Source organism: Rathayibacter sp. AY1F9 (assembly GCF_002932155.1).
Taxonomy (GTDB): domain Bacteria; phylum Actinomycetota; class Actinomycetes; order Actinomycetales; family Microbacteriaceae; genus Rathayibacter.
Genome location: NZ_PSVA01000011.1, coordinates 56,501 through 112,096 on the forward strand (window position 1 = coordinate 56,501; position 55,596 = coordinate 112,096).

Consider the following 55,596-nt stretch of genomic DNA (forward strand, 5'->3'; position numbering starts at 1 on the left):
CGGCAGCGAGCTCGAGAGCGAGGCCTGCAGCTCGGTGCGGTTCATCCGGCCGCCGCGGCCGAGCAGGACCAGACCGGCCAGGAGCGCGATCCCCAGCGCGATGGTCGGCGTGCCGAGGAAGTCGAGGGCGCCCTTCCAGGCGTCCGTGGAGCCCGGGGCCGCGATGTCGGCGATCGCCTTGCCCAGCATCAGCACGACCGGCAGCAGGATGCTCGCGACGGCGGCGGCGAAGCCCGGGCGGTGCTCGCGCGTCTCGCCCGCGCCCTCGCCGAAGAGCGGCGGCGTCTCCACCGGCGCCCAGCGGGCGGCGACCCGGCCGAAGAGCGGGCCGGCGACGACGACGGTGGGGATCGCGACCAGGACGCCGAACGCGAGGGTCACGCCGAGGTTCGCGCCGAGCGCGTCGATCGCGACCAGCGGTCCGGGGTGGGGCGGGACGAGGCCGTGCATCACCGAGAGGCCGGCGAGCGTCGGGATCGCCACCTTCATCAGCGGCAGACCGCTCCGGCGGGCGACCAGGATCACGACCGGGATCAGCAGCACGAGCCCGACCTCGAAGAATATCGGCAGCCCGATCAGCGCGCCGACGAAGCCCATCATCCAGGGCAGCGCGCGAGTGCTCGAGCGGGCGATGAGGGTGTCCACGATGCGGTCCGCGCCGCCCGAGTCGGCGAGGAGCTTGCCGTACATCGCGCCGAGGCCGATGAGGATGCCGACGCCGCCCATGGTGTTGCCGAACCCCAGCGCGAAGCTGGCGACCGCGTCCGCCGCCGCCAGCCCCGCGATCAGGCCCGTCGTCAGCGCTCCGATCAGCAGGGAGACGAAGGGGTGCAGCTTCAGCCAGGTGATCAGCACGACGATCACGGCGATGCCGACGACGGCGGCGAGGATCAGCTGCCCCTGCCCGGCGGTGGTGGCCGGCGCGTCCCCGGCGGCGGCGCGGAGGGCGGGGAGGAGGGTCGGTGTCATGAGCGTCCTTGGTCGAGCCGACGGCCAGCGGCCGGCTTTTGTCCGACATAACCTGCGTGTGTCCCGATCATGCCTGAAGATCGGCCGGGGCGCGACTCCGGCGATGGCAGGATGACCGCATGCCCGCGCCGACGCCCTCGCTGCACCACTCGGTGCTGGACGAGCTCGGCTCGCAGATCGTGCGCGGCGAGCTCGCGCCGGGCACCACCTTCAGCGCCGACGAGCGTGCGGAGCGGCGCGGGGTCTCCCGCTCGGTGATGCGGGAGGCGGTGCGCGTCCTCGAGACGCTCGGGCTCGTGACGTCCCGCCGCCGCGCGGGGACGCGGGTCCAGCCTCCGGAGTGCTGGAACGCCCTGGACACGCGGGTCGTCGCATGGGGACTGGACGGCCCGGACCGGCGGCGCCAGCTGCACCAGCTCAGCGAGCTCCGCCTCGGGGTGGAGCCGCTCGCGGCCCGGCTCGCCGCGGCGAACGCGACCGAGGAGCAGCGGCGGACGCTCACGGAGGCGGGCGACGCCCTCTCCACCCACTCCCGCGCAGCCGACCAGTCCGCCTACCTCGCCGCCGACACCGCCTTCCACCGCTCCCTCCTGGCCGCGTCCGGCAACCGGATGCTCGCGCATCTGGGCGATCTGGTCGCCGAGGTCCTCGCCGGCCGCACCCGCAATGCGCTCATGCCGCGCGAGGCCGACTCCACCGCGGTGCGGCTGCACCGGGCGGTGGCCGCCGCCGTCGCCTCGGGCGACGCGGACGCTGCGGAGGCCGCGATGCGGGCGATCGTCGAGGAGTCGGACCGGGCGGTCCAGGAGAGCTGACGGGGTTGCACGCCCGCAGCGCCGCGCGCACAGTGGAGCGCATGGTCGAGGGATACACGTCCGCGCAGGTGCGGGCCGCCGAGGCTCCGCACCTGGCCCGGCGGGAGCCGCTGATGCAGCGCGCCGCCGACGGCCTCGCCCGCGAGCTTCGCCTCGTGCTCGCCGGGCGCTCCGACCGCTCCCGTCCGGGCTCGGTGCTCGTCCTGGTCGGTCCGGGCGACAACGGCGGTGACGCGCTCTACGCGGCCGCCGAGCTCTCCTCCTCCGGAACCGACGTCGTCCTCGTCCTCACGGCCGAGCGGGTGCACCGCCGGGGCCTCGCCGTGGCGCTCGACGAGGGCTGCGGGCAGGTGCCGGCCGACGACGCGCCCGGCCTCGCCGCGGCGGTGGCGCGGGCGGATGTCCTGGTCGACGGGATCCTCGGCATCGGAGCGACGGAGCCCGCGCTGCGGGGGCGGCCGCGCGTCGTCGTCGAGGCGGTGCTCGACGCGCTGGAGCGGCGGGCCGAGCGCCCGGTGGTCGTCGCGGTCGACCTGCCGAGCGGAATCCATCCCGACGACGGGTCGGTCCCCGATCCCACCGTGCTGCACGCCGATGTGACGGTCGCCTTCGGCGCGATCAAGGCCGGTCTGCTGCTGCCTCCGGGCGACTCCTACGCGGGCCGTCTGCGCCTGGTCGACATCGGCCTCGGCCCGGACCTGGCCGGAGTGGAGCCCGCGGTCCGCGAGTGAGCGAGCGGCTCAGGAGGGAGCGAGGAGGTGCGCCTTCTCGGGGTGCTGCTCGAACCACTGCCCGACGTACCAGCACATCGGCACGACGCTCCGCCCGCCGGCGGCCTCGATGTCGTCGACGGCGAAGGAGACGAGCTCCCCTGCGAGCCCGCGGCCGCGGAAGGGCGGGGTCGTGAAGGAGCGGACGAGGGAGACGCTGCCGGGCGCCTCGCGGTAGTCGAGGACGCCCACCAGGGCGCCGTCGAGGTGGAGCTCGTAGCGCGACGCGTCGTCCGCCCGGCGGAAGTCCTTGGCCATGCCTCCAGAGTAGGACGGCCCGGACGGATCAGGCCTCGTCGCCGAGCATCTCGCCGTCGACGTAGAGCCAGCGCCCGTCCTCGCGCAGGAAGCGGCTGCGCTCGTGTACGAGGCCGGGGCCGGCGGGCGAGCGGTAGGAGGCGCGGAACTCGACCAGGCCCTCCTCGTCGCCCTCCCCGCCGAACGAGATGTCGACGATCTGGAGCCGGCGCCACTGGACGTCGGGATCGAGGTCGATGCGGCGCGGCCGGGTCGAGGGGTGCCAGCTCGCGAGCAGGTAGGGGGCGCTGCCGAGGACGTTCGCGCTGTAGCGGCTGCGCATCAGGCGCTCCGCCGTCGGCGAGGGCTCCTCGCCGAGGTGGGCGGGGCGGCAGCAGTCGGCGTAGTGGCGGCGGCTTCCGCAGGGGCAGGAGTCGGCGGGATGCATCCGGCCAGTGTGGCAGGCGATGCGGCGCCCCCGGCCCGGCGAGGCTCCGGCGAGCGCCGTGACTCCCCGGACCGTCCAGGTGTGCATCCCCTCCATATCCGCTCCGCCGCCTTGAGGGTGCCGCCGGATCCCGGCAACGTGGCCCCCTCATCGACCACGGACGGAAGGAACGACCCGATGCTCACGCTCACCGACAACGCCAGCACCGTCGTCAAGACCATCACCGGGCAGACCGAGACCCCCGTCGAGGGAGGCCTGCGCATCAGCGGCACCGATCTCGACGCCCGCAACTTCGCTGTCGCGGTCGCCGCGGCCCCCGAGACGACGGACGCCGTCGTGGAGCAGGACGGAGCGCGCGTGTTCCTCGACGTCGCCGCCTCCGTCGCTCTCGGCGACAAGGTCCTCGACGCGCAGGTGGACGAGGGCGGCTCCATCAGCTTCGGGATCGCTCCCCAGGACTGACCCCGTCGACATCGGAGGCCGCCCCCACCGCAGTGCGGGAGGGCGGCCTCCGTCGTCCCAGGATCAGGAGAGGATGTCGCGGGTGGTGAAGCGGCCGATCGCGAGCGACCCGAACACGGCGACGTAGGCGAGCTGGAGCAGCGCGTTCTCGCCGAAGGAGCTCCACGCGATCGGGTCGCGCAGGAGGTCGGCAAAGTCGAACCACCGGTCGGTCAGCAGGAACGGGTGGAGGGCGTCCAGCTGCGAGAGCGAGCCGACGATCTGCGCCGCGATGGAGACGACGACGGTGGCCGCCATGGCGCCGACCGGCACATCGGTCAGCGTCGAGATGAAGAGGCCGATCGCCGAGAGCCCGACCAGCGAGAGCGCCGCGTACACGGCGATCGCCAGGGCCCGGCCGATCGCGTCGCCGAGCGGGACGGTGCTGCCGGAGAGCAGCGTCACCGGTCCCGCCGGGAAGAGTGCCAGGCCGATCAGGATCCCGACCACCATGACGGTGAGTGCTGCGGCGAGGCAGAAGGCGAGGGAGGCGGCGAACTTCACCGCGAGCAGCCGCACGCGGCCGACGGGGCTGACCAGCAGGTAGCGCAGCGTCCCGAGCGAGGCCTCGCCCGCGATCGCGTCGCCGGCAACGACCCCGACCGTGAGCGGGAGGAACAGCGGGACGGCGACCGTGATGGCCGCGAAGCCGGTGAAGAGGCCGTTGCCGGCGATCGCGCCCACGAAAGAGGGCCCGCCTCCGTCCCCGCCCGAGAGCCGCACTGCGACGGCGAGCAGGATCGGGATGGCGGCCAGGGCCGCGAGCAGCGCCCAGGTGCGGCGCCGGCGGAAGAGCAGGGCGAGCTCGGAGGCGAGCAGGGACCCGATCCCTGCGCGGCGGACGGTCGCGTCAGCGCTCGACATCGAAGCCCTCCCCGGTCAGCTCGACGAAGCGCTCCTCGAGCGAGGGGCGGCGGACGGAGAACCCGCGGACGCGGACGTCGGCCCGCACGAGGTCGGCGACCAGCGCCTCGGCCGCGAGCCCGGGCGGCAGAGCGGCGACGACCAGCGGCGGATCGGCGGGGTGCGGGCCCGGCGCGGTGCGCGGCTCCAGACCCCGGGTGTGCAGGGCCACGATCGCGCGCTCGCGGTCGGGCGTCAGCAGCTCGACCGAGGCGGCGTCCCCGCGCAGCTCGTCCAGCCCGCCCTGGGCGACGAGGCGCCCTGTGCGCATGACGGCGGCGTGGGTGCAGAGCTGCTCGATCTCGGCGAGGAGGTGGCTGGAGACGAGGACGGTCGTGCCGTCCTGGTTCAGTCCGCGCACAAGGGCGCGGACCTCGCGGGTGCCCTGCGGGTCGAGGCCGTTCGTGGGCTCGTCCAGCACGATCAGGTCGCGCGGCGAGAGGAGGGCGACCGCGATGCCGAGCCGCTGCTTCATGCCCAGGGAGTAGGAGCCGACCTTCTTGCGCGCCGCGGCCGAGAGGCCGACGCGGGCGAGGGCCTCCTTCGCGCGGGCGTCGCGGGTGCGGGACGAGGTGCCCGCCTCCGCGGCGTCGAAGCGCCGGAGGTTGGCCGCTCCGGAGAGGAACGGGTAGAAGCCCGGCCCCTCGACCAGCGCCCCCACTCGGGGCAGGACCTCGGCCGCGCGCCGGGGCATGGCCTGCCCGAGGACGGTGATGCTGCCCGCGGTCGGCGCGGCGAGGGCGAGCAGCATCCGGATCGTCGTGGTCTTGCCCGAGCCGTTCGGGCCGAGGAAGCCGAAGACGGCGCCGCGGGGAACGGCGAGGTCGAGACCGGAGACCGCTTCCTGGCGCCCGAAGCGCTTGGTGAGGCCCCGCGTCTCGACGGCGAGCTCGCCCGCCGTCACCGAGCGGAGGCCGCGTCGCGGAGCGTCTCGGCCGGGACCGCTCCGGCGAGGACGCGTCCGTCGTCGGTGACGAGGACGGTCAGCAGGGCGGAGGAGAGGATGCGGCCGCCGTCGACCGGCGTGGTGACCGCGTCGAGCGAGGAGAGCGCGTCGGCGTCACCGGCGGGCAGCTCGACGACGCTCGTCCAGCCGGAGCCCGTGGTGGCGACGTCGGAGTGCTCGGCCGTGCCCGCGGCGGGCGCGTCGGAGGCGTCCGCCGCGTCGTCGACCGGAGCGGCCTGCTCCGTCACCTCGGCGCCGGCCGGGGGCGTGAAGGAGAAGAGGGACGCGTCGGGCGTCGAGAAGTCGATGCTCGTGTACGCGACGCTGAACGCGGGCGCGGTGCCCCCGCGGGCCGTCACCGCCACTCCGAGCGGGAGGCCCGTCTCGCCGTCGACCGAGACGGTCACCGAGCCCACGAGGGTGCCGCCGTCGCGGGGCGTGAGCACGAGCTCGTACGCGTCGCGCCCGGCGACGCTGACGTCCGAGCCGACCGCGACCGTGGTCGTCGGGTCGATCGCGGCGAGCAGCTGCTCGGCGGCGGACGACGGCGTGACGACCTGATCGCCCGGCGAGGCCTCGGGGGCTCCGCCCGCGGGAGGCACGAGGTGGGTGGCGGTGTTCGCGCTCGAGTCGTAGATCCAGACTCCGTCGGTCGTCGAGGCGACGACGTCGCGCTCGGCCAGCCGGTCGAGCACCTGGAGGCGCGCGCCCTTCTCGGCGTCGACGTACACGCGCGCCTGGTGCGAGCCCGTGGCGAGCTCGACGAGGGAGTCGGCGGGGTCGGCGGACGCCGAGCCGGCCGAGCCGCCGAGCGCCGAGAGGTCGGGCAGGCCGAGGTCCGAGGTCTGCCGGATCTCGCCGGAGAACGCCGTGGTGTCGCTCTCGGCGACGAAGGCGAGGAGGTCGGCGGCGGACTTCTCGGGGAGGTCTCCCGCGGCGCTCGCCGAGAGGGGGAGGGCGACGGCCGCGGCGACGACGACCGCGGGGACGACGGCGACGGGCGTCCAGCGCTTCCAGTCAATGCTCATGCCGGGAACGCTACGCCTCGAACCTCCGCGGCGGGCCGGGAACGTCCCGGTCCACAGCCTTCCGGAAGGGGGTGCGGTCCGAGACCGCGGCCGGGATGATCAGGGCATGGACCTCCCGTTCGCGCTCCCCGTCGCCCCGATGCTCGCCAAGGCCGTTCCTGCGGTGCCGGAGCAGACCGCCGTCGCGGGCGGATACTCCTACGAGCCGAAGTGGGACGGGTTCCGCGCGATCGTCTCGGTCTCCGGCGGGGAGTGCGAGATCGGGAGCCGCGGCTCCAAGCCGCTGACCCGGTACTTCCCCGAGCTCGTCGAGGCCTTCCTCCGGCTGCTCCCCGACGGCTGCGTGCTCGACGGCGAGATCGTCCTGGCGACCGGCGAGCCGGGTGCCCAGCGGCTCGACTGGGACCTGCTCTCGCAGCGCATCCATCCGGCCGCGAGCCGCGTGAAGATGCTGGCGGAGACCACCCCGGCGATGCTCGTCGCCTTCGACCTGCTCGCCGTCGACGGGCGCAGCATGCTCGAGGAGCCGTACTCGGCGCGGCGGGAGGCGCTCGCCGCGGTGATGGCCGGCGTCCCGCATCCGCTGCACCTCGGCCGCGCCACCGACGACGAGGCCCTGGCGCGCGACTGGCTGGAGCGCTTCGAGGGCGCAGGACTGGACGGCGTCGTGGCGAAGCCCCTGGCCGCGCCCTACTCCCCCGGGAAGCGCGCCGTGCTCAAGGTCAAGCACCACCGCACGGCCGACGTGATCGCGATCGGGTACCGCGAGCACGCCTCCAAGCCGGGCGTGGGCTCGATCCTGCTCGGCCTGCACGGCGACGACGGAGAGGTCCGCCAGGTCGGCGGGGCCTCGGCCTTCAGCGACGAGCGTCGCGTGCAGCTGCTGGAGGAGCTCGCACCCGCGGTCGAGCGCGACGCGGGGGGAGCGCCGGTGCGCGGCGAGGGCGAGCGGAGCCGGTTCTCGAGCGGCCGCGACACCTCCTTCGTGCGTCTGCGTCCCGAGCTCGTGCTCGAGGTCCGCTACGACCAGCGCGAGGGCGACCGCTTCCGGCACACCGTGCAGTTCGAGCGCTGGCGCCCGGACCGCGACGCCGCCTCCTGCACCATGGAGCAGCTGGAGCAGCCGACCGCGTACGACCTCGGCGACGTCCTCGGCTAGGCCTTCTTCGCGCGGCTGGGCTGCACGCGGGGCGGCTCGCCCGGCATCTTGGGGAAGTCGGGCGGGAACGGCAGCTCGCCGAGGCCGGCGGCGACATCGCGCTCCCACCAGCCGAGCAGGGCGTCGAGGTGACCGGGGGCGTCGTGCATCCGGGCCCACGGATCACCGCGCTCGGCGAGGCGCGCCGGGACCGTGCGGATCGTGAAGGCCCGCGGGTCGACGCCGTCGAGCTCGTCCCAGTCCAGCGGAGTGGAGACGGGAGCGTGCGCGAGCGGCCGCGGGCTGTAGGCACCGGCGATCGTGCGGTCGCGGTTGGCCTGGTTGAAGTCGACGAAGATCCGCTCGCCGCGCTCCTCCTTCCACCACGCCGTCGTGACCTGCTCGGGCATCCGCCGCTCCAGCTCGCGCGCCGCGGCGATCACCGCGTGGCGGACGTCGAGGAACTCGTGCTCGGCGACGATCGGCGCGAAGACGTGCAGGCCGCGGTTGCCGGACGTCTTCACGAACGGGTCGAGGCCGGCCTCCCGCAGGACCTCCCGCAGCGCGTGCGCGGCGACGACCGCGTCGGCGACGTCGGTGCCGGGCTGCGGGTCGAGGTCGATCCGGAGCTGGTCGGGCAGGTCGGGCGCATCGGCGCTGGACGCCCACGGGTGGAAGACGACGGTGTTCATCTGCGCCGCCCAGACGGCGGCCGCGGGCTCGTCGATCACGAGCTGCGGATGCACCCGCCCGCTCGGGTACGTCACCGGGACGGACCGGACGTACTCGGGCGCGCCCTTGGGCGGGTTCTTCGAGAAGAACTGCTCGCCCTCGATCCCGGAGGAGAACCGCTGCAGCGAGACGGGGCGGCCGCCGTTCGCCGCGACGAACGGCTCGCCGACGGCGATCAGGTACTCCGCGACCTCGCGCTTGGTGATGCCCGGCTCCGGGAACAGCACGCGCTCGGGGCTCGAGATCCGCACCTCCCGGTCGCCGTGCGGTCCGGGGACGGTGAGGACGACGGCGTCGCTGCTGGGCATCTGCTGAGGCTAGCCCGCGGCGCCGCCCGGCGACAGGGGTCCTCCGGGGCGTCGCCGCAGCCGGATCGGGCCCTTCGCCCGCGAGGGGTCGACGACCTGTCCGCCCTGCACGATGTCGATCTCGCCCCGGTCGACCAGGCGGCGCGCGGCCCGGCGGACGGGCTCCATCAGCGGCCGCCACTCCTCGCCGCCGACCCGGCGCGCGACCTCGGACGGGCACGCCGTCGACGACGCCGCTCGCGCGAGCAGGACGGTGCGGATCTCCTCCTCGAGGCGCGCCTCCTCCGGTCCGACTCCGCGACGGCGGCAGGCGTCCGAGCAGTAGCGGACGTCCTCCCAGTCCCGTGCCCACTTCGCGCGCCACTCGATCTCGCGACCGCAGGAGGCGCAGGTCTTGCTCTCGGGGTGCGCGGTGGACGTGCGCTGACGGTGGGCCATGCCCTCGAGTCTGCGCGCAGACCGCGGCCGCGACGACGGGTTGCGCTGAGGGCGAGCGACGGGTGCGCGGACGCCGGCGCCGACGACGCGCACCCGATCCGGCGTGATCGGGAACAGGGAGCGGCGGATCGGCGTTCCCCGAGGTGGCGGCGTCATACTCCGCAATGGGGCGGCCCTCCCCCGGCCGGTGCGCCAGTCTGGAGGAGCCGTGCTGCGGCGCGACGGCGGGCCACCACCCCATGCCGCACCCTCGATCGATCAGGAGTCTCCGATGAGCCGCGAGAACCTCGCCACCACCCCGGACCGCGAGCCGGAGCACCGCGCCTTCGCCGGACTCTCCCCGGAGGACTTCAAGCTCGCGTTCCGCAACCACGCCGCCGGAGTCGCGCTGATCACCGCCGACCCGGGCACCGGCCCGGTCGCCCTGACCGCGACCTCCGTCTTCTCGGTGAGCGCCGAGCCGCCGCTGTTCGTCTTCTCACTCTCGTCCGCCTCGTCCAGCTCTCCGGCCATCCAGGCGTCCGAGACGCTGGTCGTGCACCTGCTCGGGGCGGAGCAGCTCGACCTGGCGCGCCTGGGCTCGACCAGCGGCATCGACCGCTTCGCCGACACGTCGCTCTGGTCGCGGCTGCCCACGGGCGAGCCGTTCTTCCCGGGCGCCGCCGCCTGGATCCGCGGCACGGTGATCAACCGCATGGAGGCGGGATCGTCCACGATCGTCGCCGTGCACGCCCTCGAGGCCCACGTGCCCGAGGACTCCGAGACCACGGCGCCGCTCGTCTACCACAACCGCACCTGGCACCACCTCGGCGAGCACTCCCGCCTCAGCTGAGCTCCGCGGGCGATCCGAAGAAGGCGGTTCAGGCCTCCGACCCGGTCGCCACCGTCCGGCCCGGCGTGCTCGACCACTGCGACCAGGAGCCCGGGTAGAGCGCCGGCGCGAAGCCCGCGAGCGTGAGCGCGACGACGTCGACCGCGGCCGAGACGCCGCTGCCGCAGTACACGCCGACGGGGGCGTTCTCCCGTACGCCGAGCGCCTCGAATCCCGCGCGCAGGTCGGAGGCGGGCCGGAACCGCCCCTCGGAGTCGAGCGCCGCGGACGCCGGAGCGTTCCGAGCGCCGGGGATGTGGCCCGCCCGCGGGTCGATCGGCTCGACCTCGCCGCGGTACCGCTCAGGGGCGCGGGCGTCGAGCAGGACGCCCGCCGAGGGCAGCGCCGCCGCCTCGTCGATGTCCAGCACCGGGAGCCGACCGTAGGCCAGCTCGACGTCGCCCCGCTCGCGCGGGACGTCGCCCGTCTCGAGCTCCCGCCCCGAGCGGATCCAGCCGGCGAGCGACCCGTCGAGCAGGCGGACGTCCTCCACTCCCGTCGCCCGCAGCAGCCACCAGGCCCGCGCGGCCGGGACGCTACGCGCGTCGTCGTACACGACGACGGACCGGCCCCGGCGGAGCCCCCAGCCGCGCGCCGCCTCCTGCAGCACCTCGATCGGAGGCAGCGGGTGGCGCCCCTCCTCCGGCTCGCCGTGGGCGGCCAGCTCGTGATCGAGGTCGACGTGCACCGCGCCGGGCAGGTGACCCGCGAGGTACTCCGGGCGGCCGTCGGGCCGGTCGAGGCGCCAGCGCACGTCGAGGACGAGCGGCGGCTCGGTGGAGGCCATCAGCTCGGCGAGCTCGTCAGGGGTGACCAGCAGGCTCTCGCGGCTGGAGGGGGTCGTCGGGGTCATGGCGTCCTTCCGATCCGCGTCGTCGGCGGAGTCCTGCCCCAGCATGCCGGGTCGCCCGGCGGCGCGGGAGCTCGGGCGGCAGCGGAGCATCAGTGCGCGAGGCGCCTTGTCGATGGTCGTCCGCCGGAGAGCCTCTCGCGCAGGCGGGTCGTGTTCACCACTCGAGACCCGCGGGCGCGGCCCGGAGGCCTGCAGGGGACCGCTCGGGCCTGGCCCCTCCGGCAGGGGCGGACCTACGCTGCCTTCAGTTGGACTCGCAGGCGAACCCGTCGTCGTCCCTGTCGAGCCCTGCGACATCGCCGTAGTACGGGTAGTACAGGTCGAAGTACCGCTGAGCTGAGGCCTGGTCCGGGAAGTCGTCGCAGTTCACAGCGTCGCCGGGATAAGCAGGTCGTCCCGGGCCGGGCGCCGGTGCCGGCGCCGGTGCCGCGGCCTGCGTGCTCGCCCAGAGTGCGCGGCCCTGCGGCGAGTAGATCACCAGGTTGCCGTCGTTCTGCATGACCATCCGGGAGCCCGGGCTGCCCGCCGTGCCGGACTGCCAGCGTGCTCCTCCGGAGCCCGCGTAGACCACGGCGTTGCCGTCGGACTGCATCTCGAGCCGGTTGCCGCCTCCGGACGTGCCGGCCGCCCAGCGGGCCGAGCCGCGCGAGTAGACGACGAGGTTGCCGTCGCCCTGCATGACCGCCTCGCTCCCTCCGTCGGAGGAGCGCAGCAGCTGTCCGGAGGTGAGCCGGCTCCCGGAGGAGAGGGTGTCCCGGACGGCGGGCGCGGGCGACGCCGGAGGGGTGTCGCTCGCCCACAGCGCGCGGCCCGAGGCGGAGTAGACGACCAGGTTGCCGTCGTTCTGCATCTGCAGGCGGGATCCCGGGTTGCCCGCCGTACCCGAGGCCCAGAGGGGTCGGCCCGAGGCGGAGGTGACCACGGCGTTGCCGTCGGACTGCATCGAGAGCGTCTCGCCCTCGCCCTGGGTGCCGGCGCCCCAGCGGACGTCCCCCCGCGAGTAGACCGCGAGATTGCCGTCGCCCTGCAGGGAGGCGCGCGACCGGCCGTCCGGCGAGGTGAGCTGCTGTCCCCGGCTGAGCCGCGAGCCGGAGGAGAGGACGTCGCGGATCTCAGGCGCGCGCGAGGTCGAGCTCGCCCAGAGCGGCCGTCCGGAGGCGGCGGTGATCACCAGGTTGCCGTCGTTCTGCATCCGCATCCGCGCGCCCGGGTTCCCGGGCGTTCCCGCCTGCCAGCGCACGCCGGACCCGGGGGCCGAGACCACCGCGTTCCCGTCGGTCTGCATCGCGAGGCGGTTGCCCGCTCCGGAGGTGACGGAGCTCCAGCGCGGCGATCCGTCCACGGAGACGACGAGATTGCCGTCGCTCTGCATCGCGGCGCGCGAGCGGCCGTCGGAGGCGGTCAGCTGCTGTCCCGGAGAGAGCTCGCGCCCGCTGTCGAGGACGTCGGCGATCGGCTCCGGCTCGGGCTCCTGCTCGTCGGCCGAGGACCAGGCCGTGTCCCCGTTCGGGCGGACGAGCACGAGCTGCCCGTCGTCCTGGATGAGGGCGAGCGCGCCGGTCTCTCCCGCGGTCCCGGACGCCCAGACGGGCGTGCCGGAGCCGGTCACGACGACGAGGTTGCCGTCCTCCTGCATCCGCACCGTGGTCGCTCCGGTGCCCTGGGTCCTGGTGCTCCAGACGGGGCGGCGCCCGGCGTCGTAGATCACGGCGTTGCCGTCCGCCTGCATCTCGAAGCTCGCGGAGTCTCCGTTCGAGAAGATGCGCTCGCCCGCGTCGAGCGAGTCGCCGCCGAGGAGGGCGTTCGTGTAGGTCTGCGATCCGCGCGCCTCTGCGGGCGGAGTCTCCCCCGGGACGAAGGCGGTCGGAGTCTCGGCGACGGCCTGCGTCGCGAGGGCGGACGGCGCCAGAGCGGCGGAACCGCCCGCGGCGAGCAGGCAGGCGATGAGGAGGTCGTGGCACGGAGAGCCCTTTTGGAGGCGGCGGCGGCGGAAGCCGTGGTCGAGCGGAGCCTGGCACGCGCTCGCCACGGCCGTCCATCCGGGCCGCGCGGAACCACTCAGCCGGAGCGGGCGATCCGCGCCGGCTGCGCGGGCGCCGCCTCCGGACCACGGAGCCTCCGGCCGGCTCGCGCGCCCCGGTCGGGGTTGTCGGCGATCGACGCGGATCGACGGAGGACGTGCTCCCACGGCCGGAGCGCACCCCGCGCGGGCGCCCCGGGAGGCGGCTCGGACCTCCCGCGGCACGGAGGAGGTCCCCGTTCCTCCTAAAATCGGAGGCATGTCGAAAGTGTTGAGCAGTCTGCCCGTGGGCGAGCGTGTCGGAATCGCATTCTCGGGAGGCCTCGACACATCCGTCGCCGTCGCCTGGATGCGCGAGAAGGGCGCGGTGCCCTGCACGTACACGGCCGACATCGGCCAGTACGACGAGCCCGACATCGAGAGCGTCCCGTCCCGCGCGGCCCAGTACGGCGCCGAGATCTCGCGCCTCGTCGACGCGAAGAGCGCGCTGGTCGAGGAGGGGCTCGTCGCCCTGCAGTGCGGCGCCTTCCACATCCGCTCCGGCGGCAAGACCTACTTCAACACCACCCCCCTCGGCCGCGCCGTGACCGGCACCCTCCTCGTCCGCGCCATGCGCGAGGACGGCGTCGACATCTGGGGCGACGGCTCGACCTACAAGGGCAACGACATCGAGCGGTTCTACCGCTACGGCCTGCTCGCCAACCCCCGCCTGCGCATCTACAAGCCCTGGCTCGACGTGCAGTTCGTCAACGAGCTCGGCGGCCGCACCGAGATGTCGGAGTGGCTGGTCGCCCGCGGCTTCCCCTACCGCGACGCCACCGAGAAGGCCTACTCGACCGACGCCAACATCTGGGGCGCCACCCACGAGGCCAAGCGCCTCGAGGAGCTCTCCAGCGGCCTCGAGCTCGTCGAGCCGATCATGGGGGTCGCGTCGTGGCGTGACGAGGTCGAGATCGCCTCCGAGGTCGTCTCGGTGCGCTTCGAGGCCGGCCGCCCCGTCGCGCTGAACGGCGTCGAGTTCTCGGACGCCGTCGCGCTCGTGCTCGAGGCGAACGCGATCGGCGGACGCCACGGGCTCGGCGTCTCGGACCAGATCGAGAACCGGATCATCGAGGCCAAGAGCCGCGGCATCTACGAGGCCCCCGGCATGGCGCTGCTGCACATCGCCTACGAGCGCCTGCTGAACGCGATCCACAACGAGGACACCGTCGCCCAGTACCACTCGGAGGGCCGCCGTCTCGGCCGCCTGATGTACGAGGGCCGCTGGCTCGACCCGCAGTCGCTGATGCTGCGCGAGTCCATCCAGCGCTGGGTCGGCTCGGCCGTCTCCGGGGAGGTCACCCTGCGTCTGCGCCGCGGCGACGACTACACGATCCTCGACACGACCGGCCCCGCGCTGAGCTACCACCCGGACAAGCTCTCGATGGAGCGGGTCGGCGACGCCGCCTTCGGCCCCGAGGACCGCATCGGGCAGCTCACGATGCGCAACCTCGACATCGCCGACTCCCGCTCGCGGCTCGAGCAGTACGCGGCCGCCGGCCTCGTCGGCGGTCCGACCGCCGAGCTCGTCGGCGAGCTCGAGATCGGCGAGGCCGACGCGATCACCGAGGGCGGCGGGTCCGCAGCGGCCGATGCGCTCGGACGCGCCACCGACCTGGCCTCGGAGGGTGCGGCGTTCGACGCCGGAACCGACTGACCCCGCCCGTCCGACGCCCCCGCGCGCATCCGTCCCACCGGGACGCGAGGCGCACGGGGGCGTCGTGCTGTGCGGGCCGACCCGGCGCGCCGGCTGCGAGGGCGGGCCCGGCGCGAGAGCGGTGCTCCGGCGTTCGTCGCGACGGCCGTCAGAGCGCGGAGGATCGGACGAGCGCGAGCGCGGCGTCCACGGTGGCGAGCGACTGCGCCGGATCGACGCGGGCCAGCACGAGCGCGGCCACCAGGAGCGACACGAGGACGTCCGCCTGAGCCGACGCCCACGCCTGCGCGTCGGGCCAGCGGGCCAGCGCTCCGGCGCGCAGTGCGCCCAGCAGCTCGGCCCGGTAGTCGGCGATCACCTCGCGCACGGCGTCGTCGCGCGCGATCGGCGCGCCCGCGGCGTTGAGCAGCAGGCAGCCGCTCCTCGCCGAGAGCGTGCGGGAGTCGGCGAGCGCCGCCCGCAGCCCGGCGAAGTACTCCTCGAGCGCCGTCGGCGACGCCCCTCGCGGATCGACGAGCGGGGCGAGCCGGGGCCGCACCACCTCGTCGAGGTAGCTCTGCACGGCAGCGTCGAAGAGCCCGCGCTTGCTGCCGAAGGCGTGGTAGAGGCTGGAGCGGCGCAGTCCGGTCGCGGACTCCAGGTCCGGGAGCGACGCCTCCTCGAAGCCGCTCTCCCAGAAGACGGCGCGGGCGGCGCGGACGACCTGCTCGGTGTCGAAGCCCTGCGTGCGACCCACGGTGCTCCTCCTGAGGGGTGACAGCTGCGGCGCCGCACTGGCGCGGACCGCTCGCTCCAGTATATTGTGGACTGGTCGTTACACAATCGGTGCGGAGCCCTCCGCATCACGACCATCGCCTGGAGGCCCGCCGTGATCGTTCTCGGACTGGTGCTCGCCGCTCTCGCCGCGGCGCTGCACGTCTACATCTTCGTGCTCGAGTCGGTCCTCTGGACGACCTCGCGCGCCCGATCGACGTTCGGCACGACCGCCGGCGAGGCGGAGGCGACGAAGGAGATGGCCTACAACCAGGGCTTCTACAACCTCTTCCTCGCCGTCGTCACCGCGGCGGGCATCGTCGCCGTCGCGATCGGCGCCACCGCCGTCGGCGCGGCCCTCGTGTTCGCCGGCGCCGGATCGATGGTCGCCGCAGCACTCGTCCTGCTCCTCTCCGCTCCGACCAAGCGCCGCGCCGCGCTGACCCAGATGACCCCGGGTCTGCTCGCGGTGATCGCGCTCGCCGTCGGCCTCTCACTCTGATCCCCTCCACCACCACGAAAGGTCCTATGAGCACCGTCACCAGCACCCAGATCCAGCTCGTCCGCCGCCCCGACGGCTGGCCCGTCGCCGAGGACTTCCGGACCGCGACCGTCGAGTACGGCGATCCCGCTGCGGGCGAGATCCGCGTCGAGAACGCCTTCCTCTCGGTCGACCCCTACATGCGCGGCCGCATGAACGACGTGAAGAGCTACACCCCGCCCTTCGCCCTCGGCGAGACCATGACCGGCGGTGCCGTCGGCCGGGTGACCGTCTCCGACGACCCCGCGTTCCCCGTCGGCAGCGCGGTCCTGCACCAGCTCGGCTGGCGCGACGTCGTGCAGGCCGAGTCGTCGCAGTTCCGCGTCGTCCCCGAGATCCCCGGAGTGCCGCTCTCGCTCCGCCTCGGCATCCTCGGGATGACCGGACTCACCGCGTACGTCGGGCTCACCGCCATCGCGGGCATGAAGGAGGGCGACACCGTCTTCGTCTCGGGCGCCGCGGGAGCCGTCGGCTCGGCCGCCGGTCAGATCGCGCGCCTCCTCGGAGCCGAGCGGGTCGTCGGATCCGCGGGCTCGGCCGAGAAGGTCGCCCTGCTGACCGAGAAGTACGGCTACGACGCCGCCTTCGACTACCACTCCGGCCCGGTCCGCGAGCAGCTGGCCGAGGCCGCGCCCGACGGGATCGACGTGTACTTCGACAACGTCGGCGGCGACCACCTCGAAGCGGCCCTCGACGCCTTCCGCGACGGCGGCCGCGCGGCGCTCTGCGGAGCGATCGCCGGCTACAACAGCACCGAGAAGACGCCCGGCCCCGACAACATGGCGAACATCATCACCCGCGGTCTCACGCTGCGCGGCTTCACGCTGTCCGGCTACCTCGACCACGCGGCGGAGTTCAACCGGCTGATGGCCGGCTGGTTCGCCGACGGAGAGATCGCCTACGACGAGACCGTCGTCGACGGCATCGACCACGCCGTGGACGCGTTCCTCTCGATGATGCGCGGCGGCAACACCGGGAAGATGGTCGTCCGCGTCTAGCGCCGACCCCGGTGCGGCGGGCGCGGGGAGGGGCACCTCCGGACGCCCGCCGCATCCGTCCTCCGCCTCCCTGACCGGGACCTCCGAGAATGCTCGCGGATCCGCGGGGCCGATCGGTCCGGGCGGTGGCAGACTGCGGACATGAGCACGTTCTCGCACCGGACCGGCGCCTCCGCGCTGGCAGCAGCAGCACTCGTCCTCGTCCTCACCGGCTGCGCGGGCAGCGGCGGAGCCCCGTCCGCGCGGACGCCGCTCCCGACGCCGACCGCGACCGCGACCTCTTCGCCGACTCCCGCTCCGACGCCGACTCCCACCGTGACCGTGACGGTCACGGCGACCCCCGAGCCCTCGTCGACCGGTTCTCCCGCCGCGGATCCGGCGGCGGCGCGCTGCACGGGCTCCGACCTGACGATGGAGTACCGCCCCGACCCCGACGCGTCGGGTGCCGGGAACAGCGCCTTCGACCTCGTGCTCACCAGCACCTCCTCCTCGGACTGCGCTCTCGCGGGCATCCCCGGCGTCTACGCGACCGACGCCGACGGGAACCGGATCAGCGCGGTCGCCGACGCGTCCGGCCCGAACCCCGATGCTCCCGTGATCCTCGTCCCGGGCGCCCGGGCGGACGTCCGGGTCGCCTGGCACTCCCCCGGCGCCTACGGCTGCACGGTCGGGACCTCCGCGTACCTCGTCGCCGAGGTCCTCGACGCCCCGGACGGCGCGGTCCGCGCCCCCGCCGAGCTCCAGGTGTGCACCGACGGCACCGTGATGATGGACGCCTCCGCCTACACGCTGCTCTGAGCCCTCCCCGAGCGCGCACACCTTCCGCGCGGCCCGCTCACCGGGCGCGACCCCTTGACCGGGCGCGGCGCAGCCGGGACCCTCGCACTACACGTCCCCACCCCACCCCGGAGGTCACCATGAAGGTCGGCTCACTCGTTCTCCGTCTCGCCGTCGGCGGGCTCTTCGTCGGACACGGTCTACAGAAGCTGCGGGGCTCGTTCGACGGCCCCGGCCTCGACGGCACCGAGCAGATGATGTCGAGCCTGGAGATGCACCCGGCCCGGCGCAACGCCGTCGCCGCAGCGGTGACCGAGACGGCCGGAGGCGCCGCTCTCGCTCTCGGCGCCGCGACTCCGCTCGCCGCCGCCGGACTCGTCGCCACGATGGTCACCGCCGTGCGCAAGGTGCACTGGAGCAACGGCCTGTGGAACGCGGGCGGCGGGTGGGAGTACAACGCCGTCCTCGTCGCGGCGACGGCCGCGATCGTCGCGGACGGCCCCGGCGCGCTCTCGTTCGACGCCCTGATCGGCAAGCGCAAGTGGGGAGCCGGCTGGGCGCTGTTCGCCCTGATCGGCGGAGCGGCTGCGTCGACCGCCCTGATCGAGGCCGGCCGACGCGCCGCGCCGGTCGGAGCAGGCACCTCCGGCTCCGACGACGGCGGGTCGGACGACGACGGCGCCGACTCGACCGCCTCGTAGCCCCGCTCCGCCGCACTGTGCGGGCGCGGTAGCGTCGGAGGCGTGATCGAGACACGCGCCTCCGACCCCGACCGCCCCGAGACCGACGCGCTCGCCCTCTGGCTCGCGGCGGTCGAGCGCCTCGACGCTCAGGACGACCCGGACGGCGTCGTCGAGCGGATGCGCGTCCTCGCAGCCCGCTACCCGGGACACGACGGAGTCGCCGCTTTCGAGCTGGGTGGCGCCCTCGACAGCGCGGGACACGGGGCGGAGGCGGCGGTCGAGTATGAGCGCGCCCTCGCCGCCGGCCTGGACGACGAGCGGCGGGCGCGGTTGACGATCCAGTACGCCTCGACACTCCGGAACCTCGGCCGCACCGATGAGGCGATCGACCTCCTCGCCGGCGCCGCCGCGCACCCCGCGGTGGGCTCCGCGCGGGAGGTGTTCCTCGTGCTCGCCCTGCACAGCGCCGGGCGCGTCGACGAGGCCCTGCGGATCGCGCTGGAGGCGCTGGCTCCGGGGCTCCCCCGGTACCAGCGCTCCGTCCGCGCCTACGCCGCCGCCCTCACCGACTCCGAGCAGTAGCGCGGGCGGCTCCTCCACACGGAGGCTCGGCGCGGCGAGCGCCGAGGCCTCCGGGGCGACGGCGCCGACTCAGTCCTCGAGCAGGATCGCGTCGATCTGCCCCATCGCCTGGCGGAGTCCCTCCTCCATGCCCATCTGGACCATCTGCTCGAGCTGCTCGACCGACTCGAAACGGCTGCTGAGGACCATCCGCGTGCGCCCCGGCTCGATCTCGTCGAGGGTGACCGTGGCCCGGGTGATCCCCAGCGCGTCGACCGGGTCGCCGCGCTCGTCGGCGAAGCCGTCCTCGAACTCGAACCGCGTCGGCTCCTCCACCCGGGTCACGCGCCACCAGCCGCGCGCCTGCTCGCCGTCCGGTCCCGTCATGACGTAGGCGCTCCGTCCACCCTCGACCGGCTCGTGCCGCTCGAAGGTCGCCGGCCAGGTCGGCGGCCCCCACCAGCGCTCGAGGCGGCGCGGATCCGTCCAGAGGAGCCAGACGCGCTCGATCCCCGCGTCGAACTCGGCGGTCACGGTCAGGGTCAGTTCCTCGATGTCCTTCACGGACTGCAGCACGCTCATCGCGCCTCTCCCTCCAGCAGATCCCGCGCGCCGGTCGGCTCGCGGGTGTCACTCCTCGTCGAGGAGGTCCGACATGCGGTCGATCCTCCCCGCCCACAGCTGCTCGTAGGCGTCGAGCAGGCGCGACGCCCGCCGCACTGCGGCGACCTCGCCCTGCACCAGCTGCTCCCGCCCCCTCCTCCGCTTGCGGACGAGTGCCGCCCGCTCGAGGACGGCCACGTGCTTCTGCACCGCCGCGAACGACATCTCGTAGCGCGCCGCGAGTGCGGAGACGGACTGCTCGCCGACCAGCACCCGGGCGACGATGTCGCGGCGGGTGCTGTCGGCCAGCGCCCGGAAGAGCAGGTCGATGTCGGCGTCCATTCGTACAACCATGTGGTTGCACATTAGGGCCGTCCCCTCCCCCGCGCAAGAGCATCCGTCTCCGGGCGAGCGCACCGGCCCGCGCCCGACCTCAGGCGCTCGCGGCATCGAGGGCCTCGGCAGCGGCCGCGAGCACCCAGTCCGGCAGGGGGCGGGCCGCGAACAGCGAGGCGTAGAGCCGGGCCATCGAGTCGTCGGGGTCGAGCCGCAGCGCCTCGTCGAGGTGGAGCCCGGCGAGGCTCGAGACTCCCCTCGCCCACCAGCACCACGCGAGAACGGTGAGCACGGAGGAGCGCGCCTCCTCCGGCGCCAGCGCGGCGGCGCGGGCGAGGAGCCCGGTCGCCCGCGCCAGACGGCCGCGCTCCGGAGCACGCCCGCTGCCGAGCAGCAGGGCCGACAGCTCGAGGTCGTGGTCGTCGTCCGTTCCGGCGCGGGCGTCGCCCACCGCGCCGGGCGGCACTCCCACTCCTGCCTGCGGGCTCCGCGCGATCTGCACGGTCACCCGATCGCGGAGGGGCGGCGACTGCAGCGTCCGCACGATCAGTCCTTCGCGGCGGACGTCCCGCGGTCCGCTGAGCCAGCGCTCGACGAGCCGTTCCGTGTCGCCGACCAGGGGCGGCCGGCGGAGCACCTCCGCGACGAGCGCGCGATCCTCCTCGAGGACCGGCGGCAGCACGGAGAGCGCGTCGATGTCCAGAGGCTCGTCGGCCACCGCTCGGGCGAGGACGCCGGTCTCGCTCCGCTCGATCTCGAGGAGCGGACGTGGCCTGCGGCACTCCTCGGCGTCCGTGTAGCGCCCCCATCCGTCGGCGGCGATGCAGGCCACGGCGATGATGTCCAGGCGCGTGCGCTCCAGGCGCCGGAGCACCGCGCGGCCGAGGTCGAGATGCGGGATCCCCCGCTCCTCGGCGTAGCCCGCACGGGTGCAGACCACCACCAGCACACCGGTGGCCCGCGGCATCGTCTCCATCATGGCCGCGCAGCCGCCCGCCAGCGCCTCCGCCTCCATCCCGCGCAGCGTCTCCGGGAGCGGGATCCGGAAGCCTCCCCCGGCGCGCGTGCCGAGGAACGGCACCACCACGACGGACTCCTCCGGACGGATGCCGATGATGGAGGGGACGGCCGCCAGGAGGTCCTGGATCGCGCTCGCCCGCAGGACTTCGGGATCGCGGCGGCGGGACGGAGGAGCAGGGGTTCGCTGTGTGGATGTCATGTCCGACACCCTGCTCGCGTCGCCGGCGGCGCGAGATCCCGCCGGCCCCGACCGGGGAGAACCGGAGCGAATCGGCGCCTGTGGAGGAGCGCTCGGGGCCGGCGGCTCAGCCGGCCGCGGGAGCCCGCAGCACCTTCGCCATCGGCCGTCCCTTCGCGATCTCGTCGATCAGCTTGTCGAGGTACCGGATGCGCTGCATCAGCGGATCCTCGATCGTCTCGACCCGCACGCCGCAGATCATCCCTGTGATCGCCGAGGCCTGCGGAGGCAGGCGCGCCGCCGCGAAGAACTCCTCGAAGGTCGTCCTGCTCTCGAGGTGCCGGGCCAGCTCCTCGTCCGAGAAGCCGGTGAGCCAGCGGACCGCCTCGTCGACCTCCTCCCTCGTCCGGCCCTTGCGCTCCGCCTTCGCCACGTAGAGGGGGTGCACGTCGGCGAACGCCACGGAGAAGATCCTGCTCATGGCCGGGAAGCGTACTCGCGCGACGCCCGGCGCGGCAGAGGCGCCCGCCCCGCTATCCTCCCCAGTGGCCCTCGCGCCTCCACCCCGCAGCCCACAGAGAGAACCACCGTGAGCCTCCTCCGCACCAAGTCCGTCGAGCAGTCGATCGCCGACACCGATGAGCCCGAGTACAAGCTCAAGAAGTCGCTGACCGCGCTCGATCTCACGGTCTTCGGCGTCGGAGTCGTCATCGGCGCCGGCATCTTCACCCTCACCGGCCGCGCCGCCCACGACATCGCCGGACCGGCGATCGTCCTGAGCTTCGTCGTCGCCGCATTCGCCTGCGCCCTCGCGGCCATGTGCTACGCCGAGTTCGCCTCCACGGTCCCGGTGTCGGGCTCCGCCTACACCTTCTCCTACGCCTCCCTCGGCGAGCTCTTCGCCTGGATCATCGGCTGGGACCTGATCCTCGAGCTGTTCCTCGGAGCGAGCGTGGTCGCGCAGGGGTGGAGCGCGTACCTCGGGTCGCTGCTGCAGCAGCTGGGAGTGACCCTCCCGCCGGCGCTCACCTACGGCGGCGTGGTCGACGTGCCGGCGATCCTGCTCGTCCTCGCGCTCGGCGCGCTGATGACCTTCGGGATCAAGGAATCGCTGCGCGTCAACCTGGTGCTCGTCGCGATCAAGCTGTTCATCGTCCTGTTCGTCATCATCGCGGGCCTGCAGTTCGTGAACACCGCCAACTACACCCCGTTCGTCCCCGCCGCCGAGCCCTCGCAGTCCGCGTCCGGTCTGACCCAGCCGCTGCTCCAGTTCCTCTCGGGCATCGAGCCGGCCACGTTCGGCGTCGGCGGCATCATCGCCGGCGCCTCCCTGGTGTTCTTCGCCTACATCGGGTTCGACGTCGTCGCGACGACCGCGGAGGAGACCCGCCGCCCCCAGCGCGACCTGCCCATCGGCATCATCGCCTCGCTGATCATCTGCACGGTCCTGTACTGCGCCGTCGCCCTCGTCGTGACCGGCATGGTCCCCTACCGCGAGCTCGACCCGTCGGCCGCGCTCGCCAATGCGTTCGCCTACCACGGGCAGACCTGGATGGCGACGGTCATCTCGGCCGGCGCCGTCGCCGGTCTGACCACCGTCGTGCTGACGCTGCTGATCGGAGCGACGCGCATCATCTTCGCGATGGCGCGCGACGGGCTCCTCCCCCGGCGCCTGGCCACCGTCCACCCGCGCCTGCGCACGCCGTGGTTCACCTCCGTGGTCGTGACCATCGTCGTCGCGCTGCTCGCCGGGCTCACTCCGATCGGCGTGCTCGAGGAGATGGTCAACATCGGAACGCTCTCGGCGTTCGTGCTGGTCTCGGTCGGCGTCGTGGTGCTGCGCCGCAAGCGGCCCGACCTGAAGCGCGGCTTCCGGGTCCCGCTGAACCCGTGGCTCCCGCTGCTCTCGGCCCTGATCTGCACCTACCTGATGCTCAACCTCTCGATCGAGACCTGGCTGCGCTTCCTGATCTGGCTGGCCGTGGGCTTCGCGATCTACTTCGCCTACTCGCGCAGCCACGCGAAGATCGGCACGAAGCCCTAGGGGGCCAGGCCCACCTTCGGCCTGGCCCAGGAGCGTCCGCGCGTGTCCTTGAGGATGTCGTACTCCACCTCGACGTGCGGCTCGATCGCGCTGTACTTGTCGTTCGGGGCGCCGATCACGAGCTGGAAGCCGAGACCGCGCCACGCACCGATCGCCCGCTTGGTGAAGTGGGCGTCGGCCTTGATCAGCGCCTCGTCCATGAAGACCGGGGCGTACCGGGGGCGGTCGGCTCCCGCGTCGCCGAGCTGGTAGCGCAGCGCCGCTCCGACGATGAAGGCGATCAGCTCCTGCGACTCCCCGCCGGACTTCTCGCCGATGTGGTCGTACAGCGCCACGTGCGCTCGGGTGACGGCGTCCACGCGCTCGGCGCTGACCCGGACGTGGTTGCGGACGTCGACGAGGTCGCCGAAGTCGGGCGCGGTGCGCCGCAGCCGCTGGATGAGCCGGGACATCCGCCGGTAGACCTGCTCGCGCTCCTCCTCCGCGGACACGGCCTGGATCTGCGCGCGCACCTCGCGGAGCTCGCGGCGGAAGCGACGGCGCACCTCCGACTGGTTCTCGCGCGTCGTGATCTGCAGACGGTGGCCGTCGTCGTAGAACGGCAGATCCTGCATGATCACGTTGATCGGCTCGATCCGCTCGCGGATCTCCCGCAGTGAGCGGCCGAGCGTGGAGTCGAAGCTCGTGAGGTCGTTGCCGGAGAGCGTGAGCAGGCTGTCGCGCCACTCGGTCTCGAGCCGGTGCAGGCCGCTGGTCTCGAGGGCGTCGAGCAGCCGCTCGAAGTCGCCCGCGGACGCCTCGGGGTCCGCGAGCAGGTTGGGGTTCGGCCAGCGGTCGAGGAAGCCGATCATGATCCGGCCGGCGCTCTCGCGCTGCTGCTCGTGCGACTCGGCCGCGGAGCGGCGGTCCTCCGCCAGTCGCTGCGCTGCCGTGGCGAGCGCTGCGTCGAAGCGGACCAGGACGTCCGAGGCGCTGCCGGACGCCGCGGCCTCGGTCAGCGTGAACCGGGCGTCCAGGAAGGCGCGCTGGTCGTCGTCGAGCTCGCGTCCTGCGCGCTCCGCCGCATCGAGAACCGCCTGGCTCGCGTCGACGTCGTCGACCACGACGGCCCACTCCGCCTCGATCCGCTCGCGCTCCACACCGGCGCGGGCGATCTCCTGGCGGAGGCGCTCGAGGCGGCCGCGCAGCCCGTCGATCTGCTGCTGCAGCCCGGCGAGCTCGGGGTTCGCCTCCGCAGCCTCGGCGCCGACCGCCTCCCAGCGCTCCTGCTCGGCGAGCAGCGACTCGACGTCGACCGTCTCCCAGCTCACCAGCGCGAGGCGGGCGTGGCGCGTCATCCGGTCGTCGAGTGCATCGAGGGATTCCTCCGCCGCCGACGCCGCCGAGACGGCCGCCGCGCTGCGGGCCCGGGCCGCCTCGACCAGGGCGTTCAGCTCGCGGAGTCGACGGGAGTTGGAGAAGCCGAGGACGTTCGCGGCGCCGTGGCCGCCGTGCGCACCGCGCTGCCCCTGCGAGAGCTGACCGGTGAGGGTCAGGGCGAGCCGGTGGCGTCCGAGCTCCGCAGCGCTGTCGACGCACACGTAGCCGAAGCGGTCCTCGAGCCGGTCCTGCAGCCAGCCGGTGAAGGCGGTGGCGCGGTAGTCGAGGCGCCCGGGCAGCGTCTGCGGGTCGAGGCCCCGCACCTCCTCGAGCCCGGTCTCCACGCCCTCGTAGCGGAGCCGGACCGGGAGCCGGAGGGAGTCGATGGCGCGGCGGAAGCGGTCGAGGTGGGCGGAGTCGATCATCAGCGTCGTCGCGAAGCCGCCGAGGGCGAGCGTGAACGCCTCGCGCCAGGGCTCGAACTCGGCACGCACCTCGACCAGCTCGCCGACGAAGGGCAGGTCGTCGGCGGTGAGGCCGGCTGCCTCCGCGATCCGCTCGCGCGCCTCGTGAAGAGGCCGGGGGATGCTGTCCCGACGGTCCGAGGCCGAGCGCTGCTCCGCCTCGAGCTCGGCGAGATCGCGCGCCGCGGCCTTCCGCTCGGCGACCGCGTCCGACCAGGCCGCACGGGTGCTGCGCTTGGCGTCGGCCGCGCTCGCCGCCCGGGCGAGCACCGCCTCGAACCGCTCGCGGGTGGTCTCCGGCTCGCCGAGAGCGCGCAGGTCCTCCTCGAGCCGGGCGCGGTTCTCGCGCGCCGCGCCCAGCCGCCGCTCCACCTCGCGGAGCTCGCGCTGGGCCGTCTCGAGGCGGTCGCCGCCGGAGGCCCGCAGCACCTCGGCGAGCCCGTCCCGCTCCGACTCCGCCGCCTCGGCGAGGGCCCGCTTCTCGCGGAGCACGGCGTCGACGGCGCGGGTGCGCTCGCGCAGCTCGACCTCGACGTCGCGCAGCAGGCCGAGGCGCTGCTCAGCGCGCCACAGGGCCGCCGGCGACACCGGGGCGTCGAACTCCCCGAGCGCGTCGATGAGGCGCACGCGCTCCGCGGACGCGGCGATGCGCAGGCGCAAACCCCGCAACGGCTCGAGTGCCGCGACCTGCTGGCGCGCGGTGAGCATCCGCTGCCGCGTGCTCTCGAGCTCGTCGAAGTGGGCGACGACCGCGTCGGCGGAGGCCAGGGTCTCGGGCTCCTCGAGCACGAGCCGCTTGTAGAGGTCGTCGACGGTCGTGATCTGCTGACCGGCCTGGATGCGGGCGAGCAGGCTCATCGCCTTCGATCCGGCTCCCGCCGCTCCGATGCCGAGCACCGCGTGCAGACGCGCCGAGAACTCGCGGTCGGTGCCGAGCGGATCCAAACCCGCCGCGCGCAGCGACGCGTCGGAGAAGCGGTGCGCCGCCGCCCGGTCGAGCGCGGCGAGGTCGACCGGGCCCTCGGCGCTCGCGCGGATCCGCACGGTCTCCTCGAGCACCCGGGAGCCGGCCGGGACATACCAGGCGCGGACCGCGCTGAAGCGCGAGCCGTCGTGGTCGACCCAGGTCATCGCGACGGCGGTCCAGGTGTCGACTCCGTCGCCGCGCAGGACGCGCATGGTCGTGCCCTCGTCCGTGCGCGACTCGTCGAGCTTGCCGCGCGCGTAGGAGAGGATGTTGCGCTGGTCCTCGCCGCGCGGACGGCCCGTCACTCCGCCGTTCGAGGCGCCGTTGAACGGCGTGGTGTGCGGCATCATCAGGGCGATGTAGGCGTCCATCAGCGTGGACTTGCCGGAGCCGGAGCCGCCGCAGAGCAGTGTGGCCCCCGGCGAGAAGCGGACCCGGTGCGCGCCGTCGTAGCCGCCCCAGTTGACCAGCTGCAGGTCCTCGGCGAGCCACTGCTGACCGCGGGAGGCGGCGGGGATCAGGCCGAAGAGGGTGTCGAGCATCGTCATCGGGGGTCGTCCTCCGGGTCGGGGGTGTCGTCGTCGGTCGGCTCGTCGTCCAACGGCTCGTCGTCGGCCGGCTCGTCGTCCGCGACATCGGTCCCGGGCAGGACGCCGTCCGTGGGCGGGTCCGCGTCCTCGTCGAGGCCGTCGTCCTCGAGCGCGTCGTCGTCCGCCTGCTCCGGATCGTCCGAGCCGGGCTCCTCGGCGGGCGCCGCTTCTGCGACCACCGAGGAAGCGTCTTCGCCCGCCCGCCCGCGCAGCCAGTCGCTCAGCTCCCGCAGCTTCGGCGCGCTCAGCACGATCTCCACGATCGGGCTGATCCGGTACCGCCCTGCGGACTCCTCGTCGACGATGCCGTCGCGGCCGAGCCGCTCCAGCGCCTTGCGGACCATGCGCTGCCGGCGGGCGGTGTCGCGCTCGGCGTCGGCGAAGTAGCTGAGCACCGTCTGCTCGACCTCCTCGACGTCCACGCGCGCCGACGCCTCGCCGGCCGCCGACTCCCGCTGATGGACCGTGCGCAGGTGCACCAGCACCAGCGTCTCGGCGCGGGTGTAGGGGAGGTCGCGCAGCAGCACCGGCATCTCCACCTCGTCGGAGCGCACCTGCTGCTTGTAGGCGACCCCGCGCTCGTGGTCGACGACGAGCCGCACGAACAGGTCGTTCAGCCGCGACTCGATCAGCTGCCGGTGCTCCTGGAGCACGGCCCACTGCTCGCGGTGGCGGTCGGCGAGGAGGAAGCGGCGCTGCAGCACGTGCACGAGCACCCGGCGCACCTCGGTGTCGAGGACGCCGCGGTCGCCGGGGAAGAGCTCGTCGGGGTCCTCCTCCATCGACACGGGCGCGATGAACGGATCGGCGGCGGTCCCGTCGGTCGCCAGGGTGTCACTCATCGTCGGTCTCCTCCTCGGTGCGGGCGGTCACGGATCCGAAGGCGAAGCGGCGCACGGTCCCGTCGGGTCGGCGCGTGCTCACGACGGAGTAGCCGTCGCGGTCGACGAGGCCCGTCCGGTGCGCGATCTCGAGCAGCCCGAGCAGGTCGACGGGCCGTCGCGTGTCCTCCGGAGCCGCGCTGAACGCGTCCGCCAGATCGAACTCGTCGCCGAGCTCCGCCACGTAGGCCTCCAGCTCCGCGTAGCGGGGACCGCCCCAGGCCCGGCTGTCGTCGCCGACGAACTCGGCGTCGCCGTCGTCTCCGGCCAGGGGCGCCGGCCCGCCGGCCGGGCGCACGTCGCCGAGGGTCTGGCGCAGGTGGCCGATCCCGGCGACGGGCAGGTGCCGCAGCGGCGTGACCGGCGCGTCCGGCGAGATCCCGCCCGTCCACTCCTGGAGCCCCGCCATCACGTCGCGCAGCAGCTCGTCCACCTGGCGGTCGCGAGCGGGGTCATGCGTGCGGACCTGGCCCGTGATGACGTGGGACGCGCGACGCTGCGCGGTCAGGACCTCCTGCACGCCCAGCTCCACCCGGCGGCCGATCGCGGCCAGCTCCCCGCGCTGGGCCGGGTCCATCAGGCGGGAGAACGGCTGCACGAGCACGGTGTGCAGCTGATCGGCGAGCGCATCGATCCGCTCGGGGTCGCCCAGGAGGCGGAGGGCTCCGGCGAACGCACGGCCCTCGCTGGTGGCCTGCATCACGTGCTGCCCGCGCTCGAGGTACTCCCGCAGCACCTCGCCGGTCGGACGGACGTCGCGGCGCAGGTCCGCGACCACGTCGCGCTGCATCGCCTTGATCGACTCCGCCACCCGCGCGAAGTCGGCCGGCAGCTCGCTGGCGAGGTGCACCACGTTCTCGGCCTCCTCCAGGAGCTGCTCGTCGTCGGCCGGCTCGAGACCGGCGCCCTCCTCGAGGGCGGCGATCTCGGCATCCAGGCGCGCCCGCTCCTCGCGGAGCCGCGAGAGGCGGGCCTCCGGGTCGGGATCGACGTCCGCGGCCAGCCGCTCGACCGCCTCCAGCAGGGTGCGCACCCGCGAGTTCGAGACGCGCGTGCGTCCACCTCCGGTGCGCCCGGTGATCTCGAGGGCGCTCACGGCGTGGGCGCTCAGCCGGTAGACCTCGGCCTCGCCCTCGATCTGCGGCACGAGCCAGCCGACGCGGACCCAGTAGCGGCACACCTCGCGCGCCGTGCCGCTCGGCAGAGCGCGCTCGCCCTCGTCGTACCCGGCCGAGCGCAGCTCCTCGAGCAGCTCCCCCACCTCGGCGTGCGCGTCGGCGACCGCCACGGCCTGCCGGTCGACGGTGAACACGAGCGACAGGGCGGCGACGACGAACGGGGCGTACCGGCCGTGGAGGAGATCCAGGGTCGGCGTCCGGAAGGCGCCGAGGGAGCGCAGGTAGGCGGCCTCGGCGCGGGAGTTCGACATCGCCCTCAAGGATAGGCGGCGGGTCGGGCGCCCGAGGACGGCCGCGCCTGGGCCGCAATCCGACCAGCGCCTTCAGGCGCCGTCGGGGCGGAAGCCTTTGTAGAGCGTGAGCGCGAGGGCGGTGCGGTCGCGGAGGCCGAGCTTGCGCAGCAGCGCCGAGACGTGGTTCTTCACGGTGCCCTCGGCGAGCACGAGGGCGGCCGCGATCTCCCTGTTGTTCCGCCCTTCGGCCACCAGCTCGGCGACCACCCGCTCGCTCCGCGTGAGCAGCGTCAGCGGGCTCTCGCCGGTGCGACCCGGCTGGACGGCCGGCCGGGCGACGCGCGGATCGATCACCATCCCGCCGGCGATCACCGCGTCGAGGGCCACGACGAGACCCTCCACCGAGGTGTCCTTCAGGAGGAATCCGGAAGCGCCGGCCGAGAGGGCCGCCTGCACGAGCGCGTCGTCGTCGAAGGTCGTCAGAAGGAGGACGGGCAGACGCGGATGGAGCTGCGCACACTCGGCGGCGAGCTCCACGCCGCCCATGACCGGCATCCGCGCGTCGGTGACGACGACGTCCACCTCCGTCGTGCGCAGAATGTGCAGAGCAGCCTGTCCGTTCTCGGCCTGGGCCGAGACCACGACACCCTCGACCGTCGAGAGGAGCATGACCAGCCCACGGCGGATCATCTGCTGGTTTTCCACCAGCAGCACTCGCCTCGGTGTCGTCTCCGTCACGAGGCGCGGCTCTCCCGTTCCCCGTCGGCGCCTCCGAGAGGGATCGAGAGGCGCAGGAGGAACCGGTCGCCGATGCGCCGCGCCGTCAACCGACCTCCGCGAGCCGTCGCGCGATCGTCGAGGCCGCGCAGCCCGAACCCCAGCACAGGCTCGCCGTCGCTGATCCCGTTGCTCCTTCCCGCGCCGATGTCGCTGAGCAGCGAGAGCTCGAGCCGGACGTCGTCCGTCTCGATATCGATGCGGACTCTGCGGGCAGCGCCGTGCCGCAGAGCGTTCGTCAGCCCTTCCTGCACGCCTCGGTAGACGACGAGCGCGGTCTCATCGTCGCTGGTGAGCACACGGTCCGACGCCTCGTCGCCGACCACATCCACGGTCACGCCCGTGCCGCGGAAGGACTCCGCGATCAACTCCAGCGCAGCCAGGCCGCGGGCGCCCGCGTCCCGGAAGGGACTGAGCGCTCGTACCCACATCCGCATGTCCGCGAGAGCCTCGCTCGACGTGGATCGGGCGGTGCGGACCTCGGCCCACGCCTGCTCGGCATCGGTGGAGCGCAGGCGATCAGCGAGCTCGAGACTCATCGAGACGAGGGTCAGCTTGTACCCGAGGCCGTCGTGGAGCTCGCGTGCGCTCCGGGCGCGCTCGTCCGACAGCAGCAGCTCCTTCTCCGTCTCGGAGGCGCGATGCAACCGCCTGATCACACGCTGGTCGGCGGATCGCTCGCTCTCGAAGCCGCGAAGAGAGAGTCCCAGGGCGATCCCGAAGCACATCAGCACGGCCACGGGCACCACGTTGAGCAGACCGTCGAGCACTCCGGAGAGCAGCGCCCTCCCCGAGCCGACGGCGCCCCCGACATGGAGGGCCAGTCCGACGGAGGCGATCCAGATCATCGCGTGCGCCCCTGCGCGGAGCGAGACGTCGACCACCGCGAACGCCACGACGAGGAGGAGGACCGGGATCGTGAAATCGAGCCGGCCGAAGACGACGACCGGCGTCGCCGCGACGATGGACACCGTCGTCACGGCGACCCCGTGTCCCGCTCGGATCAGTCGGGGCCGGACGGCCCAGAGCCCGGCGATCACAGGCACCAGCGCGAGCCATGTGACCGCGACCGCTGCACCCGTGCCTCTCTGCGCGGAGTCCACGACGCCCAGGATCCCTGCCAGGACGAGGCAGCACAGGGCGATCGCCTGAAGTGCGATGACGGTCCTGTCCACGGTGCTCGACAGGGACGGCGCGACCGCGACCCGCTCGTGTCCTGCCGCTGACGGCGCGGAGATCTCCGCCACCGTCTCCGGAGTTGAGCCCATGTCGACAACTGTAGCTCCGACTCCGGGATGCCGACCCGTGACCGCAGTCACGCCCTCACCGTGACTCCGGTCATCCTCATCCGTGACTTCGGCGGGAGGTGGTCGACTGCGGACCTTCCTAGCCTCGAAGTCAGCGCCGGGAGCCGCATCCCGCACCGCGAGACAAGTCGGACAGGAAAAGGAAGCGATGCCGCTCGACCTCGAATATCTCCGGTACTGCCGCCCGGGCAACCCGTTCTACGCGGTCGCCGAGGAGGGGGACGACATCGATGGCGACGCCTTCGACGTCGCGTCCTTCGCTCCGGAGGACTGGCAGGTGAGGGAGTCGCGGCCGTGGCGGAACTGGATGCCGGACGGTTGCCTCCTCCCTCGTCAGGGATGGAAGCTCCACCTCTCGTCGACACTCGATGACGCGGAGAAGGTCCTCGCCGCTGCTGCACGCTACTGCTTCGCCTCCCGACCGCCTTTCAAGCATCTCTCGACCACCTCTCACCTTCTGATGCAGAACGGCAAGTACGCCGATCGAGCGGGAGCTGGGAAGTTCATCACCGTGTATCCCGGTTCGGACGACGAGTTCGCCCGAGCGCTGGAGGACCTCGACGTCCGTCTTCGCGGGTTCAGAGGCCCGTACGTACTGTCCGACCGGCGGTGGAAGTCCGGGCCTGTGCACTTCCGTTACGGCGCCTTCGTCCCGTCCGAGACGGAGAGCGGCTTCGTCTCGACGGTGCTCGACCCGGACGGGAACGAGGTGGAGGACGTCCGGCGGCCGACGTTCACACCTCCCCCGTGGGCTTCACTACCGGAGTCCGTCACTGTCGGGGCGGAGAACGAGGAAGAGGTCGCCTTCGGCTTCACGATGCTCTCAGCGCTGCACTTCTCGAACGGTGGTGGTGTCTATCTCGCTGAAGCGACGACCGACGAATTCGTGCCGATCGGGACGATCGTGGTCCTCAAGGAGGCGCGCCCGCACGCCGGGTTGGACGCCGACGGAGTCGACGCCGTGACTCGCCTGGCTCATGAGGAGGAGGTGCTCGTCGATCTGCAGTCCCTGGACTGCGTACCCGTCTTCTACGGATCCTTCACGGCCTGGGAGCACCGATACCTGGTCATGGAGCACATCGAGGGGAACGATCTGAAGCGCGAATGGATGACGAGGACTCCGCTGCTCCGACCAGCACCGTGGCGCGTCGGTGACCCTGCATACACCTCCTGGCTGACCACGACCGTCGCTCGCCTCGACGCCGCTCTCGCCTCCGTGCACCGCGCAGGATGGCTGCTCGGCGACATCCACCCGAAGAACGTCATCATGCGGAACGGCACGCACCCGTGCTTCCTCGACTTCGAGTTCGCGCATCGAATGGATCCGGAGTGGCGTTGTCGCCAGGGAGCGCCCGGCTACGAGCCCCTGGAAGGCCTGAAGGGGACGGAAGCGGACGAGTGGTCGCTCGGCATCCTCGAACTCGATCTCCTCTTCCCCCAAGCGACGATCGCCGACCAGGGCAACGTCGCGAAGATCGAGCAGCTCCTCCGAGCAGCCGCAGACGATCTCGCGGTTCCGCCCGCCGTGCTGCGGTCGATCAGGACCTCCACCCTCGACGTACTCCCCGCCTCCGGTCAGAGGTCGATCGACGAAGACGTCGGTCGACTCGCCGCCCTCTCGGACGACAAGCTGCGCGGCCAGATCGCCCGCGGTGTCGCATCGGTGCTTCAGTGGACGGACGACTCGCCGGTCGTTCCCGGAGACATCCCTGTCCTCGCCCGCGACAGCGCGGACCACCGTGCCGGATTCCCCTACGGCGCGGCTGGAGTCGTCGCTGTCTTCGGACGATCCGGAGATGTCGACCTCGAGGCCGCCGATCACTGGCTCGCCGCTCGCGTGGCCCAGGTGCGGTCGCGTGGTCTCTGCGGACGCGAGGGAATTCGCTACGCGGCTCGCCAGGCAGGACTCGCGCGCACACTCGAGGTCCTCGACCGCAGGCCCTCGGCCGCCCCCTCAGGTCCGACGCTGTGGTCGGGGTGGGCCGGTGCAGGGCTCGCCGAGCTCGCAGACGGAGGGGACCCGTCGGAGGCGGCCCACCATCTCACCACGCTGCTCGATGAGGACGTCCGAGGAGCCTCCGTCGGCCTCCTGCACGGATGGTCTGCGGCCGCGATCCTGTTCGCCCGACTCCACGAAGCCACTGGCGACGACTTATACATCACGCTCGCGATACGAGCCGTCGACGCCGATCTGGCGCGCTGTGCGATCACCCGGAACAACACTCTCGAGTTCGATGAGGGATGGAGGACTCTTCCTTACCTGGGGATCGGCTCGACCGGGCCCGGCCTGGCGATCCTGGAGCTGCGGCGGGTCACGGGCGAGGAGCTCTTCGCCGATCCCCTCGCGTCCATCGACGCCGCCGCGTCCTACCAGCAGTGCGCGCAGGCCTCACTCGCCCACGGTCTGTCCGGATTCCTCGTCTACCTCCGCCGATGCGTACTGCACCGCCCGAGCGCGGAACTCGAGGAGGTCCTCCGCTCGCACGTCCGGTCGCTGCGCCTGCACGCCGTGCTCGACGACACCGGCGTCTTCTTCCGCGGCAACCAGAACCTCCGACTCTCGTCGGACTACCTGACCGGCTCGCTCGGAGTGCTCGCAGCGCTCGACGAGCTCGAGACCGGACGCTCCGCCCTGCCGTTCGGACTCTGACCGAGTCGGCCCGAGACGAGGAGAGGAGGTGATCACATGAACCGGATCCTCGATTTCCAGACCCTCGAAGGTGAGGCCGACGCGCACGACGCCGCGCGCGTCAGCACCTTCAGCGTCATCTCGCCGTGCCCGGGCTGGCCCAGCTCGATCACGTGGGGCAACTGCTGATAGTCGCTACCGGGCGCCCGCGATCCAGCATGACGTGGATCGCGGGCGTCTCACGAGTAAGACGTCCCCACCTTCGTCGAGGAGAAACGCTCATGATCCCCACCCTCCAGGCTCGAGCCGTCGAGCAGGTCATCACCGTAGGCCGGCAGCGGACGACCGTCCTGCGGGGCTGCGACATCGATCTGGAAGGGGGCGGGCTCACCGCTGTCGTCGGCCGCTCCGGCTCCGGCAAGTCCTCTCTCCTGATGTGTCTCAGCGGACTGGACCGGCCGACGTCCGGCGTCGTCGAGGTCAACGGCCGGGACGTGAACAGGCTGTCAGCGGCCGATCGCGCTCGCATGCTCCGCGCCCAGATCGGGTTCGTGTTCCAGCAGTACAACCTCGTGCCCTTCCTCGATGTCGAGGAGAACATCGCGCTCCCCTTCAGGCTCGACCGATCACCCGTGCCGCACGACCTGATCGGTGGACTCGTGGAATCGTTCGGCCTGCGCGACCGGCGCCGTGCGCCGGCGCGAACGCTCTCGGGAGGTGAGCAGCAGAGGACCGCTCTCTGCCGCGCCCTTGCACGGCGGCCCGGCATCGTCTTCGCCGACGAGCCGACCGGCGCCCTCGACTCGCAGAGCTCGCGGGTCGTCCTGTCGACTCTGAGGACGATGGCGGACGAGGGCCAGATGATCGTGATGGTCACGCACGATCTCGACGCCGCAGCCCTCGCGGACACGGTCGTGGTGATGCACGATGGTCGGACCGTGCGGACGACCGGACGCTGCACCAGCCATGAGCTGCTGAGCATCCTCGAAGAGGCCGGGGCCTGACTCGTGTCCCGTTACGTCGTACGCCTGTTCGCCGACGAGTGGCGCCGATGGTCTCCCGCGATCGCTGTGGTCGCCCTGATGGCGACGCTGATCGGGTTGTGCGTTCAGCAGTTCGCCTGGACCGGCGACCCCGCATTCACCGCCGCTGTCACGGAGGCCGGCGTCGCGCTCGGGGAGTTCCGGATCCTCTCGATCACGATCTACACTGTCGTGGCGCTCGTCGGCTGGGTCGCCCTGACGATCGTCGGCCGAGCGAGCGTTCTGGCCACAGGACGCACGCACGCGCTCTGGCTCCTGCTGGGCGCCTCCCGAGCCCAGGTGTTCGTCGTCACTCTCCTCGTGCTCGGCATCGTGAGTCTCCTCGGCGCCGGCATCGGAGCGCTCCTCTCGACACTGCTGGCGTTCTGGGCGGTTCCCGCATTCAACGGTGCCGTCTCGTCCGAGGTCGATCTTCCGAGCTTCTCGCTCGCGCCCTGGGCTCCGGTGGTCACGCTGGCGCTCGGCACGCTCACCGCTCTGGCGGGCGGAGTCCTGCCCGCGCGCCGCGCCGCCCGCACGCCGCCGAGCGCCGCGCTGCGTGAAGTCAGGAGCGGTCGACCGGGTACGGCGATGCGCGCGGTGCGGATCGGCTGCGGCATCGCCCTCCTCCTCATCGCCTCCGGCCTTGTCACGGCATCCGCCTCTGCTCGAGAACTCGGAGCGACCGGACCGGCGCCGATGTTCAACCTGGCCGTCGACGTAGGAGGCAGCGTCCTCGTGGCCGTCTACCTCCTCTGCCCGGAGGTGATCGCGCTCGTCTTCCGGGCTCTGCACGCGCTCTCCGCCCGATCGGGTCTCGTCGTCGCAGCTCTCGGAATCCGCGCGGCAGCAGCCCGGGTGCAGGTCAGCACCGCCACGATCGCGCCGCTCACGGCAGGGCTGGGGGCGATCGCCGTGCTCCTGTGCGCGGTGGAGTCCGTCGTCGCCATGACGACGGCGGTCCGGCCCGGGACCCGCGCCGATCTCACCGATGTTCTGACGATCGTCGCAGTCGTAGCCGTGTCGATGCTCGCCACCAGCGCCACTGTCGTCGCTCTCTCTGCGCAGAACCGCGAGCGCGAGATCGCCCTGCTGCAGGCAGCGGGCCTGCAGCGCCGACAGATCATCGGGCTCGTCGTCTCCGAGAGCCTCGCGATGTCCCTCGCCGCTTCCACAGCAGCTGCCGCACCCGTCGCCGCCACCGGCGCGGTCTGCTGGCTCGTCAGTCGCGCAGCACTGGGCGAAGGGGTAGTGATCTGGCCGGTCCCGAGCGTCGTTCTCGGCCTCATCGGCTCGTGGATCGTGCTCTCGCTGATCCTCCTGATTCCCGCGCAGGCTCGGCTTCGCCGTCCCCCTGGACCGAGGTTGCGTGAGCAGGGTGTCTGACGTGATCACGGGTCGCGACGCACTGCCGCCTCGGGTTTCTGCGATCGCCGGACGGCTGCGACATCTCGCAGCTCTGCAGCCGTCGAGCGCAGCCGCGGAGCCGACAGGCCCCCGGCAGGTGCTCCTCCGGGATCCCGACGGGCGCCCCGTGCAGCACACCCTCGTCATCGCACCGCAGGAGTCTCTGGTGCTCTCGCCGGGCGCCGCCGCTTTCGCACTTGTGAGCGATCAGGACGGTGATGAGCATCACCGCATCCGCGTCGCCGTCGCGACCAGGAGCGGAGCCGTCGAGATCGTTCAGGACGAGCGCCCCGTCTCCCCGCGCATCCGATCGTTCTCGGATGGATTCCTCTGGATAAGGCGGAACGACGCGGGTCGGCCCTGGCAGGCGGTCTGGTGGCATCGCAGCCTGACGACTCCCCACGTGCTGCTCGAAGAGCCCGATCAGGCTCGGAGGCTCGATCTGCGCAGCGTCGCCGGGGCGATCGCCGTACTCGCATCGAGAGGGGCGCGCGACTCCCGGTACTGGGTGCTGACCGGAGAGGAGAGCAGTCCCCCGACGTGCCGTCGCCTCGACCTCGGCACGGAGAACGCGGATGTCTCCGCCTGCAGGGGCGGCCTCGCGGTCCTGTATCGACGGCACGGAGTCGTCCGGATGACCGGCTCGACGCGTCCTCTCGAGGTTCCCGTTCCGAAGGCCCTTCAGGCGGAGCACCTGCAGGAGGCCCAGGGTGAGCTCTTCGTACTCGGACGGTCGTCCGGCAGGAGAGCGGTGTGGCTGCCCGGCGGCGGGGCAGACGCGCTCTGGCTCGCGCCGGCGGCCGGGACCCTTGTTCCCGCCGTCGATCCGATCACCCGCCACCCGATCATGCTCGTCTCCTCCCCTGCTCACCGCGCCCACTGCGTCACCCCTGTACCGGGTAAGGCACTCGCCACCGAGGTCACAGAACGGATGAAGGTCACGTCACTCACTGCGCCGAGCCGGGACGGCACCCTCGTCCCGCTCACCCTGATGACTCCTGACGGCGCCGACAGCTGTCCCGTCGTCGTCCAGGTCTACGGCGCCTACGGCATCAGCCTCGAGGGGCCGTTCGATCCCTTCACGGACGACCTCCTCGCGCGCGGAGCCGCGATCGCCTACTGCCATGTCCGCGGGGGCGGAGAGAACGGCCCGGAGTGGCATCGGCAGGCGACCGGCCTCGGCCGCGAGCGCCCGATCGAGGACCTCCTCGCCTGCCTGGCGTTGCTTCGTGAGCTTCCAGGGATCGACTCGCACCGGCTCCTTCTCACCGCGGCGAGCGCGGGCGCGCTGGTCGCTGCGACGGTCTGCCTCCGTCGCCCCGCAGAACTCCGTGGCCTCCACCTCGTGCATCCCTTCCTCGATCCCGTCGGCGCGCTCGATGATCGCTCCGCAGCCGCGGCGGCGTCCGACCGTGAGGAGTTCGGTGACCCTGACTGGATCCTCGCGAGCGGGCTCTCTCCACTCGCGACGATCGCCACAATGGTGGGGCGGAGCCGACCGCTTCCGCGCGCGTGGATTCGAGCCGGTCTCCGCGATGCCCGAGTCGACGCGTCGGCGATCGCGGAATTCGCAAGCGCCTACCGGGCAGTGGCTGAGCGCGACGATCCCGCGCACGTCGTCCTCCGTGCGACCTCGGGCGGTCACCTCAGCGGACTGACGCCCGAGGAGTCCCACCAGGAGAACGTCCTCGCTCACGCCTGGACGCTCGACCTCCTCGGCCTGGCCTGACCCGTCGAGCGCAAGGACGAGGGCGATCGTTCCGGCGGGAGCCGATCTCGTCCAGGCGAGAACTGCCCTACGGCGTCACTGGCCGGCACCCGACACCCCGCCCGCCGAGCCGTGCGGCATCGCCACGCACCGCCACAACGAGAACCCGGTGACCGCGGAGGCGTGCTCTCCCGACTCCGTCGCCGCCGGCCCCCACTCCTGCAGCTGTGTGCATCCGTCCGCCACCACGGCCTTCCGCACCGACTCGGTCGGTGGCGCCGAGTTCTTCAGAACCAGCAGAGGCGTGCGTCCTGCCGCGATCATCCCGGCGACGTCCTGCTCGGTGAAGACCCGCGCCTGGCCGGAGTAGCCGCCGTCGGTGAGCACGCTCGCGCCGGTCGCCGTGATGATCGGCGCCGAGATCGCCCAGGAGTCGGTGAGGAACAGGGGCGCTCCGTCCACCCCGCCGCCGGCGGCACGAGCAGCGGCGACCAGTGCGGTCTCGTCGGCGGTCATCGAGTCGTGCCCGCCGACCGCGTCCGGCGACGAGACCGCGAACGGAGCCGAGGTCTCGGCCCTCTGCGGGAAGCGCAGGCCGACGAGCGCGTCCCCGCCCGACCCGTCGAGGGACGCGTCGAGCACCTGGAGGCTGAACGCGATCGGCCCTGCCAGGATCACGACGGCCGCTGCGAGCGCGATCGAACGATGCCGGGCCGCGCCTCTGCTCGCCGCCGCACCGCCCCTACTCCACCGGGCCGCCACCGCGACCACGACGAGCCCTGCTCCGGCGAGCGCCGCGAACGGCAGGCCCAGCACCGCGGGCAGCTGCCCGCCCACGGCGAGCACCGCGCTCCACGCCGTCTGCGCGACGAGGAGGAGCGGCAGCACCAGCCGCGCGACGACCCGGGTCGACGCGAGCAGCCGCACCGCTTCCGCCCAGCCCAGCGCCGCGAGGAGCGCCAGCTGCACTCCGATCGCCGCGACGTAGGCGGTGTGCGGCACCGTCGCCACCGAGAGCACGCCCGCCGCTGTCACCAGCCACACCGCGAGGCAGACCAGGAGGGCGAAGGCACCGCGGGCACCTCCCCGCCTCCCCCGCCGCGGCCACCAGCGCACGGCGCCGAGCACCAGCCCGGCGAGCGCCGCGGGATACAGCCAGCCGACCTGCGTCGCGTACTGCGCCAGCAGCAGCTTGGCCGGCGAAGACCCCGCTGCTCCGCCCATCGTCGCCACGTGGGCGGAAGCGACGACGGCGCCGGGCACCGCTCCCGGGATCAGCCGGTCGAGCCCGTTGAACCCGAACACCATCGCGAAGACGTCGTTCCCCGTCGACCCGTCGATGTAGGGCCGGTCCCCTGCCGGCACCGCCTGCATCGCGACCATCCACGCCACCGAGGCGCCCACCGCGACGGCCAGGAGCCCGCCCGCACAGGCGAGCGCTCGGCGCCACCCGCGCACCCCGACGAGAGTCGCCACCACGAGCGCCGGCAGGACGAACCAGGCCTGCATCATCTTCGCCTGGAAGCCGATCCCGATGGACAGCCCGGTCATCAGCAGCGGCCACCACCGCTCCGTCAGCACCGCGCGCTGCCACCACACCAGCGCCACGGCGAGTGCCGCCGTGAGCAGCCCGTCCTCCATCGGGTGCCCGAACATCGACACGAAGATCGGCGTGCTCGCCGCCGCTGCCGCCGCGACCAGCCCGAGCCCCCGGCCGCCCCACCGGAGCCCGACGACCGAGCACGCCGCGACCGTGATCAGCCCCTCGATCAGCTGCGGCAGCGCGATCGACGACGTCGACATGCCGAACAGCCGGATGCTCAGCGCCTGCGGCACCGCGAACCCCGCCAGCTTGTCCAGCGTCACCGTGGCGGCGGGATCGAAGGCTCCGAACGCCAGCGCGTGCCACGACTCCGACATCGACCGTGCCGCCGCCTCGTAGAAGACGGCGTCTCCGCCCCGGGCGAGATTCCAGCCGGTGAGGGCCGTCGAACCGCACAGGATCGCGAGGAGGGTGAGCCGCGCCCACCAGCGTTCGCGCCACCAGCGGGCGAGCGGAGCGGAGTGGGTCACGTCCACCGACGCTAGGGAGCCGGCCTGCCGCCGCCCTTGCGGGCGGTCGGGGAGACGCCGTGCATGCCGCTCCGGCCTCTCAGTCCGGACGCCGCCGGCACGGCCGACGACCAGGAAGGGTGCCGCGCCGCCCCGGTCACCCTCTAGGGTGCGGACATGCCCCGCTCCATGGCCGACCTCTCCTTCCGCCGCGCCCAGTGGGAGCAGCGCTACGCACCGCACGTGGCTCCCGTGAACCGCTGGGTCGACGAGCTGCGGAACCCCTACGGACGCGGCTGGCTGCCCTACGTCGCGCCCCTGCACGGCGGAGTGGAGGCGCGCGTCCTCAGCGTCCTCCGCGATCCCGGCCCCGCCACTCAGGACGGCATCGGAAGCGGCTTCCTCTGCACCGAGAACGACGACCCGACGGCGGAGCTCATGGCCGGGCTGATGGACGAGGTGGGCCTCGCCCCCGCCGACCTGCTGCCGTGGAACGCCTACCCCTGGTACATCAACCGGGCCCCGAACGCCGAGCAGCTCGACGCCGGCGTCGAGACCGTCCTGCATCTGCTCGCGCTCGCCCCCGACGTCGAGGTGGTCCTCCTTCAGGGCGGCGACGCCGATCACGGCTGGCGGCGCCTCCTCAGGCGGCACCCGGCGATCGAGCGCGAGCGCGGCCTCACGGTGATCCGCACCTTCCATCCGTCGCGACAGGCGCTCTGGGCACGGGATCCCGCCGAGCGGGAGGCGCGCTCCGCTCGACGTCGCGTGGCTTTCGCCGAGGTCGCCGCAGCGCTCCGGTGAGCGGTCCGCAGCGTCACGACGAGGCCCGGAAACGACGGAAGCCCTGACGACGACCAGTGGTCTCATCAGGGCTTTCCGTCGGGCTGACAGGATTTGAACCTGCGACCCCTTGACCCCCAGTCAAGTGCGCTACCAAGCTGCGCCACAGCCCGTGGCAGACCGGGCCGAGGCCCGGGCAACTCGACTACCTTAGCGGATGCCGACGCCGGAAGTGAAAACGAGCGGGCCCCGTAGACTCGCTGGGCGGAACGCGTCGGCACGGGTCGACGCGCCGTCGGCAGCTCGGGAGGCGTCAGCAGTGGATGCGCGGCAGAAGCGATCACAGGTGGCCCTGCACCGGGCGATCGTCGAACTCGCGACCGGCCGCGACGTCGCCACCCTCACCGTCTCCGAGATCACCGATCTCGCCGGCGTGAACCGCTCCACCTTCTACGCCCACGCCTCGTCCGCCGCGGAGCTGCTCTGCGCCGCCCTGCAGGACGAGCTCGACGCGATCCGGGAGGGCTACCTCCAGCAGCTCCGGAGCGGTGCCGCGACCGACGCGAGCATCCGCGAGGGCACCTCCCGCGTCCTCGGCCACCTGGACGGCCACCGCGACCTCTACCTCCGCGCCTTCGACGCCCCCGGCGGGGACTCGGGCCTCCGCGCGATGCTGGCAGGGCACTTCCGCACCGCCGTCTCCGCGACGCTCGACACGGGGATCCTCGACGTCCCGGCCGCGGACGCACCGCTCGGCTTCCTCGAGGACGCGACGGCCTCGTTCCTCGCGGCGGGCTCCGTCGGCCTGATGGAGCAGTGGCTCCGTCTGCCCGCGCCCCGCGATCCCGGCAGCTACCTCGCCGCCTACCGACGGCTCCTGCCGCCGTGGTGGCCCTTCGCCACCGGCGACTGACCGGCCTCGTCGGGCGCCGCTGCGCAGACGCTCGCCGAGAGAGTCGACCGCTTGGCTCGAGGGCGGCCGCAACTCCGCAAGCCGGACCGCGCGGCTCCTCGCTCCCTCTCGAGAGAGCTGTCCCGCTCGGCCGTGACGCCTCGGCAGCAGCATCCGCCCCCTCGACTCGATCGCTGCTCCTCCCGGAGACGCGGACGGCCCGCGGGAGGAGCTCCCACGGGCCGGACACGGTACGGCTGCGCTCAGCGCGCGCGCTTCTCGCGGACGCGCATGTTGACGTTCACCGGCGACCCCTGGAAGCCGTAGATCTCGCGCAGGCGGCGCGCGATGTAGCGGCGGTAGCCCGGGTCGAGGAACCCGGTCGTGAAGAGGACGAATGTCGGCGGGCGCGACGAGGCCTGCGTGCCGAAGAGCACGCGGGGCTGCTTGCCTCCGCGGAGGGGGTGCGGGTGCGCCGCGGTGAGCTCGGCGAGGAACGCGTTGAACTTGCCCGTCGGGATGCGCGTGTCCCACGACTCGAGGGCGAGCTCGAGCGCCGGCACGAGCTTCTCGAGGTGGCGGCCGGTGCGGGCCGAGATGTTGACGCGGGGCGCCCACGCCACGTGGGCGAGGTCGGTCTCGATCTCGCGCTCGAGGTAGCGGCGGCGCTCGTCGTCGAGGAGGTCCCACTTGTTGAAGGCGAGCACGAGCGCCCGGCCCGACTCCAGCACCAGGTCGATGATGCGGACGTCCTGCTCCGAGATCGGCTGCGAGACGTCGAGGACGACGACGGCGACCTCGGCCTTCTCGAGCGCGGTCGAGGTGCGCAACGACGCGTAGAAGTCGGCGCCCTGCTGGAGGTGCACGCGGCGGCGGATGCCCGCGGTGTCGACGAAGCGCCAGACCTTGCCGGCGATCTCGACCTGCTCGTCGACCGGGTCGCGCGTGGTGCCGGCGAGCTCGTTGACGACGACCCGCTCCTCCCCCGCCGCCTTGTTGAGCAGGCTGGACTTGCCGACGTTCGGGCGGCCGAGGATCGCGACGCGGCGCGGCCCGCCGACCTCGCGCTTGGCGACGGCCGACTCCAGAGGGAGCTTCTCGAGCACCGCGTCGAGAAGGTCGGCGACGCCGCGGCCGTGGACGGCCGAGACGGGGCGGGGCTCGCCCAGGCCGAGCGACCACAGCGATGCGGCGTTCGGCTCCTGGCGGGCGTCGTCCACCTTGTTGGCGGCGAGGAAGACCGGCTTCTTCGTCTTGCGCAGCAGCTTCACGACGTGCTCGTCGGTCGCGGTCGCGCCGACGTTCGCGTCGACGACGAAGATGACGGCGTCGGCGAGGTCGATGGCGATCTCGGCCTGCATGGCGACGGAGGCGTCGATGCCGCGGGCGTCGGGCTCCCAGCCGCCGGTGTCGACGATGGTGAACGCTCGGTCGATCCACTCCGCCTTGTAGGACACGCGGTCGCGCGTGACGCCCGGGGTGTCCTCGACGACGGCCTCGCGGCGGCCGAGGATGCGGTTCACCAGCGCGGACTTGCCGACGTTGGGGCGGCCCACGATCGCCACGACCGGGAGGGCGGGGAGGTAGCGGACCTCGTCCGAGTCCTCCCCGGCGAACTCGAGGAGGTCGAGGTCCTCCTCGTCGAGGTCGTAGTCCTCGAGTCCGCTGCGGAGCGCCTGCGCGCGTGAGGAGGCGAGCTGCTCGTCGAGGTCGCCGAGGCGCTCGACGAGGTCGTCGTCTCCGAAGTTCAGCTCGTCGTCACCGACGTGCGTGTCCTGTGCCATGACCGACCCTTGCTCTCGAAGTTCGGACCTCGGCGACGACCGCGTCGACGGTCTGCTCGAAGTCGAGATGAGTGGAGTCGAGAAGAGTGACTCCTTCTGCGGCGTTCATGAAGTCGACCACCTGCGAGTCGGCGCGGTCCCTCGACCGCAGCGCCTGACCCGTCGCCTCGGCGGATTCCGTAGTGACCTCGCGCGAACGCCTGGCCATTCTAGCCTCTTCGCTCGCCGTCAGCAGGATCCGGACCGGAGCGGTCGGTGCGACGACCGTCGTGATGTCGCGGCCCTCGACGATGATGCCCTCCCGACGCGTCTCGCCGATGATCCTCCGGAACAGCAGGGTGATCCTCCGACGGACCTCGGGGACCTTCGCCACGGCCGAGACGCGCGCGGTCACCCGGGGCTCGCGGATGGCGGTGGTCACCTCGGTCGGACCGACCCACACCGAGTACGACTCGGGGTCGGTGCCGATGGAGTAGTCGAAGCCGTCGAGCGCGTCGACGATCGCGTCCTGGTCCTCGAAGTCGAGGCCGCGGTCGAGCCCGTGCCAGGCGAGCGCGCGGTAGGCCGCTCCCGTGTCGAGGAACTCGAAGTCGAGGCGGCGGGCGGCAGCCCTCGACACGCTGGACTTGCCGCTGCCGGCCGGGCCGTCGATGGCGACCACGACGGCCTCGCCGAAGTCGCCCTGCTCGGCGGCCTCGGAGCGCGCCTCGCGCTCGGGAGCCGCGCCCCCGTCCTCCGGGATGCTCTGCTGTGCCCGGCGGGCGGGCGTCATCCTGTTCAGGCCGCCCTCCTGCCTGTTCTGCTCGGTGCTCATCCGGCGATCCTCCAGCCGCGTATGGTCAGTTCTTCGGTCAGCGGCGCGACCGCCTCGGGCACGACCGAGATCTCGGCGAGACCCACTCGACGCCCCTGCGCGTGCTCGAGGCGCACGTCCTCGAGGTTGACGCCCGCCTCGCCGATCTCCACCAGGAGCCGCGCGAGGGTTCCGGGAGAGTCGTCGACGAGGACGATCAGGGTCGAGAAGCGCTGGTCCTGGCCGTGCTTGCCGGGCAGGCGCGCCACTCCGGCGTTGCCCGCGGCGAGGTGCTCGGCGAGCACGCGGCGCGAGCCGGGCGCCTCGAGGTCGCGAAGCGCGTCGGCCACCGCGGCGACGTCGTCGCGGAAGGCGTCGAGCACCGCGACGACGTGCTCGCGGTTCGCGGCCAGGATCTGCATCCAGAGCTCGGGGGCCGAGGCCGCCAGGCGCGAGACGTCGCGGACGCCCTGCCCGGCGAGGCGGAGCGCCGCGTTCGGGGCGTCGAGGAGGCGCTGGCCGAGCAGTGACGAGATCACCTGCGGGGCGTGCGAGACGAGGCCGACCGAGAGGTCGTGCTCCTCCGGGTCCATCTCGACGATGGTGCCGCCGAGGTCGAGAGCGAGGCCCTCCACCCTTGCGAGCGCGTCGGGCGCGGTCTCGCCGTCGCGGCAGATCACCCAGGGTCTGCCGACGAAGAGGTCTCCCCGCGCGGCGACCGGTCCGCCGCGCTCGCGGCCGGCCATCGGGTGCGAGCCGATGTAGCGGGCGAGGTCGACGCCGCGGGAGCGCAGCTCGCGCAGCGGCTGGGTCTTGACGCTCGCCACGTCGGTGACGACGGCTCCGGGGTGCGCCGCGAGCTCGCGCTCGACGACGCTCGCGGTGACGTCAGGGGGGACGCAGACGACGACGACGGAGGGCCGGTCGTCGGCGGAGGCGGCGCGGCCGGCCCCGTAGTCGATGGCGAGGGAGAGGCTCGCGGGCGAGGCGTCGTCGAGGACGACGTCGATCCCGCGGGAGGCGAGGCCGAGGCCGATGGAGGCGCCGAGCAGTCCGGAGCCGACCACCCGCACCGTCCCGGTCGTCCGCATCGCGGGCGGCGCGGGGTGCAGGAGCTCGTTCACCCCGACAGCCTAGCGATCGGCGCGGCGCTGCTTGTCGGCGCCGGACCGGCGCGGAGGACCGTCGCTCCGCCCGCCGCCGGCGGAGGAGCCGCCGCGATCGGACGACCGTCCCGCCGAGCCGCCGCGGTCGGACGACCGTCCGGACGATCCGCCGCGATCCGAGGATCGCCCGGCCGAGCCGCGCTCCGCCGGGGCGACGCGCTCGCCGCTGTCAGGCCGGGGCCGCCGCGCACCCGCGCTCGCCTTCTTCGAGGGGACCGCGGGAGCGGCCGCCACCGCCTCGCCGCCCTGCCGCGCGATCGTGAGCAGCGCGCCCAGCTCCTCCCGGGTCAGGTCGCGCAGATCGCCCGAGCGCAGGGTGCCCAGGTGCAGCGGCCCGAACTGGCGCCGGACGAGCTCGATCACCGGGTGGCCGACCGCCGCCATCATCCGGCGCACGACCCGGTTGCGACCGGAGTGCAGGGTGATCTCGACGAGCGAGGCGTTCGAGCGGCCCTCCGGCCGGCCGAGGAGACGCGCCTTGTCGGCGGCCACCGGTCCGTCGTCGAGCTCGATCCCGGAGGTCAGCGTCGCGATCGTCTGCGGGAGGACCTGCCCGTGCACCTTCGCGATGTAGGTCTTCGTCACTCCGAACGACGGGTGCGCGAGGACGTGGGCGAGCTCGCCGTCGTTGGTCAGCACGAGCAGGCCCGAGGTCTCGGCGTCGAGGCGCCCGACGTTGAACAGCCGCTCCTCGAAGTTCTTCGTGTAGAGGCTGAGGTCGGTGCGTCCGTTCTCGTCCGCCAGCGAGCTGACGACGCCGATCGGCTTGTTGAGCATGACGTAGCGGCGCGAGGTGTCCAGCTGCACCGCGACCCCGTCGACCTCGATCCGGTCGGTCGCCGGATCGATGCGGCGGCCGAGCTCGTCCGCCACCTCGCCGTTGACGCGAATCCGCCGCGCCACGATCATCTCCTCGACCACTCGTCGGGAGGCGACCCCCGCTGCCGCGAGGACCTTCTGCAGTCGTTCGCCGTCGGGGCCGCTGTCAGGCGCGCTCATCGAATCCGTCTCTTCCGTCGCTCAGTAGGGGGGAGATCTTCGGCAGCTCGTCGAGCGAGGTGAGGCCGAGGTGCACGAGCAGCTGCTCGGTGGTGCCGTAGAGGACCGCGCCCGTCTCGGGGTCGTGGCCGACCTCCGCGATGAGGCCGCGGCCGAGGAGGGTGCGCGCGACGGAGTCGACGTTGACCGCGCGGATCTGCGCGACCTGACCGCGCGAGACCGGCTGCTTGTAGGCGATCACGGCGAGCGTCTCGAGCGCCGCCTGCGAGAGCCGCGTCGGGTTCTGCGTCAGGACGAAGTCCTTGACCACCGGGTCGTACTCGCGGCGCACGTAGATCCGCCAGCCGGCACCGACCTCGCGCAGCTCGAAGCCCCGGCGGATCGCCCCGTCGGCGCCGTCGTAGTCGGCGACCAGGCGCTCGATCGACTGGCGGACCACGGCGATCGGCCTCGACAGCGCGGTCGCGAGGGAGGCGAGCGGCTGCGGCTCGTCCGCGACCATCAGGATCGCCTCGACCGCCCGGTCGATCTCGAACGCGACGGTCCCGGGGCCGGCGTCAGGAGTCATAGTCGGCTCCGAGCGCGGCGAGGCTCGCATCGCTCCACTGCTCGGCGACCCAGCGCAGCGTGAGCTCGCCGAGCGGCTCCGGCTGGTCGAACGAGATCACGGCGTGCCGGTAGAGCTCGAGCACGGCCAGGAAGCGCGCGACGATCACGCCCTTCTCGTCGGCGTCCGCGATCAGCTCGCCGAACGTGGCCCTCCCGCGGGCGCGCAGCATCGCCACGACGTGCGCGGCCTGCTCCCGGATGCTGATCTGCGGGGCGTGCAGGTGGTCCAGGCCCACCGTCGGCAGCTCGCGCGGAGCGAGGGCGACGGTCGCGAGGGCGGCGAAGTCGGCGGGCGACAGGGTCCAGACGAGCTCCGGCTTCGCGGACCGGTACTCCTCCTCCAGAGGCACGTCCCGCACGTGGCGGGCGGTCTCGATCGCGATCCGCTCGGCGAACCACGACGACACCTGCTTGAAGGCCCGGTACTGCAGGAGCCGGGCGAACAGCAGGTCTCGCGCCTCCAGCAGCGCCGCGTCCTCCGCGTCCACGAGCTCGCCCTGGGGCAGGAGTCCGGCGATCTTCAGGTCGAGGAGCGTCGCGGCGACGACGAGGAACTCCGACGCGCGGTCCAGCCCCTCGAGCGAGTCGATCCCGTGCAGGTACGAGAGGAACTCGTCCGTCACGGCGCTCAGCGCGATCTCGGTGATGTCGACCTGCTGCTTCGCGATGAGGCTCAGCAGGAGGTCGAACGGACCCTCGAAGTTGGTCAGCGCGAGGTGGAACCCGGTGGGAGCGGCGCGCTCCTCGAGGAGGACCTCAGGCGACCGCGCCACGCGAGATCAGCTCCCTGGCGAGCTTGCGGTACGCCTTCGCGGCGTTGTGCTCGGGCGCGAACTGGGTGATCGGGACGCCGGACACGCTGGCGTCCGGGAACTTCACCGTGCGGCCGATCACCGTCTCGAGCACGCTGTCGCCGAAGGCGTCGACCACCCGGTCGAGCACCTCACGCGAGTGCAGGGTGCGGGAGTCGTACATCGTGGGCAGGATGCCGTCGAGCTCGATCACCGGGTTGAGCCGGTCGCGGACCTTGTCGATCGTCTCGATCAGCAGGGCGACGCCGCGCAGCGCGAAGAACTCGCACTCGAGCGGGATGAGGACGCCGTGGCTCGCGGTGAGCGCGTTGACCGTGAGCAGACCCAGCGAGGGCTGGCAGTCGATCAGGATGACGTCGTAGTCCGCGCTCACCTTGCGGAGCACGCGAGCGAGGATCTGCTCGCGCGCGACCTCGTTGACGAGATGGACCTCGGCGGCGGAGAGGTCGATGTTGGCCGGGATGACGTCCAGGCCCGGCACGCGGGTCCTCCGGATCGCCTCGGCCGGGTCCTTCACGGTGCCGAGGAGCAGGTCGTAGATCGTGATGGCGTCGTAGGTCGTGACCCCGAGGCCGGCCGAGAGGGCGCCCTGCGGGTCGAAGTCGATGGCCAGCACGCGGCGGCCGTACTCGGCGAGGGTCGCGCCCAGGTTGATGGTCGTCGTCGTCTTGCCGACGCCGCCCTTCTGGTTGCAGAGCGAGATGATCCGAGCGGGGCCGTGACCGGTGAGCTCCACCGGCAGCGGGAAGTCGCGCAGAGGGCGGCCGGTCGGGCCGAGCGTCGGGGCTTCGAGACCGGTGAGCTCGGCCTTGTCGTCCGTCTTGCGTGTCACCTGCGTCGTCCTCGCTTCCGTGGCGGCGTGCGCTCCCGCGCGGCCTCCGACGAGTGTACCGGCGCCCCGCTCCTCGGCCGCCGCGCCCCGCCGCGCGGGGCCGCGGCTCTAGCGCCGCGCTCGCGGGTGCGCGGACGTGTAGACGTCCCGGAGCGTGTCCGCCGTCACCAGCGTGTAGATCTGCGTCGTCGCCACCGAGGCGTGCCCGAGGAGCTCCTGCACCACGCGGACGTCGGCACCGCCCGCGAGCAGGTGGGTCGCGAACGAGTGCCGGAAGGTGTGCGGCGAGATCTCCCGGTCCAGCCCGGCCTTCTCGGCGACGGCGCGGATGACCAGCCAGGCGCTCTGCCGCGACAGGCGGCTCCCGCGGACCCCCAGGAAGAGCGCCGGCGTCGCGCGCCCCCTCCGCGAGAGCTCGGGCCGCGCACGGACGAGGTACTCGTCGACCGCCTCGCGGGCGAAGCGGCCGAGCGGCACCATCCGCTGCTTGGACCCCTTGCCCGTCAGCCGCACCACCTCCGCGGCGACCACGTCGTCGACGTTCAGGTCCACCGCCTCCGAGATGCGCGCGCCCGTCGCGTAGAGCAGCTCCAGCAGGGCCCGGTCCCGCAGGTCCGCGAGCTCCTCGCCGCGCGCCGCGTCGAGCAGTGCCGCCATCTGCTCGACCGTGACCGCCTTCGGCAGGGTCATCGGGACCTTCGGCGGCATCACGTCCCGGGCAACGTCGTCCGCGACGACCCCCTCCTCGAGGGCGAAGCGGTGCAGCCCTCGGACGCTCGAGAGGATCCGTGCGCGCGAGCTCGCCGCGAGCGGCCGCTCCGGGCGTGCGGCCAGCCAGGAGGAGAACTCCCCCACGTCGACCCGTCCGAGCTGCGCCAGATCGACGGTCCCGCGCTCCTCGAGCCAGCCGAGGTAGAGCTCCAGGTCGCGCCGGTAGGCCGCGAGGGTGTGCGCCGAGAGCCCGCGCTCCACGCTCGCCTGCCGGAGGTACGCCTCGGCGCAGGCGCGGGGGCTCACCCCCGGGGGTGGCGGACCCGCGGGTGGCGCGTCCACGGCGAGGACGCGTCGCCCAGCCCGTCCCAGTCGCGCGAGCGGAACGCGTGCGCCGCGAGCACCGCGATCGTCAGCGAGGGGTTCTGCACCCGGCGGGCGAGGACCGCCTCGACCGCCTCGTCCAGCGGCACCCACCGCAGCTCCATGTCCGCCTCTTCCGCCTCGCGGTCGAAGGCGGAGCCGGTGGACGAGAGCCCGCGGGCCAGGTAGATCCGGATGACCTCGTCGCTGCCGCCCGGCGAGGTGGCGAACTCCGAGAGCAGGTCCCAGCGCTCGGCCTGCAGGTCCGTCTCCTCGCCCAGCTCCCGCTGAGCGGCGACCAGGGGATCCTCGCCCTCGACGTCGAGCAGGCCGGCCGGGATCTCCCACTCGCGGGTGCGGACAGGGTGCCGGTACTGCTTGATCAGGGCGACGCGGTCCTCGTCGTCGAGGGCCAGCACGGCGACGGCTCCCGTGTGATCGAGGAACTCCCGGCGCAGCTCGCCGCCGCCGTAGCGGAACGTCTCGGCGCGGACGCCCCAGACCATCCCGTCGAAGACGCGCTCACTGGTCAGGACCTCCGGCTCGACGAGCTCGTCCGACAGCGGCTCACTCATCGGCGCCCGCCTCCGATGCCGGGAAGAGGCGCGAGGCCTCCTGGCGCTCGAGGGCGGCGGTCACGAGGCCGCGGAAGAGCGGGTGCGCGGCGTTCGGGCGCGAGCGGAGCTCCGGGTGCGCCTGCGTGCCCACGTAGTAGGGGTGCTTCTCGCGGGGCAGCTCGACGTACTCCACGAGGTGGCCGTCGGGCGAGAGGCCCGAGAACCAGAGCCCCGCCTCGGCGATCCGGTCGCGGTAGCGGTTGTTGACCTCGTAGCGGTGACGGTGGCGCTCGGCAGCCTCAGGTGCGCCGTACACCTCGGCGACGATCGAGCCCTCGGCGAGCTCGGCCGTGTAGAGGCCGAGGCGCATCGTGCCGCCCATGTCCCCGGACGCGAGGATCTCGACCTGCTCGGCCATCGTCGCGATGACGGGGAACTCCGTCTCCGGGTCGAACTCCGACGACGAGGCCCCCTCGAGGCCGGCCTCGTTGCGGGCGTACTCGATGACCATGCACTGCAGGCCGAGGCAGAGCCCGAGCGTCGGTATCCCGTTCTCCCGTGCGAAGCGCAGCGCGCCGAGCTTGCCCTCGATGCCGCGGATGCCGAAGCCGCCGGGCACGCAGATGCCGTCGAGCTCGGAGAGCGCCTTGGCCGCAGCCTCGGGGTCCTCGAGCCCGTCGGAGGCGATCCAGCGGATGGCGACCTTCGTCTGCTGCGCGAAGCCGCCGGCCCGCAGAGCCTCCGTCACGGAGAGGTAGGCGTCGGGCAGGTCGATGTACTTCCCGACCAGGCCGATGGTGACCTCGTGCTTGGGCTCGTGCACGGCCTCGAGCAGTCGCGACCAGCCGTCCCAGACGACCTCGCCGGCCGGGAGGCCCAGCTGGTCGATGATGTAGGCGTCGAGGCCCTGCTCGTTGAGCATCTGCGGGATCTCGTAGATCGACGCGACGTCCTTGGCGTTGACCACGGCCTGCTCGTCGACGTCGCACATCAGCGCGATCTTGCGCTTGTTCGACTCCGACACGGGCCGGTCGCTCCGCAGCACCAGCGCGTCCGGCTGGATGCCGATCGAGCGCAGCGCCGCGACGGAGTGCTGGGTGGGCTTGGTCTTCTGCTCGCCGGAGGCGCCCATGAAGGGCACCAGCGAGACGTGCACGAAGAAGACGTTGCGGCGGCCGAGCTCGTGGCGGACCTGGCGGGCCGACTCGATGAACGGCTGGCTCTCGATGTCGCCGACGGTGCCGCCGATCTCGGTGATGATGACGTCCGGCTGCGGGTCGTCCTCCGACTGGAGGCGCATGCGCCGCTTGATCTCGTCCGTGATGTGCGGGATGACCTGGACCGTGTCGCCGAGGTACTCGCCGGCGCGCTCCCGCGCGATGACCCGCGAGTAGATCTGGCCGGTCGTGACGTTCGCGGCCTGGTTCAGGTTGATGTCGAGGAAGCGCTCGTAGTGGCCGATGTCGAGATCGGTCTCGGCGCCGTCGTCGGTCACGAAGACCTCGCCGTGCTGGAACGGGTTCATCGTCCCCGGGTCCACGTTGAGGTACGGGTCGAGCTTCTGCATGACGACGCGCAGCCCGCGCGCGGTCAGCAGGTTGCCCAGGCTCGCGGCCGTGAGTCCCTTGCCGAGCGAGGAGACGACACCGCCGGTGACGAAGATGTGCTTCGTGATCTTCGAGGCGGCGTCCTGCCCGGCCGTCGAAGCGTTCCGGGTCGAGGACCCGGAGGAGCCCTCGGGATCCGAGGGAGAAGAAGAGGAAAGGCCCGCGTTCGTAAAGTCCACCACGGGGTTCCACCGTAACAGCAGAACGGCGGCGGCGGACCGCCCGGGACGGATCGATGTCGTCCCGGGCCGCTCGCGATCAGCCCCGCCGACTCGATTCGAGGAGCTCCCGCGCATGAGCGAGAGCGTTGGCGGAGTCGGTGAGCCCCGAGAGCAGGCGCGCCATCTCGGACACCCGCTCCTCGGAGTCGAGTTGCGTCACGGCGCTCGAGGTCACCGCGCCGTCCGAGCCCTTCTCGACGCGGAGGTGGTTCGTGGCGAATGCGGCGACCTGCGCGAGGTGGGTCACCACGATGACCTGCGACGTCTCGGCGAGCCGCGCGAGCCGTCGGCCGATCTCGATCGCCGCCGCTCCGCCGACCCCTGCGTCGACCTCGTCGAAGACGAACGTCGGCACGGGGTCGTTGGCGGCGACCACGACCTCGATCGCGAGCATCACCCGCGAGAGCTCGCCTCCCGAGGCTCCGCGGGCGAGGGGCCGGGGTGCGGCCCCGGTGTGCGGCTGGAGCAGCATCTCGACGGAGTCGCGCCCGTGGACGCTCGGCTCCCCCGCGGCCGTCACCTTCACGTGCAGGCGCGCATCCGCCATGGCCAGCGCGGTGAGCTCGTCGCTGACCCGCTCCCCCAGCTCGGCGGCCGCCGCGGTCCGCAGCTCGGTCAGCCGGGTCGCGAGGCGGTCGACGAGGTCCGCGTCGGCCGCGGTGTCGGCCTCGAGAGCCGCGATCCTCTCGTCGTCGCCGTCGAGCTCGAGCAGGCGGAGTCCGGAGGAGTCCACCAGGTCGAGCACGTCGTCCAGGGTCGGTCCGTAGGTGCGGGCGAGCAGGGACAGCTCCGCCCGCCGGTTCTCGATCAGCTCCAGGTCGTGCGCGCCGTCGAGGTCGAGCTCCGCCAGGTAGGAGGAGAGCCCGCCGGCGGCGTCGACGAGGAGCACCGCCGCCTCGCCGAGCGTCTGGACCGTCGGCTGCAGGGCGGCGTCGTGCTCGGCCGCCCGCTCCAGCACGCGCCGCGCCGTCTCGAGGAGCCCGAGCGCGTCCCGCCCGTCCAGCTCCTCGGACGAGATCGCCTCGCGGGCCTCGCCAGCGGCGAGCCGGAGCTGCTCGATGCTCCCGAGCCGGGCGGACTGCGCCGCGAGCTCGACGTCCTCCCCGCGCTGGGGGGCGACCACCTCGATCTCGGCGAGGGCGGAGCGGAGCCGTTCGGCTTCGCGGGCGCGCGTCTCCCGGGCCTCGGTGAGCGAGTCGAGCTCCTCCCGGTTGGCCCGCCAGCGCTCGAAGGCGCTCGCGTAGTCGCGGAGGGCGTCGGCGAGACCGGGTCCGCCGAACCGGTCGAGCGCCTCGCGCTGCGCCGCGGCGGAGCGGAGGCGGATCTGGTCCGACTGCCCGTGCACGACGACCAGCTGATCGGCGAGCTCGCTCAGCACGCTGACCGGTGCGCTCCGGCCGCCGACGACGGCTCGCCCGCGTCCCTCCGCCGAGACCGAGCGCGCGAGGAGCAGCTCCGGGCCGTCGAGATCGCCGCCGGCGTCGTGGACGCGCTCGGCGACCGGGCCCTCCTCGGGGACCAGCCAGCGCCCCGACACCCAGGCCTGCTTCGCTCCCGAGCGCACCGCGGACGCGTCCGAGCGCGCGCCCAGCACGAGGCCGAGCGCCGTGACCACCATCGTCTTGCCGGCGCCGGTCTCGCCGGTGACCGCGGTGAAGCCCGGTCCGAGCGGGAGCGTCGCCTCGGCGATCACTCCGAGGTCGCGGATCTGCAGCTCTTCGAGCATCGGGCCTTACTCCGTCTCCGCCGACCCCCGCCATCCGCGGATGGGGAGACCGAACTTCTGCACGAGTCGATCGGTGAAGGGGGCGTCGTGCAGGCGCGCGAAGCGCACGGGCACGGGCGAGCGCCGGTAGACGACGCGCGCTCCCGGCGGCAGCTCGTAGGCGCGCCGGCCGTCGGCCCAGAGGACGCCGACGCCGTCGGTCCTCTCCTTGACCTCGACGGCGAGGCTCGACGACGGGCCCACGACGAGGGGCCGCGCGAAGAGCGCATGGGCACTGAGCGGAACGAGGAGCATCGCCTCGACGGTCGGCCACACGACGGGGCCGCCCCCGGAGAAGGCGTAAGCGGTGGAACCGGTCGGAGTGGACACGACGATGCCGTCGCAGCCGAAGCTCGACAGCGGACGTCCGTCGACGCCCACCATGACCTCGAGCATCCGCTCGCGGCTGCCCTTCTCGACCGTGGCCTCGTTGAGCGCCCAGGTCTCGTAGACGACGGCCTCGTCGATCTTGACGCGCACCTGCAGGGTCATCCGCTCCTCCACCGCGTAGTCGCCGTCGAGCGCACGGGCGACGGCGTCGTCGAGATCGTCCCGCTCGCTCTCCGCGAGGAACCCGACGTGGCCGAGGTTCACGCCGAGCAGAGGGGCCGTCCCGGACCGGACGATCTCCGCTGCGCGGAGGATGGTCCCGTCCCCGCCGAGCACGAACACGAGCTCGATGGACTCGAGCGGCACGTCGGACCCGAGCACGGCGACGTCGCTCAGATCCGGAGCGACCGCGACGATGTCGCCCTTGTCGTCGGCGCAGAGGACGGGGTGGGCGCCGGAGTTCCGGAGACGCTCGACGACGAGGACCGCCGCATCGAGGGAGTCCGTCCGTCCGGTATGGGCGACGACGAGGATGTTGCGCTCGTCACGAGGGGACTGCATCGAGGGTGTGTCCTTCTGGTCGGTCGACAGCGGCGGACACGATCGCGTCACCCGGTGGTGAGCGCGGTGACCGCGTCCCTCCATTCTGTCGGAATCGTTCCGCGGTCGCGGTGGAGGTGAGCCAGATACTCGCGATTCCCAGCGCCCCCCGGGAGTGGCGACTCGGCCAGCCCGACGACGCCGAGCCCCAGGTCCCACGCCGACCACAGGACGTCCGAGAGGGCCTCGCGACGCAGCTCCGGATCCCGGACGATCCCCTCCCGCACTCCCAAGCGGCCGACCTCGAACTGCGGCTTCACCAGCACCACGAAGTCGGCGAGCGGATCCACAGAGGCGGCGACCGGAAGCAGAACCATCCGCAGGGAGATGAAGGACACGTCGGACACGACCAGGTCCGGGACGATCTCCGTCCTGGCGGCTTCGGCGAGCCGGGCGGCGGTGAGATCCCGCGCATTGAACCCCTCCACCACGTGGACGCGATCGTCGGACCGGATCCGCGGAGCGAGCTGGGCATGCCCGACGTCGAGCGCGATCACCGAGGCGGCGCCGCGCTCGAGCAGGACCTGCGAGAACCCGCCCGTCGACGCCCCGACGTCGAGAGCGTTCCGGCCGGCGACTCGCACCGTCGCGAAGGTGTCGAGGGCGGCGAGCAGCTTGTGGGCGGCCCGGCTGACGTAGTGGTCGAGGCCGGCGACCGCGACGTCCTGATCGTCGCGCACGCGGATCGAGGGCTTCAGTGCAGGGACGCCGTCCACCGTCACCAGACCGTCGGCGATCATCCGAGCGGCATGGGTGCGGGATCGGGCGATACCCCGTTCGGCGAGAGCCGAGTCGAGTCGCGAGTCGTCGGTCATCGGTCGCGGTCCGCGTTCTCGAGTCGGATGCGCAGCTGCTCCTGCAGCTGGACGTATCCGGCTGCCCTCTCGTTGAGCGGAGTCTGCTCGATCCGGAGGAGCTCGTCTGACAGGACGTGTTCCTCCACGGCGTCGAAGCCGTTCTGGAGCGGCCTCGATTCCGGAGAGGGCGTCGGGTCGTGCTGAGTCATCGCTGCTCCTCGTTCCGGAGTCGGG

The 55,596-nt window shown here is 72.8% G+C and carries 53 protein-coding genes, 1 tRNA gene and 1 pseudogene (1 of these 55 running past the window's edge); 19 read left to right on the plus strand and 36 right to left on the minus strand.

The window, feature by feature from the left end; genetic code table 11:
• Positions 1-969 carry the 5' portion of a GntP family permease gene (locus C5C37_RS09080; RefSeq protein WP_104338821.1) on the minus strand. The gene continues 438 nt to the left of window position 1, outside the view, so 969 of the gene's 1,407 nt are visible here — the first part of the coding sequence; its start codon is at positions 967-969; the stop codon falls past the left edge of the window.
• A 119-nt stretch (positions 970-1,088) separates the two neighbouring features.
• Between C5C37_RS09080 and C5C37_RS09085 the strand changes: the two genes are divergently transcribed.
• Positions 1,089-1,784 (plus strand): FadR/GntR family transcriptional regulator, encoded by a 696-nt coding sequence (locus tag C5C37_RS09085; RefSeq protein ID WP_104222556.1) that lies wholly within the window; start codon positions 1,089-1,091, stop codon positions 1,782-1,784.
• A gap of 41 nt (positions 1,785-1,825) precedes the next feature.
• Complete coding sequence (locus C5C37_RS09090) at positions 1,826-2,515, plus strand: NAD(P)H-hydrate epimerase (RefSeq protein ID WP_104338822.1); 690 nt, start codon at positions 1,826-1,828, stop codon at positions 2,513-2,515.
• A gap of 9 nt (positions 2,516-2,524) precedes the next feature.
• On the opposite strand, the gene C5C37_RS09095 is transcribed toward C5C37_RS09090, so the two are convergent.
• Together C5C37_RS09095 and C5C37_RS09100 are read right to left on the minus strand one after the other, a co-directional pair.
• Positions 2,525-2,812, minus strand: a complete 288-nt coding sequence (locus C5C37_RS09095; protein WP_104222554.1) for a GNAT family N-acetyltransferase — start codon at positions 2,810-2,812, stop codon at positions 2,525-2,527.
• A 28-nt stretch (positions 2,813-2,840) separates the two neighbouring features.
• Entirely contained in the window at positions 2,841-3,239 is a 399-nt protein-coding gene (locus C5C37_RS09100; RefSeq protein ID WP_104233402.1) for a YchJ family protein, read from the minus strand.
• Between the two features lie 177 nt (positions 3,240-3,416).
• Here C5C37_RS09100 and C5C37_RS09105 point away from each other — a divergent pair, with 177 nt between their 5' ends.
• Positions 3,417-3,701 carry a hypothetical protein gene (locus C5C37_RS09105; protein ID WP_104263029.1) on the plus strand — a complete coding sequence of 95 codons (285 nt, stop codon included), beginning with the start codon at positions 3,417-3,419 and terminating at the stop codon, positions 3,699-3,701.
• A 63-nt stretch (positions 3,702-3,764) separates the two neighbouring features.
• On the opposite strand, the gene C5C37_RS09110 is transcribed toward C5C37_RS09105, so the two are convergent.
• The 3 genes from C5C37_RS09110 to C5C37_RS09120 are packed head-to-tail and all read right to left on the minus strand — an operon-like array spanning position 3,765 to position 6,617.
• Positions 3,765-4,604, minus strand: a complete 840-nt coding sequence (locus C5C37_RS09110) for an ABC transporter permease (protein WP_104247161.1) — start codon at positions 4,602-4,604, stop codon at positions 3,765-3,767.
• Positions 4,591-5,547, minus strand: a complete 957-nt coding sequence (locus tag C5C37_RS09115) for an ABC transporter ATP-binding protein (protein ID WP_104257306.1) — start codon at positions 5,545-5,547, stop codon at positions 4,591-4,593. The genes C5C37_RS09110 and C5C37_RS09115 overlap by 14 nt, the downstream gene beginning before the upstream one ends.
• Positions 5,544-6,617, minus strand: coding sequence for a DUF2092 domain-containing protein (locus tag C5C37_RS09120; RefSeq protein ID WP_104257305.1), 1,074 nt, complete (start codon positions 6,615-6,617; stop codon positions 5,544-5,546). Before C5C37_RS09120 ends, C5C37_RS09115 begins: the two co-directional genes overlap by 4 nt.
• Before the next feature lie 106 nt (positions 6,618-6,723).
• On the opposite strand from C5C37_RS09120, the gene C5C37_RS09125 reads away from it, so the two are divergent.
• On the plus strand, positions 6,724-7,776 hold the full coding sequence (locus C5C37_RS09125) for an ATP-dependent DNA ligase (RefSeq protein ID WP_104257304.1): 1,053 nt from the start codon (positions 6,724-6,726) through the stop codon (positions 7,774-7,776).
• Here the strand turns inward: C5C37_RS09125 and ligD are convergent.
• Positions 7,773-8,795 carry a non-homologous end-joining DNA ligase gene (gene ligD, locus C5C37_RS09130; protein ID WP_181127393.1) on the minus strand — a complete coding sequence of 341 codons (1,023 nt, stop codon included), beginning with the start codon at positions 8,793-8,795 and terminating at the stop codon, positions 7,773-7,775. The genes C5C37_RS09125 and ligD overlap by 4 nt on opposite strands.
• Positions 8,796-8,804: 9 nt before the next feature.
• Entirely contained in the window at positions 8,805-9,233 is a 429-nt protein-coding gene (locus C5C37_RS09135) for a DUF2256 and DUF3253 domain-containing protein (protein WP_104233370.1), read from the minus strand.
• 271 nt (positions 9,234-9,504) lie between these two features.
• Here C5C37_RS09135 and C5C37_RS09140 point away from each other — a divergent pair, with 271 nt between their 5' ends.
• Entirely contained in the window at positions 9,505-10,065 is a 561-nt protein-coding gene (locus C5C37_RS09140; protein ID WP_104222547.1) for a flavin reductase family protein, read from the plus strand.
• 28 nt (positions 10,066-10,093) lie between these two features.
• Here the strand turns inward: C5C37_RS09140 and C5C37_RS09145 are convergent, their stop codons facing one another.
• Together C5C37_RS09145 and C5C37_RS17900 are read right to left on the minus strand one after the other, a co-directional pair.
• The gene (locus C5C37_RS09145; protein ID WP_104263037.1) at positions 10,094-10,957 is read right to left on the minus strand and encodes a sulfurtransferase; all 864 of its coding nucleotides are present in this window, start codon (positions 10,955-10,957) and stop codon (positions 10,094-10,096) included.
• Between the two features lie 244 nt (positions 10,958-11,201).
• The gene (locus C5C37_RS17900; protein ID WP_181127394.1) at positions 11,202-12,986 is read right to left on the minus strand and encodes an excalibur calcium-binding domain-containing protein; all 1,785 of its coding nucleotides are present in this window, start codon (positions 12,984-12,986) and stop codon (positions 11,202-11,204) included.
• A gap of 250 nt (positions 12,987-13,236) precedes the next feature.
• Between C5C37_RS17900 and argG the strand changes: the two genes are divergently transcribed.
• The gene (argG, locus tag C5C37_RS09155; protein ID WP_104222545.1) at positions 13,237-14,673 is read left to right on the plus strand and encodes an argininosuccinate synthase; all 1,437 of its coding nucleotides are present in this window, start codon (positions 13,237-13,239) and stop codon (positions 14,671-14,673) included.
• A gap of 148 nt (positions 14,674-14,821) precedes the next feature.
• Here argG and C5C37_RS09160 read toward each other — a convergent pair whose 3' ends face one another.
• Positions 14,822-15,409, minus strand: coding sequence for a TetR/AcrR family transcriptional regulator (locus C5C37_RS09160; RefSeq protein ID WP_104338824.1), 588 nt, complete (start codon positions 15,407-15,409; stop codon positions 14,822-14,824).
• 132 nt (positions 15,410-15,541) lie between these two features.
• Between C5C37_RS09160 and C5C37_RS09165 the strand changes: the two genes are divergently transcribed.
• The 5 genes from C5C37_RS09165 (at position 15,542) to C5C37_RS09185 (ending at position 19,007) form a co-directional block, all read left to right on the plus strand.
• Complete coding sequence (locus C5C37_RS09165) at positions 15,542-15,928, plus strand: DUF1304 domain-containing protein (RefSeq protein ID WP_104269170.1); 387 nt, start codon at positions 15,542-15,544, stop codon at positions 15,926-15,928.
• A 26-nt stretch (positions 15,929-15,954) separates the two neighbouring features.
• A complete protein-coding gene (locus tag C5C37_RS09170; protein ID WP_104288286.1) occupies positions 15,955-16,965 on the plus strand; it encodes an NADP-dependent oxidoreductase in 1,011 nt (336 codons plus the stop codon).
• Positions 16,966-17,106: 141 nt separating this feature from the next.
• Positions 17,107-17,763: a DUF4232 domain-containing protein gene (locus C5C37_RS09175; RefSeq protein ID WP_104273309.1), complete on the plus strand. Its 657-nt coding sequence runs from the start codon at positions 17,107-17,109 to the stop codon at positions 17,761-17,763.
• 119 nt (positions 17,764-17,882) lie between these two features.
• Positions 17,883-18,443 (plus strand): DoxX family protein, encoded by a 561-nt coding sequence (locus C5C37_RS09180; protein ID WP_104222539.1) that lies wholly within the window; start codon positions 17,883-17,885, stop codon positions 18,441-18,443.
• A gap of 42 nt (positions 18,444-18,485) precedes the next feature.
• Complete coding sequence (locus C5C37_RS09185) at positions 18,486-19,007, plus strand: tetratricopeptide repeat protein (protein WP_258074087.1); 522 nt, start codon at positions 18,486-18,488, stop codon at positions 19,005-19,007.
• 69 nt (positions 19,008-19,076) lie between these two features.
• Here the strand turns inward: C5C37_RS09185 and C5C37_RS09190 are convergent, their stop codons facing one another.
• From C5C37_RS09190 to C5C37_RS09205, 4 genes are all read right to left on the minus strand, one after another.
• The gene (locus C5C37_RS09190) at positions 19,077-19,568 is read right to left on the minus strand and encodes an SRPBCC domain-containing protein (RefSeq protein ID WP_104222538.1); all 492 of its coding nucleotides are present in this window, start codon (positions 19,566-19,568) and stop codon (positions 19,077-19,079) included.
• A gap of 48 nt (positions 19,569-19,616) precedes the next feature.
• Positions 19,617-19,943, minus strand: coding sequence for a metalloregulator ArsR/SmtB family transcription factor (locus tag C5C37_RS09195; protein WP_104222609.1), 327 nt, complete (start codon positions 19,941-19,943; stop codon positions 19,617-19,619).
• Between the two features lie 79 nt (positions 19,944-20,022).
• Positions 20,023-21,144: a DUF4192 family protein gene (locus C5C37_RS09200; protein WP_146080901.1), complete on the minus strand. Its 1,122-nt coding sequence runs from the start codon at positions 21,142-21,144 to the stop codon at positions 20,023-20,025.
• 106 nt (positions 21,145-21,250) lie between these two features.
• Entirely contained in the window at positions 21,251-21,604 is a 354-nt protein-coding gene (locus tag C5C37_RS09205) for a DUF2200 domain-containing protein (protein ID WP_104257296.1), read from the minus strand.
• A 108-nt stretch (positions 21,605-21,712) separates the two neighbouring features.
• Here C5C37_RS09205 and C5C37_RS09210 point away from each other — a divergent pair, with 108 nt between their 5' ends.
• Complete coding sequence (locus tag C5C37_RS09210; protein WP_104269175.1) at positions 21,713-23,167, plus strand: amino acid permease; 1,455 nt, start codon at positions 21,713-21,715, stop codon at positions 23,165-23,167.
• On the opposite strand, the gene C5C37_RS09215 is transcribed toward C5C37_RS09210, so the two are convergent.
• From C5C37_RS09215 to C5C37_RS09235, 5 genes are all read right to left on the minus strand, one after another.
• Positions 23,164-26,505, minus strand: coding sequence for an ATP-binding protein (locus tag C5C37_RS09215; protein ID WP_104261124.1), 3,342 nt, complete (start codon positions 26,503-26,505; stop codon positions 23,164-23,166). The two genes, C5C37_RS09210 and C5C37_RS09215, sit on opposite strands and share 4 nt — an antisense overlap.
• Positions 26,502-27,389 (minus strand): DUF4194 domain-containing protein, encoded by an 888-nt coding sequence (locus tag C5C37_RS09220; protein WP_104247173.1) that lies wholly within the window; start codon positions 27,387-27,389, stop codon positions 26,502-26,504. The genes C5C37_RS09215 and C5C37_RS09220 overlap by 4 nt, the downstream gene beginning before the upstream one ends.
• The gene (locus tag C5C37_RS09225) at positions 27,382-28,857 is read right to left on the minus strand and encodes a DUF3375 domain-containing protein (protein WP_104338826.1); all 1,476 of its coding nucleotides are present in this window, start codon (positions 28,855-28,857) and stop codon (positions 27,382-27,384) included. The genes C5C37_RS09220 and C5C37_RS09225 overlap by 8 nt, the downstream gene beginning before the upstream one ends.
• Positions 28,858-28,929: 72 nt before the next feature.
• Positions 28,930-29,544, minus strand: coding sequence for a response regulator transcription factor (locus C5C37_RS09230; RefSeq protein WP_258074088.1), 615 nt, complete (start codon positions 29,542-29,544; stop codon positions 28,930-28,932).
• A 29-nt stretch (positions 29,545-29,573) separates the two neighbouring features.
• On the minus strand, positions 29,574-30,884 hold the full coding sequence (locus C5C37_RS09235; RefSeq protein WP_104338827.1) for a sensor histidine kinase: 1,311 nt from the start codon (positions 30,882-30,884) through the stop codon (positions 29,574-29,576).
• A gap of 187 nt (positions 30,885-31,071) precedes the next feature.
• Between C5C37_RS09235 and lanKC the strand changes: the two genes are divergently transcribed.
• From lanKC to C5C37_RS09255, 5 genes are all read left to right on the plus strand, one after another.
• Entirely contained in the window at positions 31,072-33,573 is a 2,502-nt protein-coding gene (gene lanKC, locus C5C37_RS09240; RefSeq protein ID WP_104338828.1) for a class III lanthionine synthetase LanKC, read from the plus strand.
• Between the two features lie 36 nt (positions 33,574-33,609).
• Complete coding sequence (locus C5C37_RS17905) at positions 33,610-33,741, plus strand: hypothetical protein (RefSeq protein WP_258059251.1); 132 nt, start codon at positions 33,610-33,612, stop codon at positions 33,739-33,741.
• A 92-nt stretch (positions 33,742-33,833) separates the two neighbouring features.
• The gene (locus tag C5C37_RS09245) at positions 33,834-34,556 is read left to right on the plus strand and encodes an ABC transporter ATP-binding protein (protein ID WP_104225415.1); all 723 of its coding nucleotides are present in this window, start codon (positions 33,834-33,836) and stop codon (positions 34,554-34,556) included.
• A 3-nt stretch (positions 34,557-34,559) separates the two neighbouring features.
• Positions 34,560-35,960: an FtsX-like permease family protein gene (locus tag C5C37_RS09250; protein WP_104269180.1), complete on the plus strand. Its 1,401-nt coding sequence runs from the start codon at positions 34,560-34,562 to the stop codon at positions 35,958-35,960.
• A 148-nt stretch (positions 35,961-36,108) separates the two neighbouring features.
• Complete coding sequence (locus C5C37_RS09255; protein WP_146084346.1) at positions 36,109-37,710, plus strand: prolyl oligopeptidase family serine peptidase; 1,602 nt, start codon at positions 36,109-36,111, stop codon at positions 37,708-37,710.
• 75 nt (positions 37,711-37,785) lie between these two features.
• On the opposite strand, the gene C5C37_RS09260 is transcribed toward C5C37_RS09255, so the two are convergent.
• Positions 37,786-39,762 (minus strand): glycosyltransferase family 39 protein, encoded by a 1,977-nt coding sequence (locus C5C37_RS09260; protein WP_104333931.1) that lies wholly within the window; start codon positions 39,760-39,762, stop codon positions 37,786-37,788.
• A 156-nt stretch (positions 39,763-39,918) separates the two neighbouring features.
• On the opposite strand from C5C37_RS09260, the gene C5C37_RS17910 reads away from it, so the two are divergent.
• Positions 39,919-40,545, plus strand: a complete 627-nt coding sequence (locus tag C5C37_RS17910) for a uracil-DNA glycosylase (protein ID WP_104273319.1) — start codon at positions 39,919-39,921, stop codon at positions 40,543-40,545.
• Positions 40,546-40,623: 78 nt separating this feature from the next.
• On the opposite strand, the gene C5C37_RS09270 is transcribed toward C5C37_RS17910, so the two are convergent.
• Positions 40,624-40,697, minus strand: a tRNA-Pro gene (locus C5C37_RS09270).
• A 146-nt stretch (positions 40,698-40,843) separates the two neighbouring features.
• Here C5C37_RS09270 and C5C37_RS09275 point away from each other — a divergent pair.
• Complete coding sequence (locus tag C5C37_RS09275) at positions 40,844-41,437, plus strand: TetR/AcrR family transcriptional regulator (protein WP_181069118.1); 594 nt, start codon at positions 40,844-40,846, stop codon at positions 41,435-41,437.
• A 242-nt stretch (positions 41,438-41,679) separates the two neighbouring features.
• Here the strand turns inward: C5C37_RS09275 and der are convergent, their stop codons facing one another.
• The 14 genes and pseudogenes from der to C5C37_RS09345 all read right to left on the minus strand — a co-directional run bounded on the left by der (position 41,680) and on the right by C5C37_RS09345 (position 55,571).
• Positions 41,680-43,200 carry a ribosome biogenesis GTPase Der gene (der, locus tag C5C37_RS09280; protein ID WP_104222506.1) on the minus strand — a complete coding sequence of 507 codons (1,521 nt, stop codon included), beginning with the start codon at positions 43,198-43,200 and terminating at the stop codon, positions 41,680-41,682.
• Positions 43,175-44,014: a (d)CMP kinase gene (gene cmk, locus C5C37_RS09285; protein ID WP_258074090.1), complete on the minus strand. Its 840-nt coding sequence runs from the start codon at positions 44,012-44,014 to the stop codon at positions 43,175-43,177. The genes der and cmk overlap by 26 nt, the downstream gene beginning before the upstream one ends.
• On the minus strand, positions 44,011-45,084 hold the full coding sequence (locus C5C37_RS09290; protein ID WP_104222605.1) for a prephenate dehydrogenase: 1,074 nt from the start codon (positions 45,082-45,084) through the stop codon (positions 44,011-44,013). Before C5C37_RS09290 ends, cmk begins: the two co-directional genes overlap by 4 nt.
• Before the next feature lie 303 nt (positions 45,085-45,387).
• A pseudogene (locus tag C5C37_RS09295) lies at positions 45,388-46,158 on the minus strand (pseudouridine synthase); the annotation flags it as partial.
• Positions 46,145-46,726 carry an SMC-Scp complex subunit ScpB gene (gene scpB, locus C5C37_RS09300; protein WP_104225420.1) on the minus strand — a complete coding sequence of 194 codons (582 nt, stop codon included), beginning with the start codon at positions 46,724-46,726 and terminating at the stop codon, positions 46,145-46,147. The pseudogene C5C37_RS09295 and the gene scpB, both read right to left, overlap by 14 nt.
• Complete coding sequence (locus C5C37_RS09305) at positions 46,716-47,540, minus strand: ScpA family protein (protein WP_104261119.1); 825 nt, start codon at positions 47,538-47,540, stop codon at positions 46,716-46,718. The genes scpB and C5C37_RS09305 overlap by 11 nt, the downstream gene beginning before the upstream one ends.
• Positions 47,524-48,411, minus strand: a complete 888-nt coding sequence (locus tag C5C37_RS09310) for a ParA family protein (protein WP_104222502.1) — start codon at positions 48,409-48,411, stop codon at positions 47,524-47,526. Before C5C37_RS09310 ends, C5C37_RS09305 begins: the two co-directional genes overlap by 17 nt.
• A 108-nt stretch (positions 48,412-48,519) precedes the next feature.
• Positions 48,520-49,428, minus strand: coding sequence for a site-specific tyrosine recombinase XerD (gene xerD, locus C5C37_RS09315; RefSeq protein ID WP_104225422.1), 909 nt, complete (start codon positions 49,426-49,428; stop codon positions 48,520-48,522).
• A complete protein-coding gene (locus C5C37_RS09320; RefSeq protein WP_104233392.1) occupies positions 49,425-50,060 on the minus strand; it encodes an NUDIX hydrolase in 636 nt (211 codons plus the stop codon). Before C5C37_RS09320 ends, xerD begins: the two co-directional genes overlap by 4 nt.
• Entirely contained in the window at positions 50,053-51,717 is a 1,665-nt protein-coding gene (locus tag C5C37_RS09325; RefSeq protein ID WP_104222604.1) for a CTP synthase, read from the minus strand. Before C5C37_RS09325 ends, C5C37_RS09320 begins: the two co-directional genes overlap by 8 nt.
• Before the next feature lie 190 nt (positions 51,718-51,907).
• Positions 51,908-53,596 carry a DNA repair protein RecN gene (gene recN, locus C5C37_RS09330; protein WP_104247183.1) on the minus strand — a complete coding sequence of 563 codons (1,689 nt, stop codon included), beginning with the start codon at positions 53,594-53,596 and terminating at the stop codon, positions 51,908-51,910.
• Between the two features lie 6 nt (positions 53,597-53,602).
• Complete coding sequence (locus C5C37_RS09335; RefSeq protein WP_104297474.1) at positions 53,603-54,526, minus strand: NAD kinase; 924 nt, start codon at positions 54,524-54,526, stop codon at positions 53,603-53,605.
• Positions 54,527-54,573: 47 nt separating this feature from the next.
• A complete protein-coding gene (locus tag C5C37_RS09340) occupies positions 54,574-55,380 on the minus strand; it encodes a TlyA family RNA methyltransferase (RefSeq protein WP_104338829.1) in 807 nt (268 codons plus the stop codon).
• Positions 55,377-55,571 carry a hypothetical protein gene (locus C5C37_RS09345; RefSeq protein WP_104225427.1) on the minus strand — a complete coding sequence of 65 codons (195 nt, stop codon included), beginning with the start codon at positions 55,569-55,571 and terminating at the stop codon, positions 55,377-55,379. The genes C5C37_RS09340 and C5C37_RS09345 overlap by 4 nt, the downstream gene beginning before the upstream one ends.
• Positions 55,572-55,596: the final 25 nt, after the last annotated feature.

Excerpts from the sequence above, each read along its gene's own strand:
- C5C37_RS09085 (WP_104222556.1), top strand. The coding sequence starts at position 1,089 with ATGCCCGCGCCGACGCCCTCGCTGCACCACTCGGTGCTGGACGAGCTC.
- C5C37_RS09090 (WP_104338822.1), top strand. The coding sequence starts at position 1,826 with ATGGTCGAGGGATACACGTCCGCGCAGGTGCGGGCCGCCGAGGCTCCG.
- C5C37_RS09095 (WP_104222554.1), bottom strand. The coding sequence starts at position 2,812 with ATGGCCAAGGACTTCCGCCGGGCGGACGACGCGTCGCGCTACGAGCTC.
- C5C37_RS09100 (WP_104233402.1), bottom strand. The coding sequence starts at position 3,239 with ATGCATCCCGCCGACTCCTGCCCCTGCGGAAGCCGCCGCCACTACGCC.
- C5C37_RS09105 (WP_104263029.1), top strand. The coding sequence starts at position 3,417 with ATGCTCACGCTCACCGACAACGCCAGCACCGTCGTCAAGACCATCACC.
- C5C37_RS09110 (WP_104247161.1), bottom strand. The coding sequence starts at position 4,604 with ATGTCGAGCGCTGACGCGACCGTCCGCCGCGCAGGGATCGGGTCCCTG.
- C5C37_RS09120 (WP_104257305.1), bottom strand. The coding sequence starts at position 6,617 with ATGAGCATTGACTGGAAGCGCTGGACGCCCGTCGCCGTCGTCCCCGCG.
- C5C37_RS09125 (WP_104257304.1), top strand. The coding sequence starts at position 6,724 with ATGGACCTCCCGTTCGCGCTCCCCGTCGCCCCGATGCTCGCCAAGGCC.
- ligD (WP_181127393.1), bottom strand. The coding sequence starts at position 8,795 with ATGCCCAGCAGCGACGCCGTCGTCCTCACCGTCCCCGGACCGCACGGC.
- C5C37_RS09135 (WP_104233370.1), bottom strand. The coding sequence starts at position 9,233 with ATGGCCCACCGTCAGCGCACGTCCACCGCGCACCCCGAGAGCAAGACC.
- C5C37_RS09140 (WP_104222547.1), top strand. The coding sequence starts at position 9,505 with ATGAGCCGCGAGAACCTCGCCACCACCCCGGACCGCGAGCCGGAGCAC.
- C5C37_RS09145 (WP_104263037.1), bottom strand. The coding sequence starts at position 10,957 with ATGACCCCGACGACCCCCTCCAGCCGCGAGAGCCTGCTGGTCACCCCT.
- argG (WP_104222545.1), top strand. The coding sequence starts at position 13,237 with ATGTCGAAAGTGTTGAGCAGTCTGCCCGTGGGCGAGCGTGTCGGAATC.
- C5C37_RS09170 (WP_104288286.1), top strand. The coding sequence starts at position 15,955 with ATGAGCACCGTCACCAGCACCCAGATCCAGCTCGTCCGCCGCCCCGAC.
- C5C37_RS09175 (WP_104273309.1), top strand. The coding sequence starts at position 17,107 with ATGAGCACGTTCTCGCACCGGACCGGCGCCTCCGCGCTGGCAGCAGCA.
- C5C37_RS09180 (WP_104222539.1), top strand. The coding sequence starts at position 17,883 with ATGAAGGTCGGCTCACTCGTTCTCCGTCTCGCCGTCGGCGGGCTCTTC.
- C5C37_RS09190 (WP_104222538.1), bottom strand. The coding sequence starts at position 19,568 with ATGAGCGTGCTGCAGTCCGTGAAGGACATCGAGGAACTGACCCTGACC.
- C5C37_RS09195 (WP_104222609.1), bottom strand. The coding sequence starts at position 19,943 with ATGGTTGTACGAATGGACGCCGACATCGACCTGCTCTTCCGGGCGCTG.
- C5C37_RS09200 (WP_146080901.1), bottom strand. The coding sequence starts at position 21,144 with ATGACATCCACACAGCGAACCCCTGCTCCTCCGTCCCGCCGCCGCGAT.
- C5C37_RS09205 (WP_104257296.1), bottom strand. The coding sequence starts at position 21,604 with ATGAGCAGGATCTTCTCCGTGGCGTTCGCCGACGTGCACCCCCTCTAC.
- C5C37_RS09215 (WP_104261124.1), bottom strand. The coding sequence starts at position 26,505 with ATGACGATGCTCGACACCCTCTTCGGCCTGATCCCCGCCGCCTCCCGC.
- C5C37_RS09220 (WP_104247173.1), bottom strand. The coding sequence starts at position 27,389 with ATGAGTGACACCCTGGCGACCGACGGGACCGCCGCCGATCCGTTCATC.
- C5C37_RS09225 (WP_104338826.1), bottom strand. The coding sequence starts at position 28,857 with ATGTCGAACTCCCGCGCCGAGGCCGCCTACCTGCGCTCCCTCGGCGCC.
- C5C37_RS09235 (WP_104338827.1), bottom strand. The coding sequence starts at position 30,884 with ATGGGCTCAACTCCGGAGACGGTGGCGGAGATCTCCGCGCCGTCAGCG.
- lanKC (WP_104338828.1), top strand. The coding sequence starts at position 31,072 with ATGCCGCTCGACCTCGAATATCTCCGGTACTGCCGCCCGGGCAACCCG.
- C5C37_RS17905 (WP_258059251.1), top strand. The coding sequence starts at position 33,610 with ATGAACCGGATCCTCGATTTCCAGACCCTCGAAGGTGAGGCCGACGCG.
- C5C37_RS09245 (WP_104225415.1), top strand. The coding sequence starts at position 33,834 with ATGATCCCCACCCTCCAGGCTCGAGCCGTCGAGCAGGTCATCACCGTA.
- C5C37_RS17910 (WP_104273319.1), top strand. The coding sequence starts at position 39,919 with ATGCCCCGCTCCATGGCCGACCTCTCCTTCCGCCGCGCCCAGTGGGAG.
- der (WP_104222506.1), bottom strand. The coding sequence starts at position 43,200 with ATGGCACAGGACACGCACGTCGGTGACGACGAGCTGAACTTCGGAGAC.
- cmk (WP_258074090.1), bottom strand. The coding sequence starts at position 44,014 with ATGAGCACCGAGCAGAACAGGCAGGAGGGCGGCCTGAACAGGATGACG.
- C5C37_RS09290 (WP_104222605.1), bottom strand. The coding sequence starts at position 45,084 with ATGCGGACGACCGGGACGGTGCGGGTGGTCGGCTCCGGACTGCTCGGC.
- scpB (WP_104225420.1), bottom strand. The coding sequence starts at position 46,726 with ATGACTCCTGACGCCGGCCCCGGGACCGTCGCGTTCGAGATCGACCGG.
- C5C37_RS09320 (WP_104233392.1), bottom strand. The coding sequence starts at position 50,060 with ATGAGTGAGCCGCTGTCGGACGAGCTCGTCGAGCCGGAGGTCCTGACC.
- recN (WP_104247183.1), bottom strand. The coding sequence starts at position 53,596 with ATGCTCGAAGAGCTGCAGATCCGCGACCTCGGAGTGATCGCCGAGGCG.
- C5C37_RS09335 (WP_104297474.1), bottom strand. The coding sequence starts at position 54,526 with ATGCAGTCCCCTCGTGACGAGCGCAACATCCTCGTCGTCGCCCATACC.
- C5C37_RS09340 (WP_104338829.1), bottom strand. The coding sequence starts at position 55,380 with ATGACCGACGACTCGCGACTCGACTCGGCTCTCGCCGAACGGGGTATC.
- C5C37_RS09345 (WP_104225427.1), bottom strand. The coding sequence starts at position 55,571 with ATGACTCAGCACGACCCGACGCCCTCTCCGGAATCGAGGCCGCTCCAG.